The sequence below is a fragment of the Aliivibrio finisterrensis genome (assembly GCF_008933155.1).
GTDB lineage: Bacteria > Pseudomonadota > Gammaproteobacteria > Enterobacterales > Vibrionaceae > Aliivibrio > Aliivibrio finisterrensis.
This window is the reverse complement of sequence record NZ_WBVP01000004.1, coordinates 230,686-288,356: the sequence shown is the minus strand read 5'-3', so window position 1 is coordinate 288,356 and position 57,671 is coordinate 230,686. Positions and strand designations below refer to the sequence as shown.

49 protein-coding genes and 1 other RNA gene (2 of these 50 only partly in view) are annotated in these 57,671 nt (G+C 39.8%); 36 read left to right on the top strand and 14 right to left on the bottom strand.

Annotation, left to right across the window (positions count from 1 at the left end; all coding sequences use genetic code 11):
• On the bottom strand, positions 1-989 hold the 5' portion of the coding sequence (locus tag F8B77_RS05890) for a glutamate synthase subunit beta (protein ID WP_151654513.1). Its footprint begins 484 nt before the window's first position; only the first 989 of its 1,473 coding nucleotides appear in the window; the start codon lies at positions 987-989; its stop codon lies beyond the left edge, outside the window.
• Positions 989-5,536 (bottom strand): glutamate synthase large subunit, encoded by a 4,548-nt coding sequence (gltB, locus tag F8B77_RS05885; RefSeq protein ID WP_151654511.1) that lies wholly within the window; start codon positions 5,534-5,536, stop codon positions 989-991. Before gltB ends, F8B77_RS05890 begins: the two co-directional genes overlap by 1 nt.
• 570 nt (positions 5,537-6,106) lie before the next feature.
• Here gltB and mnmL point away from each other — a divergent pair.
• From mnmL to F8B77_RS05870, 3 genes are read left to right on the top strand one after another with little or no spacing between them, the layout of a single operon-like run.
• Positions 6,107-7,051 (top strand): tRNA modification radical SAM protein MnmL/YtqA, encoded by a 945-nt coding sequence (gene mnmL, locus F8B77_RS05880; RefSeq protein WP_151654509.1) that lies wholly within the window; start codon positions 6,107-6,109, stop codon positions 7,049-7,051.
• A gap of 54 nt (positions 7,052-7,105) precedes the next feature.
• The gene (arcB, locus tag F8B77_RS05875) at positions 7,106-9,469 is read left to right on the top strand and encodes an aerobic respiration two-component sensor histidine kinase ArcB (RefSeq protein ID WP_151654507.1); all 2,364 of its coding nucleotides are present in this window, start codon (positions 7,106-7,108) and stop codon (positions 9,467-9,469) included.
• A gap of 8 nt (positions 9,470-9,477) precedes the next feature.
• Positions 9,478-9,924 (top strand): membrane lipoprotein lipid attachment site-containing protein, encoded by a 447-nt coding sequence (locus F8B77_RS05870; RefSeq protein ID WP_151654505.1) that lies wholly within the window; start codon positions 9,478-9,480, stop codon positions 9,922-9,924.
• A gap of 72 nt (positions 9,925-9,996) precedes the next feature.
• Here F8B77_RS05870 and arcA read toward each other — a convergent pair whose 3' ends face one another.
• Entirely contained in the window at positions 9,997-10,716 is a 720-nt protein-coding gene (gene arcA / locus F8B77_RS05865) for a two-component system response regulator ArcA (RefSeq protein ID WP_130059996.1), read from the bottom strand.
• 446 nt (positions 10,717-11,162) lie between these two features.
• On the opposite strand from arcA, the gene F8B77_RS05860 reads away from it, so the two are divergent.
• The 4 genes from F8B77_RS05860 to thrC all read left to right on the top strand — a co-directional run bounded on the left by F8B77_RS05860 (position 11,163) and on the right by thrC (position 16,738).
• Positions 11,163-11,639: a putative 4-hydroxy-4-methyl-2-oxoglutarate aldolase gene (locus F8B77_RS05860; RefSeq protein WP_130047737.1), complete on the top strand. Its 477-nt coding sequence runs from the start codon at positions 11,163-11,165 to the stop codon at positions 11,637-11,639.
• Positions 11,640-12,040: 401 nt separating this feature from the next.
• Positions 12,041-14,500 carry a bifunctional aspartate kinase/homoserine dehydrogenase I gene (gene thrA, locus F8B77_RS05850; RefSeq protein WP_151654503.1) on the top strand — a complete coding sequence of 820 codons (2,460 nt, stop codon included), beginning with the start codon at positions 12,041-12,043 and terminating at the stop codon, positions 14,498-14,500.
• Position 14,501: 1 nt separating this feature from the next.
• Complete coding sequence (thrB, locus tag F8B77_RS05845; protein WP_151654501.1) at positions 14,502-15,458, top strand: homoserine kinase; 957 nt, start codon at positions 14,502-14,504, stop codon at positions 15,456-15,458.
• A complete protein-coding gene (gene thrC / locus F8B77_RS05840; RefSeq protein WP_130087844.1) occupies positions 15,455-16,738 on the top strand; it encodes a threonine synthase in 1,284 nt (427 codons plus the stop codon). Before thrB ends, thrC begins: the two co-directional genes overlap by 4 nt.
• Positions 16,739-16,862: 124 nt before the next feature.
• Here the strand turns inward: thrC and grcA are convergent, their stop codons facing one another.
• Complete coding sequence (grcA, locus tag F8B77_RS05835; protein WP_045102834.1) at positions 16,863-17,240, bottom strand: autonomous glycyl radical cofactor GrcA; 378 nt, start codon at positions 17,238-17,240, stop codon at positions 16,863-16,865.
• A 362-nt stretch (positions 17,241-17,602) separates the two neighbouring features.
• On the opposite strand from grcA, the gene nfo reads away from it, so the two are divergent.
• The 3 genes from nfo (at position 17,603) to F8B77_RS05820 (ending at position 19,908) form a co-directional block, all read left to right on the top strand.
• Entirely contained in the window at positions 17,603-18,451 is an 849-nt protein-coding gene (gene nfo, locus F8B77_RS05830; RefSeq protein ID WP_130087843.1) for a deoxyribonuclease IV, read from the top strand.
• Positions 18,451-19,119, top strand: a complete 669-nt coding sequence (ung, locus tag F8B77_RS05825) for a uracil-DNA glycosylase (protein WP_151654499.1) — start codon at positions 18,451-18,453, stop codon at positions 19,117-19,119. Before nfo ends, ung begins: the two co-directional genes overlap by 1 nt.
• A gap of 261 nt (positions 19,120-19,380) precedes the next feature.
• Positions 19,381-19,908 carry a hemerythrin domain-containing protein gene (locus tag F8B77_RS05820; protein WP_130044932.1) on the top strand — a complete coding sequence of 176 codons (528 nt, stop codon included), beginning with the start codon at positions 19,381-19,383 and terminating at the stop codon, positions 19,906-19,908.
• A gap of 66 nt (positions 19,909-19,974) precedes the next feature.
• Here the strand turns inward: F8B77_RS05820 and F8B77_RS05815 are convergent, their stop codons facing one another.
• A complete protein-coding gene (locus F8B77_RS05815; protein WP_165366873.1) occupies positions 19,975-20,154 on the bottom strand; it encodes a DUF3545 family protein in 180 nt (59 codons plus the stop codon).
• Between the two features lie 749 nt (positions 20,155-20,903).
• Here F8B77_RS05815 and F8B77_RS05810 point away from each other — a divergent pair.
• From F8B77_RS05810 to F8B77_RS05795, 4 genes are all read left to right on the top strand, one after another.
• Entirely contained in the window at positions 20,904-22,337 is a 1,434-nt protein-coding gene (locus F8B77_RS05810; RefSeq protein ID WP_151654497.1) for an alanine/glycine:cation symporter family protein, read from the top strand.
• 112 nt (positions 22,338-22,449) lie between these two features.
• Positions 22,450-23,229: a peroxide stress protein YaaA gene (gene yaaA / locus F8B77_RS05805; RefSeq protein ID WP_151654495.1), complete on the top strand. Its 780-nt coding sequence runs from the start codon at positions 22,450-22,452 to the stop codon at positions 23,227-23,229.
• 254 nt (positions 23,230-23,483) lie between these two features.
• Positions 23,484-24,344 carry a small-conductance mechanosensitive channel MscS gene (gene mscS, locus F8B77_RS05800; protein WP_151654493.1) on the top strand — a complete coding sequence of 287 codons (861 nt, stop codon included), beginning with the start codon at positions 23,484-23,486 and terminating at the stop codon, positions 24,342-24,344.
• A 132-nt stretch (positions 24,345-24,476) separates the two neighbouring features.
• Positions 24,477-25,172, top strand: coding sequence for an oxidative stress defense protein (locus F8B77_RS05795; RefSeq protein WP_151654491.1), 696 nt, complete (start codon positions 24,477-24,479; stop codon positions 25,170-25,172).
• Positions 25,173-25,231: 59 nt separating this feature from the next.
• Here F8B77_RS05795 and serA read toward each other — a convergent pair whose 3' ends face one another.
• From serA to zapA, 5 genes are all read right to left on the bottom strand, one after another.
• Complete coding sequence (serA, locus tag F8B77_RS05790; protein WP_151654489.1) at positions 25,232-26,461, bottom strand: phosphoglycerate dehydrogenase; 1,230 nt, start codon at positions 26,459-26,461, stop codon at positions 25,232-25,234.
• Positions 26,462-26,654: 193 nt separating this feature from the next.
• Positions 26,655-27,311, bottom strand: a complete 657-nt coding sequence (gene rpiA, locus F8B77_RS05785) for a ribose-5-phosphate isomerase RpiA (protein WP_130047746.1) — start codon at positions 27,309-27,311, stop codon at positions 26,655-26,657.
• Between the two features lie 142 nt (positions 27,312-27,453).
• Positions 27,454-28,035, bottom strand: coding sequence for a 5-formyltetrahydrofolate cyclo-ligase (locus tag F8B77_RS05780; protein WP_130044940.1), 582 nt, complete (start codon positions 28,033-28,035; stop codon positions 27,454-27,456).
• Position 28,036: 1 nt separating this feature from the next.
• Positions 28,037-28,217: non-coding RNA, 6S RNA (ssrS, locus tag F8B77_RS05775), on the bottom strand.
• A gap of 31 nt (positions 28,218-28,248) precedes the next feature.
• Positions 28,249-28,575: a cell division protein ZapA gene (gene zapA / locus F8B77_RS05770; RefSeq protein WP_151654531.1), complete on the bottom strand. Its 327-nt coding sequence runs from the start codon at positions 28,573-28,575 to the stop codon at positions 28,249-28,251.
• A 256-nt stretch (positions 28,576-28,831) separates the two neighbouring features.
• On the opposite strand from zapA, the gene F8B77_RS05765 reads away from it, so the two are divergent.
• Genes F8B77_RS05765 through F8B77_RS05755 form a run of 3 tightly spaced genes read left to right on the top strand, consistent with a single transcriptional unit; the run spans position 28,832 to position 31,817 of the window.
• Positions 28,832-29,401 (top strand): YecA/YgfB family protein, encoded by a 570-nt coding sequence (locus F8B77_RS05765; protein WP_130047747.1) that lies wholly within the window; start codon positions 28,832-28,834, stop codon positions 29,399-29,401.
• Positions 29,402-29,412: 11 nt separating this feature from the next.
• Positions 29,413-30,600: a 2-octaprenyl-6-methoxyphenyl hydroxylase gene (gene ubiH / locus F8B77_RS05760; protein WP_167512770.1), complete on the top strand. Its 1,188-nt coding sequence runs from the start codon at positions 29,413-29,415 to the stop codon at positions 30,598-30,600.
• 2 nt (positions 30,601-30,602) lie between these two features.
• Complete coding sequence (locus F8B77_RS05755; protein ID WP_151654485.1) at positions 30,603-31,817, top strand: FAD-dependent 2-octaprenylphenol hydroxylase; 1,215 nt, start codon at positions 30,603-30,605, stop codon at positions 31,815-31,817.
• Positions 31,818-31,904: 87 nt separating this feature from the next.
• Here the strand turns inward: F8B77_RS05755 and F8B77_RS05750 are convergent, their stop codons facing one another.
• On the bottom strand, positions 31,905-32,108 hold the full coding sequence (locus tag F8B77_RS05750) for a DUF1107 domain-containing protein (RefSeq protein WP_151654483.1): 204 nt from the start codon (positions 32,106-32,108) through the stop codon (positions 31,905-31,907).
• 543 nt (positions 32,109-32,651) lie between these two features.
• Positions 32,652-33,608, bottom strand: coding sequence for a tRNA-modifying protein YgfZ (gene ygfZ / locus F8B77_RS05745; RefSeq protein ID WP_151654481.1), 957 nt, complete (start codon positions 33,606-33,608; stop codon positions 32,652-32,654).
• Between the two features lie 181 nt (positions 33,609-33,789).
• Between ygfZ and F8B77_RS05740 the strand changes: the two genes are divergently transcribed.
• Positions 33,790-34,050, top strand: a complete 261-nt coding sequence (locus F8B77_RS05740; protein WP_130044947.1) for an FAD assembly factor SdhE — start codon at positions 33,790-33,792, stop codon at positions 34,048-34,050.
• Positions 34,022-34,411 (top strand): protein YgfX, encoded by a 390-nt coding sequence (locus F8B77_RS05735; RefSeq protein ID WP_341872502.1) that lies wholly within the window; start codon positions 34,022-34,024, stop codon positions 34,409-34,411. The genes F8B77_RS05740 and F8B77_RS05735 overlap by 29 nt, the downstream gene beginning before the upstream one ends.
• Before the next feature lie 52 nt (positions 34,412-34,463).
• Here F8B77_RS05735 and nadB read toward each other — a convergent pair whose 3' ends face one another.
• The gene (gene nadB / locus F8B77_RS05730; protein ID WP_167512769.1) at positions 34,464-36,083 is read right to left on the bottom strand and encodes an L-aspartate oxidase; all 1,620 of its coding nucleotides are present in this window, start codon (positions 36,081-36,083) and stop codon (positions 34,464-34,466) included.
• 317 nt (positions 36,084-36,400) lie between these two features.
• Here nadB and rpoE point away from each other — a divergent pair, with 317 nt between their 5' ends.
• The 11 genes from rpoE to acpS all read left to right on the top strand — a co-directional run bounded on the left by rpoE (position 36,401) and on the right by acpS (position 45,648).
• The gene (rpoE, locus tag F8B77_RS05725) at positions 36,401-36,979 is read left to right on the top strand and encodes an RNA polymerase sigma factor RpoE (protein ID WP_151654529.1); all 579 of its coding nucleotides are present in this window, start codon (positions 36,401-36,403) and stop codon (positions 36,977-36,979) included.
• A gap of 29 nt (positions 36,980-37,008) precedes the next feature.
• Entirely contained in the window at positions 37,009-37,626 is a 618-nt protein-coding gene (locus tag F8B77_RS05720) for an RseA family anti-sigma factor (protein WP_151654475.1), read from the top strand.
• Positions 37,626-38,603: a sigma-E factor regulatory protein RseB gene (gene rseB / locus F8B77_RS05715; protein ID WP_151654473.1), complete on the top strand. Its 978-nt coding sequence runs from the start codon at positions 37,626-37,628 to the stop codon at positions 38,601-38,603. The genes F8B77_RS05720 and rseB overlap by 1 nt, the downstream gene beginning before the upstream one ends.
• Positions 38,604-38,608: 5 nt before the next feature.
• Positions 38,609-39,094 (top strand): SoxR reducing system RseC family protein, encoded by a 486-nt coding sequence (locus F8B77_RS05710; RefSeq protein ID WP_151654471.1) that lies wholly within the window; start codon positions 38,609-38,611, stop codon positions 39,092-39,094.
• 89 nt (positions 39,095-39,183) lie between these two features.
• Positions 39,184-40,977: a translation elongation factor 4 gene (gene lepA / locus F8B77_RS05705; RefSeq protein WP_151654469.1), complete on the top strand. Its 1,794-nt coding sequence runs from the start codon at positions 39,184-39,186 to the stop codon at positions 40,975-40,977.
• A gap of 118 nt (positions 40,978-41,095) precedes the next feature.
• Positions 41,096-41,998, top strand: a complete 903-nt coding sequence (gene lepB, locus F8B77_RS05700; protein WP_130047756.1) for a signal peptidase I — start codon at positions 41,096-41,098, stop codon at positions 41,996-41,998.
• Positions 41,999-42,008: 10 nt separating this feature from the next.
• Entirely contained in the window at positions 42,009-42,680 is a 672-nt protein-coding gene (gene rnc / locus F8B77_RS05695; protein ID WP_151654467.1) for a ribonuclease III, read from the top strand.
• Positions 42,680-43,645, top strand: a complete 966-nt coding sequence (gene era / locus F8B77_RS05690; protein WP_130044956.1) for a GTPase Era — start codon at positions 42,680-42,682, stop codon at positions 43,643-43,645. The genes rnc and era overlap by 1 nt, the downstream gene beginning before the upstream one ends.
• A gap of 178 nt (positions 43,646-43,823) precedes the next feature.
• Positions 43,824-44,540, top strand: coding sequence for a DNA repair protein RecO (gene recO / locus F8B77_RS05685; RefSeq protein WP_130047757.1), 717 nt, complete (start codon positions 43,824-43,826; stop codon positions 44,538-44,540).
• The gene (gene pdxJ, locus F8B77_RS05680) at positions 44,537-45,268 is read left to right on the top strand and encodes a pyridoxine 5'-phosphate synthase (RefSeq protein WP_130044958.1); all 732 of its coding nucleotides are present in this window, start codon (positions 44,537-44,539) and stop codon (positions 45,266-45,268) included. Before recO ends, pdxJ begins: the two co-directional genes overlap by 4 nt.
• Positions 45,268-45,648: a holo-ACP synthase gene (acpS, locus tag F8B77_RS05675; protein ID WP_151654465.1), complete on the top strand. Its 381-nt coding sequence runs from the start codon at positions 45,268-45,270 to the stop codon at positions 45,646-45,648. Before pdxJ ends, acpS begins: the two co-directional genes overlap by 1 nt.
• A gap of 178 nt (positions 45,649-45,826) precedes the next feature.
• Here the strand turns inward: acpS and barA are convergent, their stop codons facing one another.
• Positions 45,827-48,616: a two-component sensor histidine kinase BarA gene (gene barA / locus F8B77_RS05670; RefSeq protein WP_151654463.1), complete on the bottom strand. Its 2,790-nt coding sequence runs from the start codon at positions 48,614-48,616 to the stop codon at positions 45,827-45,829.
• 174 nt (positions 48,617-48,790) lie between these two features.
• On the opposite strand from barA, the gene rlmD reads away from it, so the two are divergent.
• From rlmD to eno, 6 genes are all read left to right on the top strand, one after another.
• Positions 48,791-50,107, top strand: a complete 1,317-nt coding sequence (rlmD, locus tag F8B77_RS05665) for a 23S rRNA (uracil(1939)-C(5))-methyltransferase RlmD (protein WP_167512768.1) — start codon at positions 48,791-48,793, stop codon at positions 50,105-50,107.
• 71 nt (positions 50,108-50,178) lie between these two features.
• A complete protein-coding gene (gene relA, locus F8B77_RS05660; protein ID WP_151654459.1) occupies positions 50,179-52,416 on the top strand; it encodes a GTP diphosphokinase in 2,238 nt (745 codons plus the stop codon).
• A gap of 203 nt (positions 52,417-52,619) precedes the next feature.
• Complete coding sequence (locus tag F8B77_RS05655) at positions 52,620-53,753, top strand: flagellin (RefSeq protein WP_151654457.1); 1,134 nt, start codon at positions 52,620-52,622, stop codon at positions 53,751-53,753.
• A 101-nt stretch (positions 53,754-53,854) separates the two neighbouring features.
• Positions 53,855-54,676, top strand: coding sequence for a nucleoside triphosphate pyrophosphohydrolase (gene mazG / locus F8B77_RS05650; RefSeq protein WP_151654455.1), 822 nt, complete (start codon positions 53,855-53,857; stop codon positions 54,674-54,676).
• 131 nt (positions 54,677-54,807) lie between these two features.
• Positions 54,808-56,448, top strand: coding sequence for a CTP synthase (locus F8B77_RS05645; RefSeq protein WP_130047764.1), 1,641 nt, complete (start codon positions 54,808-54,810; stop codon positions 56,446-56,448).
• A gap of 79 nt (positions 56,449-56,527) precedes the next feature.
• Positions 56,528-57,671, top strand: partial view of a phosphopyruvate hydratase gene (gene eno, locus F8B77_RS05640; RefSeq protein WP_130047765.1) — the 5' portion only. It continues 155 nt past the right edge of the window; the window shows 1,144 of its 1,299 coding nt (coding positions 1-1,144); its start codon is at positions 56,528-56,530; its stop codon lies beyond the right edge, outside the window.

Genomic DNA, 57,671 nt, shown 5'->3' with positions numbered 1-57,671 from the left:
GGCCAAGGCATATTTGCAGGGCGTTTTTCTGGTGGGATCGGCATGATCTCAACCTGAGTAATACTTGCTGCGCCATGACGATTCGATGTACCTACACAGTCAGAACCTGTATCGCCACCACCAATAACAACAACATGCTTACCTTTAGCGTGGATCTCTTTAGTTTTAAGATCCATATTATTAGCACGGCGATTGTTTTGACCTAGGAACTCCATCGCAAAGTGAACGCCATTGAGTTCACGACCTGGAATTGGTAGATCTCGTGGAACAGTAGAACCACCAGTGAGTAGAACGACGTCGAAGTCTTGGCGTAATTGCAGGGCATTAATATCGACACCAATATGCGCATTTACTTCAAACTTGATACCGGCATCAGCCATTAAGTTGATTTTACGATCAATGATATCCATACCTAACTTGAAATCAGGGATACCAAAGCGCAGTAGACCACCAACTTTTTCATCGCGTTCATAGACAGTGACAGAGTGACCAGCACTGTTTAATTGTTCAGCCGCGGCTAAACCAGCAGGACCTGAACCGATAATAGCAACCGTTTTTCCTGTGCGAGAACGAGGTTTTTTAGGTTGCGCGTACCCTTCACGGTACGCGGTTTCTACAATCGTTTTTTCGATATTACAGATAGTGATTGGGTCTTGATTGATACCAAGAACACAAGCACTTTCACAAGGAGCAGGGCACACTCGACCGGTGAATTCAGGGAAGTTATTGGTTGAACTTAAGATCTTCCATGCTTCTTCCCAGCTATCACGGTATACCGCATCATTAAACTCAGGAATGATGTTACCGATAGGACAACCGTTGTGACAAAAGGGAACACCACAATCCATACAACGAGAGGCTTGTGTGCCAATCTTATCGCCAAATTCTTCGTTTAAAACAAATTCTTTATTGTCTTGAATTCGAACCGTTGGGTCGAGTTTCTTTGGTAGCTCACGACCATGTTCTAAAAATCCAGTAGGCTTACCCATTATACTGCCTCCACTTCTTCCGTTTGTGCCTGTTGTGCTTCAGCTTTACGCTTTTGAAGAACCGCTTTGTAGTCACGCGGCATCACTTTAGCCAGAGAGGCTAAGTTTGCTTCAAAGTTATCTAAGAAAGACTGAGCAACTTCACTTCCTGTGAATTCAACATGCTTAGTTAGCATTTCTAATAGAAGATCTTTATCTTCTTGTTCGATAGGGTCTAGGTCGACGAGTTCAGGGTTTAGTTTGCTTTCGAAATCACCAGACTTATCCCAAACATAGGCAACACCACCGCTCATACCTGCCGCAAAGTTACGACCCGTTGAGCCAAGGATAACGGCAACACCACCAGTCATGTATTCACAACCGTGATCACCAACCCCTTCTACAACGACTTTTGCACCTGAGTTACGTACACAGAAGCGCTCACCAGCCATACCACGAATATACGACTCACCAGAAGTTGCGCCGTAGAAACAGACATTACCGACAATAATGTTATCTTCAGCGACAATCGTTGATTTTGCGTTTGGATAAAGCACTAGCGTACCGCCAGATAAACCTTTACCCCAATAGTCATTCGCATCCCCTTCGACTTCAAATTTCACGCCTTTTGCAAGGAATGCACCTAAACTTTGCCCAGCAGAGCCATTGAACTTCACGTTCATTGGTTGTGGTAAGCCTTGGTCTTTATACACTTTTGATATCTCATTCGACAGCATAGTACCTACACTTCGGTCGGTATTTAGGATATCGAACTCAGTAGTAACTGTTTCACCTTTCTCTAGAGCAGGAATAGCAGCTTGGATAAGCTTGCGATCAAGAACATCTTCAAGATTATGCTGTTGTTGAATTTGGTTATAAATGCCATCTTCAGCACGAGGTTGTTCAACATGGAGTACTGGAGTTAAATCTAAGTTTTTGTATTTCCAATGGCCGATATCATCACGAACTTTTAGTTTATGAGATTGACCTACCATTTCATCAATAGAGCGGAAACCAAGTTCAGCCATCACTTCTCGTAGACCTTCAGCCATGTATTGGAAGAACGTAACTACGTCTTCTACGCGGCCGTCAAAGCGCTCACGCAATGTTTTATTTTGTGTTGCGATACCAACAGGGCAAGTATTCTTATGACACTTACGCATCATGATACAACCTTCAACAACCAGAGCTGCGGTTGCTACGCCCCATTCTTCAGCACCAAGAAGCGTTGCTACTGCAAGATCTCGAGGTGTTTTCATTTGGCCATCAGACTGAACAACGATACGGTTACGTAACCCATTTTTCAGTAGTGTTTGGTGTGTTTCTGCTAGACCAAGTTCCCACGGAAGGCCTGTATGACGGATAGATGACATTGGCGATGCACCCGTACCACCATCAAAACCAGCGATAAGAACGACGTCTGCTTTTGCTTTGGCTACACCAGAGGCGATAGTACCAACACCCGCCTCAGATACTAACTTAACGTTAACGCGACCTTTACGGTTGGCGTTTTTCAGATCGTAAATAAGTTGTGCTAAATCTTCGATTGAATAAATATCATGGTGTGGCGGTGGTGAAATCAGACCAACTCCAGGAGTTGAGTGACGTGTCGCACCGATCCAATCATCGACTTTATCACCAGGTAGTTGACCACCTTCGCCAGGTTTTGCACCTTGAGCCATCTTAATTTGTAGTTCATCAGCGTTAGTTAGGTAGTAAGACGTTACACCAAAACGGCCTGATGCGACTTGTTTAATAGCAGAACGTTCCCAGTCACCGTTGTCTTTTTTCTCAAAACGAATCGGGTCTTCACCACCTTCGCCTGAGTTAGATTTAGCGCCGATACGGTTCATTGCAACAGCAAGTGTTGAGTGAGCTTCGTGTGAGATAGAACCAAACGACATTGCACCAGTGGCAAAGCGTTTTAGAATATTCTCAATTGGCTCTACTTCTTCTAAAGGAATAGATCCTGCTGGATTTTTGATGAAATCTAATTGGCTACGTAATGTTGCTGCATCATCACCTTGATCATCAACCGCCTTCGCGTATTTCTTAAATTGCCCGTAATCTTTATTACGAGTTGACTCTTGAAGTAGTGAAATTGTCTCAGGGTTAAACAGGTGTTTTTCACCACGTTGTTTCCACTGATATACGCCACCCACATCAAGTACTTGAACAGGGATCTCACGAGTTGGGTAACCAACACGGTGACGGATTAACACTTCTTTTGCGATATCATCAATCGTTAGACCTTGGATACGAGAAACGGTCCCTGTGAAGTATTTATCAACCACTGATTTACTGATACCAAGCGCTTCAAAGATTTGGGCACCATGGTATGACTGCAGTGTTGAAATACCCATCTTAGAGAAGATCTTAAGCAGGCCGCCGTTAACCCCTTTACGGTAGTTATCAAACAATACTTTTGGATGTACTGTTGGGTCTAGCTTCTTAACTCGTTGAAGTTCAACAATGGTTTCAATAACAAGATATGGGTTAACTGCGTTTGCGCCGTAACCAACCAATGTTGCAAAGTGATGAGTTTCACGAGCATCACCCGTTTCAATTACGATGTCACATTTAGCACGTAACCCTTTACGAATTAGGTGGTGATGAACCGCACCAACTGCAAGCATTGCAGGAATAGCTGCGTGGTTTGAGTTTACTGCGCGGTCTGTTAGTAGAATGATAGAGTAGCCATCAACGACGGCATCTTCTGCATACTGACAGATACGTTTAAGTGCACGCTCAAGTTTGCCAGCATCTTCATTGGCTTGGAATACGATATCTAGCGTTTTAGCTTGTAGATGCTCGTTATCAATAGCACGCAGTTTTTCTAGCTCAGAGTTAGAAAGAACCGGTGATTCAAGTTCAACTTTCTGGCAGTGCTCAGGCGTTTCAGCAAGTAAGTTTTGGTCTTTACCTAAATAAGTGTTTAGCGACATAACCATACGCTCACGGATCGGGTCGATCGGTGGGTTAGTTACTTGAGCAAACAACTGCTTAAAGTAGTTAGATAAATGCTGTGATTGATGAGATAGAATCGCCAGTGGCCAATCGGCACCCATTGCAGTTAATGGCTCATAAGCCGTTTTTGCTAATGGTAGGATAATCTCATTCACTTCTTCAGAGGTAACACCAAACGCTTGTTGACGGTTCAGTAGGCGCTCAGGAGAAGGTTGGCTGTATTGGTTTGTTGCTTCAGGCAGTTTATTTAAGCTTAGAAGGTTCTCTTCAACCCATTTTTCATAAGGTTGTGATTTCGCAATGCCATCTTTTACTTCTTCATCAGAAATAATTCGGCCTTGCTCTAAGTCAGCAACAAAGATACGGCCCGGTTGTAAACGACCACGGAACTCAACATTTTCTGGGGCAATTTCAACAACACCAGATTCTGATGCCATAACAAGGAAATCATCTTTAGTTACGGTATAACGAGAAGGACGAAGACCGTTACGGTCAAGAGTAGCACCTACTTGGACACCATCGGTGAAACAAACAGACGCAGGGCCATCCCAAGGTTCCATTACGTTTGCGTGGTATTGATAGAACGCACGACGTGTAGGGTCCATGTTTTTATTTTCTTGCCACGCTTCAGGGATCATCATCATTAATGCGTGTGGCAAGCTACGGCCAGAAAGAACCAGCAGTTCTAGCGCCATATCAAAGTTCGATGAATCTGAGCTGCCTTCCTGACAAATCGGAAGTAGCATATCCATTTCTTGTTGGCTAAATAAATCAGACTCTATAATAGCTTCACGGGCTTTCATCCAGTTCAAGTTGCCACGAACTGTGTTGATCTCACCATTATGCGCGATGTAACGGAATGGTTGAGCTAAACGCCAGCGAGGGAAGGTATTTGTAGAGAAACGAGAGTGAACCAGCGCTAATGCCGTCACCATTGTTGGGTTTTGTAAATCAAGGAAGTACTGTGGAACTTGCTCAGTCGTTAATTGACCTTTATAAACAAGTGTTTTGTACGATAGAGAGTTGATGTAGAAATCATCACCAATATTAGAAATACTTTCCAAACAGACTCGAACGGTGTAGTTACGTAGAACATACAATTTACGTTCAAGCTCTTCTGGGGTCATTGATGGGCCACCAGAAATAAATACATGCTCAAATTGAGGCTCTGTACTTAGTGGATCGTCGCCTAGCATTGAATTATCGACAGGAAGAACGCGATAACCAATGATTTCTAAATCAAGACGTTGAGCATTACGCTCTAAAATATCTCTACATTGTTGACGTTTATGCTCATCTTTAGGGAATAAGACAACACCAACACCGTATTTCTCAAAAGATGGCAGTTTAATACCAAGTTTTACGGCTTCTTCTAATAAAAACTCATGAGGCTTTTGTAAAAGAATACCCGCGCCGTCACCACTGCATGGATCACAGCCTTGACCACCACGGTGTTCCATACGAGCAAGCATATCAAGTGCTTGAGTAACCACATCATGAGATTTACGGTTTTTGAGGTGAGCGACAAAACCGATACCACACGCATCATGCTCCAACTCGGGAGTATACATGCCTTGTGTATTCTGCTCTCTATCTACCATAGATACATCCTTCCAGTATTATGCAGACACAACTTCTCTACGTAAGTTTCTGTCTAGTCCTTTGCTAAATTTTAAATCGCACTTGCTGTGAGTTAGTCTCAAGAGGTAGCAAGTTTGAATCCATTCTGGTGTTTGCGGGCATCACTTCATATGACGTGCAAACAAACCCAATCCATTGTGGTATCTATCAAATACACCTTTATCCATTGTATTTGTTGTTTGAGAGTAGATACCACTATCGAAAAACCACAACATTCGTGTTGGTGGCAAATTAAACTATATAAACGATGTAACTATCCTACATTTTTGTCATATTAAATACCAACGAAAGTTGCACGTAATTTTCACTTTTTTTGCTCAAAATGAATAAGTATTTATAATAATTCGGCTTTTTTTGCGATAAATTGCCTCTTTATGCGCCTTTTCTTGATATAAATTACGATTAAGATGGGTGACTTTCGATATTATTTACGGTCTTTTTTTACAAACGAGTTAGCAACTTTCACAAATAGGAGTGAGACTTCTTTTTATTTGTGAACTAAGTGTTTGATTTATTAATTGGTTATCGCAATGCAACTTCATGAACTAGCAAATACCTTTGGGCAAGATCTACAACGCCGTTATGGCGAAAAAGTACATAAACTTACTCTTCATGGTGGTTTTAGTTGCCCAAATAGAGATGGAACGATTGGAAAGGGGGGGTGCACCTTTTGTAATGTCGCTTCATTTTCTGATGAACAAGAGCAGTTCAAATCGATTCATGATCAACTGACAGATAGAGCTGGAGAAGTGCAGAGAGCGAAAAAGTATCTTGCCTATTTTCAGGCGTATACGAATACCTTTGCTGAAGTGCAGGTATTAAAAAGTATGTATGAAGAAGCACTTAAGTCGGCCAATATTGTTGGATTATGCGTTGGGACACGCCCTGATTGTGTGCCAGATGCCGTATTGGATTTACTAAAAGGGTATGTTAACGATGATGGCTATGAAGTTTGGTTAGAGCTTGGATTACAAACGGCCAATGATAAAACATTAAAGCGTATTAATCGAGGTCATGACTTTGCCTGTTATGATGAGATTACTCGTAAGGCGAGATTGCTTGGAATTAAAGTATGTACTCATTTAATTATTGGTTTGCCAGGAGATACTCAAGATGACTACCGAGCAACATTAGCAAAGGTACTTGAAACGGGTACCGATGGATTAAAGCTGCATCCTTTGCATATCGTAGAGGGAAGTACCATGGCAAAAGCATGGCGAGCAGGAAAAATTGAAGCACCAGAAATGGATGATTATGTTGATATAGCTTGTGAGTTAATCCGATTAACGCCACCAGAGATTGTGTATCATCGAGTGTCAGCAACAGCAAGACGACCTACTTTACTTTCGCCATTATGGTGTGAGCCTCGCTGGTTAGGGTTAACTAACGTAGGTATGGCCCTTAATAAAAAAGGGGCGCAAGGTTCGCTGATAAACCAACCCTTCAAATATACAACGCCAATATTGAAAAAATAACTCAAATAGAACTAACCCTGATATTATTTAGTTGAATACTATCAGGGTGTGTTTATGAAGCAGTTAAAAATTCTCGCGCAATTTTATGTCGATCTCATGGTGAGACTTGGCATTGTTCGTTTTAGTCTCTTACTTGCCATTGCATTAGTCGCATTGGCCGTTATTGTCCAAGTTGGCGTTACACTTGTATTAAGTGGTGAAGTCAATGATTTGGATATTGTCCGTTCCGTTTTCTTTGGTTTGCTTATAACGCCTTGGGCTGTCTTTTTCTTATCTGTTGTCGTTGAACATTTAGAAGACTCACGTCAGAGACTTTCTAAATTAGTTAGTAAGATGGAAGAGATGCGTACTCGTGATTTAGAGTTAAATAAAAAATTACAGGGCAATGTTAAGAAACTTAACCAAGAAATTGAAGAGCGTGAAAAAGCAGAAGATGCTCGACAAGAAGCGATGGAAGATCTCGAAAATGAAGTTTTTCAGCGTGAAAAAGCACAATTAGAGTTAGCAGAACAAACGGCATTGCTTAGATCTTACCTAGATACTTCTCCTGATATTATTTATTACCGTAATGAACTAGGTTTATTTTCTGGCTGTAATAAAGCCATGGAAGAGCTGACGGGTAAAATAGAAAAAGAATTAATTGGTTTATCTCCTAAAGACGTTTATAACGCAGAGGTTGCGGCAAAAGTTATTGATACCGATAGACAGGTACTGCAAGATAATAAGCCATTAACTTATGAACAATGGCTAGATTACCCTGATGGGCGAAAAGCATGTTATGAGCTCAGTAAAATTCCTTTCTATAGTAAGTCGGGACGTCATCTTGGTTTGGTCGGCTTTGGGCGAGATATAACAGAGCGCAAAGAGTATGAAGAGGCACTACAAAAAGCCAGTCGAGATAAAACCACCTTTATTTCTACCATTAGCCACGAATTACGCACGCCACTAAATGGTATTGTTGGCTTAAGTCGTATGTTATTAGATACCCGTCTTGATGATGAACAGCATAACTATATGCGAACCATTAATGTCAGTGCGATCACGCTTGGTAATATCTTTAACGATATTATCGATATGGATAAGTTTGATCGTCGTAAATTAGAATTACTTCCAAAACCTCTTGATTTTATAAGCTTTGTTACTGAGATGGAAAACATTTCAGGTTTGATGGCTGAGCAAAAAGGTCTTCGTTTCGATCTTGAGCGATTAACAGACTTACCAGCAAATATTAGTGTTGATAGTACACGCCTCCGCCAGGTACTTTGGAATCTAGTTGGTAATGCGACTAAATTCACTAAAGAAGGCAGTGTCGTAATGTCTGTGGGCGCAGAGATATATTCTGACAGTGCAGAAATAACCTTTGAGATTGAAGATACTGGCATTGGGATCCCTGAATCAGAGTTAGACAATGTATTTGCAATGTACTATCAAGTAAAACAAGGCAAAGATAATCTGCATGCCGTCGGAACAGGCATTGGCTTAGCGGTATCTAAAGAGCTTATTAATCTGATGGATGGAGACATTACCGTCAGTAGTGAAATAGGGTTTGGTAGTACATTTACCGTAACGATCAATGTGCCATTAGTCGATTCTGTAGAAGAAGAAGAGGCGATGCCTGAGGTAAAAAGCGCGAAGTCACTACGTATCTTTATGCTGGAAGATATTGAATTAAATATCACGGTTGCTCGCTCGTTGCTTGAAAGTCTCGGGCATACTGTTGATGTTGCCATGTGCGGTGAAGATGCTCTTAATCAATTTGATCCAACCCAATACGATTTAGCGTTACTTGATATTCAGTTACCAGATATGACTGGGTTTGATGTTGCTCAGGCATTAAGAGAAAGGTTTGATGAATTACCGCCACTTGTTGCTTTAACCGCTAATTTATTGAAAGAGAAAGATGAATATTTTGAAAAAGGCATGGATGAAGCAATAAGCAAACCTCTTAGCGTGAAAGCACTAACAGAGGTGCTTGAGTTATTTTCGATGTCGGATAAGAAAATAATTCAAAAGCAATTACAGCAACCGATTAAAACGGCCGAGCAATTGGAAAATGAGCAATTGATTGAGCGTTTATTGGATATAGAGATGTTAGAGTCATATATTGACATTGTTGGTACTAAACCTGTTTATGCCAGTATAGAAATGTTTGAAAAAAGCATGAAGGAATACATTCAAATCTTAGATACTAATATGACAGCAAGAGATCAAGACGGTATTGTATTTGAAACACATAAGATGAAAGGTGCTGCAGGCTCTATTGGGTTAAAGCATATTCAACAAGTCGCTCAAAAGGCTCAATCGCCAGAATTACCAGCATGGTGGGAAAACATTGATGACTGGGTTGAAGAGATAAAAAATGAATATGAAAATGATATTCAAATATTAAAAAGCTGGTTAGAGCAGCAAAATAAATAAGGAATAGCATGAAAAAGGTACTATTAGCTTCAGTAATGGTGGTTGCGTTATCAGGGTGTCAAATGACAACAGAGCAACAAGCAGATTGGAAGCAAGATAATAAAATTGAAATGATGAATGCTCAAATTCAACTTGATTCAGCTGTATGGATTGATCAAATGCCAACCATAGGCGAAAAAACAGATGAAAGTAAGGTTAATTTTGCACTGACATTAACATCAGAACAAGTAATTGCGCCTGAGTTAATGATTGATAAAGTTATTCTTCGTCAAGGTGATAATTCGTGGTCATTATCATATGATGAGTTCGAAGTGAGAGTTCATGATAACCATACATGGGAAGTTACAGGTCAATCTTTCTATGATATAGATGCGACACAAGTTATTGATATTGCGATTGAAGCAAATAATGAGTGGATTGTTGAAACTGATATTCAGGTTGATACGGTTTATTAGTTGTTTTGTATAAACTAAAAATGCCCAGCTATCACTAGCTGGGCATTTTTTATTGGATAAAATAAAAGAGGTTTATAGCTCTTCTAAATCACCACAAAAACGGTAACCTTCACCGTGAATCGTAGCAATGATTTCTGGAGTATCAGTTACTGATTCAAAGTGCTTACGGATACGACGAATTGTCACATCAACCGTACGATCGTGCGGCTTAAGCTCACGACCTGTCATTTTTTTCAGAAGATCAGCACGAGTCTGGATCTTACCTGGGTTTTCACAGAAGTGAAGAAGAGCACGGAACTCTGAGCGAGGAAGCTTGTAGCTTTCGCCGCTTGGACTAACAAGAGAACGGCTATTAATTTCAACTGTCCAGCCATTGAACGCATAACGCTCAACTGTTTTCTTATCTTCAACAGTTGTGCTTTGGTTCATTGAACGAGTTAATAGGTTACGAGCACGAATAGTAAGTTCGCGAGGGTTAAATGGCTTAGTGATGTAATCATCAGCGCCAATTTCTAAACCTAAAATCTTATCAACTTCGTTATCACGGCCTGTTAGGAACATAAGAGCCATATCACCACGCTCGCGAAGTTCACGAGCAAGAAGAAGGCCATTTTTGCCTGGAAGGTTGATATCCATAATCACAAGATTAAGTTGTTGCTCAGAAAGCACAGTGTGCATCTCTTCGCCATCGCTCGCTTCAAAAACATTGTAGCCTTCAGCTTCAAAAATGCTTTTAAGTGTATTACGAGTTACGTGTTCATCTTCAACGATTAGGATCTGAGGGGTTTGCATGGGCGGTACCTAACTAACTGGTTAAAGTCAAAAGTAGAATTAATAGTACTAATTCTATAATAAAAAATTTACAAATAGGAAATATATTCTTCAATAGTAAACTAAAATGTTAATTGAAGAATAGAAACCTAAACGGTACGCCATCCTTGGTGGTTGTTATTGAATATATAATCAATAACATGATAAAGCTCTAAATTCGTGAGCTACTCGCTGAAACTCCAATAGAAGGGAGATTTTAATCCCTTAACACCACTCTAACAATAAGCGATTTTTATTTCCATACATTTTATTGATTTAAGTCAATATCAACTAAGGTCAATACAGTGTAGTAATGAATATAGACACATATCTATATTAAAACTGTAAATATCTATGCGATTTATCGCTAAATATTTTAACAAATGTTGTTATTGTAGAGTCAACTTTACAAACAAGGAGAAAATAAAATGGATTTATTACCTGATATTTGTGATCAATTTGAAGAGAAAGTACAGCTGATTGATGTCGAGTTTAAAAACTATGGTGGAAAAGCATGCTTTTATGGTGAAATTGTAACAGTTCGTTGCTATCAAGATAACTCTTTAGTAAGAGAGGTTTTGCAAACTAGCGGAAAAGGCAAGGTGTTAGTGATTGATGGTAATGGCTCTTGCCAAAAAGCGTTATTGGGTGATCAGGTCGCTACACTTGCTGTAGAAAATCAATGGGAAGGCGTTATCGTTTATGGTGCAGTACGTGATGTCGGTGCGATACAGAATATGCCATTAGGTTTGAAAGCGCTAAATGCCTCCCCATTTAAGACAGAAAAAAGAGGAGCAGGAGAAAAACAAGTGTCCGTTACTATTAATACTCAGATCATTTCTCCTGGTGATTATATTTATGCTGATCTTAATGGGGTTTTGATGAGTAAAGAGTTGTTAATTTAATTGCAGAAGTTAAATCTATAAAATTTTATTTTATATTTAATACTCAATAACTTGAGGCGATATATTCTTCTTTTGTTAAATGAATGAGTAAACTTTTGGTTGACTTGTAAGCAGAAAGTAAGGTAGTTATGGTATATCGCAATCATTTATTTCAGAGTTTTTATAATATGTTTACTATCAGCTCAATGATTATTACCACAACAATTACCGGCACCATGGTTGCTGGGGTGGGTTGATACGCGTAAGTATTTTAAAAAGCCCGCCCTGATTTTCAGAGCGGGTTTTTTTTTGCAATTTCGTTACTAATTCTTAACTGTATTCTTTCATTATTGACCGAAAAGGTTATTATGCTAAGAGCAGTAAGGATACTGCAGTAACACTCGTTTTTAGGGAGGATAGAAATGCGAGTATTAAAGTTTGGTGGTTCGTCATTAGCCGATGCAGATCGTTTTTTACGTGCCGCAGATATTATTGCCAATAATGCACAACAGCAAGACGTTTCAGTTGTGTTATCAGCTCCAGGAAAAGTGACTAATAAATTAGTTTCTGTAGTAGATAATGTTCTTAGCAATGGAGAAGCAGAATTACAGATTACAGAGCTAGAATCTACGTTTATTCAGTTATTTGATGGTATTTCTAACGCTCTTCCGCAAGTTGATCTTAAAACGCTTGAAAACAAGCTAAAAGACTCTCTTTCTCAACTTCGTCAATACGTCCATGGGATCACCTTATTAGGTATGTGTCCAGATAACGTATACGCAAAAATTATCAGTAAAGGCGAGCGCATTTCTATTGTAACAATGAAAGCGGTGCTTGAGGCCAAAGGCCAACCTGCAAGTCTGATTGACCCTGTTAAATATCTATATGCTCGCGGTGATTTTCTTGAAGGTGCTGTTGATGTTGATATCTCAACGCTCAACTTTAAAAATGAACCTTTGCCTTCTGGGCATGTAAACATTATGCCGGGTTTTACTGCGGGTAATGCAAAAGGGGAATTAGTTACTCTGGGTCGTAATGGTTCAGATTATTCTGCAGCTGTACTTGCAGCCTGTCTTCGTGCTGAATGTTGTGAGATCTGGACCGATGTTGACGGTGTCTATAATTGTGACCCTCGATTAGTTGATGATGCACGTTTATTAAAATCATTAAGCTATCAAGAAGCAATGGAACTCTCTTATTTTGGAGCCTCTGTTCTGCATCCAAAAACAATCGCGCCTATCGCGCAATTCCATATTCCTTGTTTGATTAAAAATAGTTTTAACCCTCAAGGCCCTGGTACTTTAATTGGACAGGATACTGGCGAAGATAATCTTGCGATTAAAGGAATTACAACACTAAACAACTTAACAATGGTTAATGTTAGCGGTCCGGGAATGAAGGGCATGGTTGGCATGGCAAGTCGTGTATTTGGTGCGATGTCTACTTCTGGTATCTCCATTGTTCTTATTACACAATCCTCTTCAGAGTACAGCATCAGTTTCTGTATTGAAGCTGAAGACAAATGTAAGGCTGAGCAAGTATTAAGAGAAGCGTTTGAACTTGAATTAAAAGATGGCTTACTAGAGCCGGTAGAATTCACTGATAACGTAGCAATTGTTACCTTAGTTGGTGATGGTATGCGTACATCTAAAGGTGTCGCATCTCAATTTTTTACTTCTTTAACTGAAGTAAACGTTAATATTATTGCCATTGCACAAGGTTCTTCAGAGCGAGCTATTTCAGCTGTTATTCCAGAAGATAAAATATCTGAATCAATTAAAGCCTGCCATGAGAACTTATTTAACAGTAAGCATTTTTTAGATGTGTTTGTTGTTGGTGTTGGTGGTGTTGGTGGCGAACTTGTCGATCAAATTAAGCGTCAGCAGCCAAAACTTGCAGAGAAAGGCATTGAAATCCGTGTTTGCGGTTTAGCAAATAGCCGTGGTTTATTGCTTGATAGTAAAGGTATTCCGCTAGATACTTGGCGTGATCGTATGAGTAATACGTCAGAAGAATTTAGTTTAGCTCGATTGATTGCTTTGGTGCAACGTAACCATATTATTAACCCTGTGATTGTCGATTGTACTTCTGACCATGGAATTGCAGCTCAGTATGTTGATTTCTTATCCGCTGGTTTCCATGTTATTACGCCAAATAAAAAAGCCAATACCGACTCAATGGCGTATTACCATCAATTACGTAATGCAGCGCGCGGTACTCGTCGTAAATTTATGTATGAAACAACAGTAGGTGCTGGTCTACCTGTTATTGAGAACTTGCAAAATCTCATTGCAGCAGGTGATGAGCTTGAAAAGTTCAATGGTATTTTATCCGGCTCTTTATCTTATATCTTCGGTAAGCTAGATGAAGGAATGTCGTTAAGCGAAGCAACAAATGTTGCAAAACAAAACGGCTTTACTGAACCTGACCCTCGTGATGATCTTTCAGGTATGGATGTCGCTCGTAAGTTGCTTATTCTTGCTCGTGAATCCGGCCTTGAAATAGAGCTAGATGATGTAGAAGTTGAGCAAGCTCTGCCACCAGGTTTTGATGATTCTGGCACAGTTGATGAGTTTATGGCTCGCCTTCCTGAAGCGGATGCTTATTTTGCTCAAGAGTCAGCAAAAGCGGCAGCAGAAGGTAAAGTATTGCGCTATGTTGGTGAAATTCTAGAAGGTAAATGTAAGGTACGTATTGCTGCTGTTGATGGTGATGATCCTATGTTTAAAATCAAGGATGGTGAGAATGCGTTGGCTTTTTATAGCCGCTATTACCAACCAATTCCATTAGTATTACGTGGTTATGGCGCAGGAACCGAAGTAACCGCTGCTGGCGTGTTCTCTGATTTAATGCGTACGCTTGGTTGGAAATTAGGAGTATAAAATGAGTGTTGTTGTTTATGCTCCAGCATCAATTGGTAATGTAAGTGTAGGCTTTGATGTATTAGGTGCCGCCGTTTCTCCTATTGATGGCACATTACTGGGTGATCGTGTTTTAGTTGAATTAGGAACCGAAGCTTTCACTTTAGCAACCGCAGGTAGCTTTGTAGATAAGTTACCGGAGAACCCAAAAGAAAATATTGTTTATGATTGCTGGCGTGTATTTGCAAGAGAGCTTGTAAAAAAAGGCACTGAACTTAAACCGATTCATATGGTACTTGAGAAGAACATGCCAATTGGCTCTGGGCTTGGTTCTAGCGCCTGTTCGATTGTAGCCGCATTAGATGCGTTGAATTTATTTCATGATAAGCCATTAACAGACATGGAAGTGTTGGCATTAATGGGGGAGATGGAAGGGCAGATATCAGGTGGTATTCATTATGATAATGTTGCTCCTTGTTATCTTGGTGGCCTGCAATTAATGGTTGAAGAGTTAGGTATTATTAGCCAAGAAGTTCCGTGTTTTGATGAATGGTATTGGGTGATGGCATACCCAGGAATTAAAGTATCAACAGCAGAAGCGCGTGAGATTTTACCTTCTCAATACCGCCGTCAAGATGTGATAGCACATGGTCGTAATTTAGCCGGTTTTATTCATGCATGTTATTCAAAGCAGCCTGAATTAGCTGCGAAAATGATTAAAGATGTGGTGGCTGAACCCTATCGTGAACGCTTATTACCTAACTTTGCGAAAGCGCGTGAATATGCAGCCTCAGCAGGAGCGCTGACAACTGGGATCTCAGGTTCTGGTCCAACGCTGTTTAGCATCTGTAAAGATAAAGACGTCGCTGAGCGAGTATCTCGTTGGCTACAAGAAAACTACGTACAAAATGATGAAGGATTTGTCCATGTTTGTCGTTTGGATAAGCAAGGCTCACAAGTAACAGGAAGTAAACTATGAAGCTGTATAACATAAAAGAAAATGATGAACAGGTCTCTTTTGGTCAAGCTGTTCGTCAAGGTTTAGGTCGTAATCAAGGACTATTTTTTCCATCAGAATTGCCTAAGTTTGATGATGTTGATGCGCTTCTAGCTGAAGATTTTATTCCTCGTAGCACTAAGATTTTATCTGCGTTTATTGGTGAGGAATTATCACAAGATACAGTGAAAAGTATGGTCGAAAATGCGTTTCAATTCCCAGCGCCAATCCATGCTGTAAAAGAGGGCGTTTATGCGCTTGAATTATTTCATGGCCCGACATTAGCGTTTAAAGATTTTGGTGGTCGTTTTATGGCGCAATCTTTAGCTGCGGTGACCGAAGGCAATGAACAAATTACGATTCTAACGGCGACATCAGGTGATACTGGTGCAGCCGTTGCTCATGCATTCTATGGTATGGATAACATTAAAGTCGTTATCCTTTATCCAAAAGGAAAGATCAGCCCGCTGCAAGAAAAGTTATTTTGTACACTAGGCAAGAATATTCATACCGTTGCCGTTGATGGTGACTTTGATGACTGTCAGGCATTAGTTAAACAATCGTTTGATGACGCTGAGCTACGTAAAGAAGTTGGACTGAATTCAGCAAACTCAATTAATATCAGCCGACTAATGGCGCAAATTTGTTACTACTTTGAAGCGGTATCTCAACTGCCAAAAGAAAAACGTAGTGATGTCGTTATCTCAGTACCAAGCGGTAATTTTGGTAATTTAACCGCAGGCCTGTTAGCTAAATCATTAGGCTTACCAGTTAAGCGCTTTATTGCTGCAACTAATGTTAATGACACCGTACCGCGCTACCTTGAAACTGGTAAGTGGGAGCCAAAAACGACGATCCCAACGATTTCCAATGCAATGGATGTGAGCCAACCAAACAACTGGCCTCGAATTGAAGAGCTATGTCAGCGTTTAGGTTGGGGCTTAGAAACGCTTGGTAAAGGTGCAGTGACGGATGAGCAAAGTGCTGAAACGCTAAAAGCAATGAATGCTGAAGGGTATTTATGTGAGCCACATGGTGCCATTGCTTATCGCATTCTTGAAGAGCAACTTAATGACGGTGAAACCGGGCTTTTCTTATGTACAGCACATCCTGCGAAATTTAAAGAAGTCGTCGATGATATCTTAGGTGGTGATCTTGAACTGCCTGCACCATTAGCTAAACATAATGCAATGGAGCTGTTATCTGAAGATCTTGCTAACGATTTTGATGCATTAAAAGCAGTACTTCGTAAAGTACAGTAACCAAAAGTATTAATAATAAAACTCAAATAGCACATCATAATTAATTGATGTGCTTTTTACGCATAAAAAAACGGCACTCATGAGCAATGAGTGCCGTTTTTATTGAATTCAATTCACTCTAAAATTATAGAGTTTCAGTGAATGTACGTGCGATAACGTCTTTTTGTTGTTCAGTAGTTAGAGAGTTAAAACGCACAGCATAACCAGAAACACGGATAGTCAGTTGTGGGTAGTTCTCTGGGTGTTTAACAGCATCTTCTAATGTATCACGTTGTAGAACGTTCACATTTAGGTGCTGACCACCTTCGATTTTTGGTGCTTTTTCAATTGCAACGTCACGGCTTTCGTATTCGCCTAGCTCGTTTGCTGCAATTACTTGATCTGCTTCAAAACCTGCTGTTGCAACAACACAACGTGCTTCGTTTTTCTCGCTATCTAGTAGCCAGATAGAGTTAAGAAGATCGTCATTTGCAGCTTTAGTAATTTGGATACCTGTGATCATTTTACTTTCTCCTAGTCCACTTTGTGGTTATTTTGTAAATATCTTATGGGTCACATTATATACATGATACCCTTACTTTGTATATTGATATAGGTCAAAAAACTACAAAAAGTGATAATTAATTCATCTTATAAACCTTGCTCTAAATCAATAAAGCACCATATAGCTAGTCTGTAGCACGAAAAATGCAGCCTACCACTTTATTGTTATACCTTTGTTTTGTTGTAATATTACTACAAAATGGTTTTTTATGTTGGTGCCAAAATAAAGGTTCAATTTTAGTAAGATGATAGAAATACTGACAAATAAAGTGTTTACCGTAATAATAGTGACGACGTTAATTTTGAAAGGAAAGTACAGAGATGAAATATATTGGAGCTCACGTATCTGCGGCCGGCGGGGTTGATCAAGCACCGAAGAGAGCCTATCAAATAGGAGCAAATGCATTCGCACTATTCACTAAGAATCAACGTCAATGGGCAGCCAAGCCACTAACAAGAAAAGTTATCTCTGATTTTAAAGCAAACTGTAAGCGCTTTGGTTTTTCAAGTGATCAAATTTTACCACATGACTCTTATCTTATTAATTTAGGTGCTCCAGAAGAAGATAAGTTAGAAAAATCTCGAGCGGCATTTATTGATGAGATGGAGCGCTGTAATCAGCTTGGTTTAACGTTATTAAATTTCCACCCAGGAAGCCATTTAAAGAAAATTTCAGAAGATGAGTGTTTAGCTTTGATTTCTGAGTCAATTAATTTAGCTCATCAAGCGGTTCCTGATGTGATTGCTGTTATTGAAAATACGGCAGGTCAAGGTACAAACCTAGGATGGAAATTTGAACATTTAGCTCAAATAATCGATCTGGTTGAAGATAAAACACGAGTAGGGATTTGTCTTGATACTTGTCACACCTTTGCGGCAGGTTATGACTTAGGATCGAAAGAAGCTTGCGATCATACCTTTGCTGAATTTGAGCGAATTGTTGGTTTTCAATATTTACGTGGTATGCATATTAACGATGCAAAAATTGAGTTAGGCAGCCGTGTAGATCGTCACCATTCTTTAGGGCAAGGAACTATCGGGTGGGATTGTTTTGAATACATCATGCAAGATGAACGATTCAATAATATCCCCCTTATATTAGAAACAATTGATCCTGAAATTTGGAAAGATGAAATATCTCAATTAAGAAAACTGAGCGAGAAGGCATAATGACAGTGACCTGGAATTCGGTTTTATCGGCTGAAAAAGAAAAAACCTACTACCAATCTATGATGGCAAAGATTGATAGAGAGCGAGCGCTTGGCAAAAATGTTTTCCCACAAGAAAAAGATATTTTTACTGCCTTTGACTTAACTGCTTTTAATGAGGTTAAAGTCGTGATTCTGGGCCAAGATCCATATCATGGTAAAGGGCAAGCACATGGTCTTTCTTTCTCTGTATTGCCTGGGATAAAAACGCCGCCTTCATTGCGTAATATGTATAAAGAATTAGCCGAAGATATTAGTGATTTTACTATTCCTGAACATGGCTACTTGGAGAGTTGGGCTAAGCAAGGCGTATTATTGTTAAATACAGTATTAACCGTTGAAGAAAGCAAGGCGCACTCTCACGCTAAGTTTGGCTGGGAAACATTCACAGATAGCATCATAGAGCAGCTGAACTTACATAGAGAAGGTGTAATCTTCTTATTATGGGGAGCTCATGCTCAAAAGAAAGGTGGGAATATAGATAAGGAACGCCACTCTATTTTAAAAGCACCTCATCCCTCTCCGTTGTCAGCTCATCGTGGTTTTTTTGGTTGTAAACATTTCTCAAAAGTGAATGAATTACTTAAATCGAAAAAGTTAGCAGAGATCAATTGGCATTCAGTTTCATAAGTTTGCTGTATAAATTTTGAACTAAATCCTGTGCTCTTATCTCAGTGATATACACTTAAGTTATCTTATACCAATCTACATAAGTATTTGATCATTCTTGCTTGTTAAAATCGATTATATCTGTGTTATAAATTTTGTAATTAGATCCACTAGTTACTGTAATTTATGCCTTGATCTAATCGATTTTTCCTACGCAATTATCTGAACAACTACTTATCCAGAATGGTATTAAATAAATTAAGAGACTGTAGGGAGGAAAGGATGCTGATAGAAAGCATATATAAAGAGCATGGGTATATTAATCGTATCATTCAGTTATTAGAGAGTAAGCTGTCTCGGCTAGAAGATGAAAAGAGCGTTAATTATAATGTGATCCGAGAAAGTGTTAGTTATCTGTCGTCTGTCGCAGAGAAGATGCATCACCCTAAGGAGGACATGATATATCAATATTATATTGATCATTATGGTGAGCATGAAGGGTTAGATAACTTACTGCAAGAGCATCACACATTATCAGACAGCACTGAAGCCTTCTCGATAACGATTGAGATGATTTTAAATGATGCGATTGTTCCCAAGGATATTTTTAAAGAGCACTTAAAAGCATTTACCTCTCGAGTACGACAACACCTTGAACTCGAAGAAAAAGAGATCTTACCTTTTCTTAAAGCACACCTGACCACCAACGATTGGGAGGAATTAGAAAGGAGTTGGATTGAAGAAGAAGATCCCGTATTTGGTAACATAATTGATAAACGTTATTTAGTGCTTGCTGAAAAGGTAAGATAGGTTTGTTGTCAATTAAAAAGGAGAGTTCCGTACTCTCCTTTTTGTTTAGTGATTTAATGTGATGTCTTATTTGAAGAAAGCCTCATCAATGCTTCCTTTGAATGAAGGATCGAGTTCTCTTAATTCATGTAATAGCTGACGACGATCTTGAAATGCTTCAATTTCTCGCCATAAACGCTTTTTTGGCTTCTTTTTAGTTGTTGATGTTTTTGTAGCTAATAAATCATTTAATGTGTACCCATCCATAAGCACCTCGTTTTATAAAATAATGAATCATTACAAAGAGTAAGTTATCTACCATCGTGTGTTATTAAATATCACAGAGTGTCGATTATGACCTTGAACTGTTTCTCATTTGTTTCTTTTTAATGAAATTTTTGTGAGATAACGGTCACTAAAATGACTTTAATTTTAATTAATAACGCCTAACAACCTTTTATTAATCTATTCCATACGGAATAAAAGTATATTTTTTTGTTTAACTTTTGTTAATGTAGATTCTTTTTTTTATTGGTTTTTTAGTCTATTACCTTGCTAAGGGTTGAGGTGCTTATTATTTTCTTAAGTAAAAATAGAGAGGATGAGCAACGTTGATATCTTACTGTTTTCTATGGCTGTGGAAGCGTATTTTCATAACGAAAACAACGTGAATTATTATTTGTTGATGTTTTTGCATTGATTTAAATGTCAATAGGATGATTTTTTATGTTGTGAAAATGAACGGCAAGTCCAAGGTTGTAGAAAAAGTGTCATAACTACAACATTTGTTTTTTATTGATTTTTTAGTAAATACTGAGCATCATTCAGCCCGCTAATCTTATTGGATGAGTAAATATTTAGATTTACTGCTAATAACTGAATAGAGTTGCACTGTGCAGAGTTAACTCTTCATCATAACCAAATAAATAATCGACAATAACAAGGAAGATTAGTAGGGGCACTTATAGTGATAAGTGTGTGCAATCATAAATTATTGACGTAATTGAGAGGGAAGTGTGACAAGTCTTATTAACTTACTGAATGACCTATTATGGGGTTCAGTACTGGTCTATTTATTAGTCGCTATTGGTATTTATTTTACTGTTCGTTTAGGGTTTATTCAATTCCGCCATTTTGGTCATATGTTTTCGGTTTTGAAAAACAGTAGAAAATCAGATCCATCTGGGATTTCATCATTTCAAGCCTTGTGTACTAGTCTAGCCGCCCGTGTCGGTACTGGTAATATGGCAGGTGTCGCTGTGGCGTTAACTGCTGGTGGCCCTGGTGCCATTTTCTGGATGTGGTTAATTGCCATGTTAGGTATGGCAACCTCCTTTGCAGAAAGTACATTAGCTCAATTATATAAAACTAAAGATGACGATGGTAACTACCGTGGTGGTCCTGCTTATTATATGGAGAAGGGATTGGGAATGCGCTGGATGGGCGTTTTATTCTCTATCTTTTTAATTATTGCGTTTGGTTTAGTTTTTAATGCGGTACAAGCCAACTCCATTGTAGGTGCAATGCAAACGGCGTTTGGTTGGGAACCTCTCTATGTTGGTATTGCGATTGTTATTATCTCTGCGGTTGTTATTTTTGGTGGCTTTAGAACGATAGCAAGAACCGCTGAAATTGTTGTTCCAGTTATGGCTTTGGCGTATTTGGCAATAGCATTGTTTATTATGCTAACCAATATCGAAAAATTACCAGGCGTTATTGCTTTAATTTTCAAAAGTGCGTTTGGTCTTCAAGAGGCCGCTGCCGGTGGTTTAGGCTACGCGATTGCCCAAGCAATGATTAATGGCATTAAACGTGGTTTGTTCTCGAATGAGGCGGGTATGGGTTCGGCACCTAATGCTGCAGCTTCAGCGACACCATATCCTCCGCACCCAGCATCTCAAGGTTATGTTCAAATGCTTGGCGTATTTATGGATACGATTGTTATTTGCTCTGCAACCGTCGCAATAATCTTAATGTCTGGCGAATATGTGCCACATGGTGAAGTGACAGGGATAGAGCTCACTCAATTGGCTCTAACGAGTCAAGTGGGTGACTGGGGCGGAATTTTTGTTGCTATTGCGATTTTCTTCTTTGCATTTACGTCAATTATCGCAAACTATTCGTATGCGGAAACAAACTTGATTTTTCTAGAACATAATCACAAAGCAGGTATTGGTATATTCCGTGTCATTGTATTGGGAATGGTTATGTTTGGTGCTTTATCTTCACTGCCAACGGTATGGGCACTTGCTGATGTTTCAATGGGACTAATGGCTATTGTTAACTTAATCGCTATTTCATTACTATCTGGCACGGTAATAAAGCTAGCTAAAGATTATAATAAGCAGTTGGCAGCGGGTAAAGTACCTACCTTTGATAGTAAAGATTATCCAGAGCTACACTCGCAGCTAGAAGAAGGTATTTGGGATAGTACAAAAGAACAAAAATAATCATTTGTTTTATCCATCAAAGAAATAGACAAAGCCACGCAAGCTAGCGTGGCTTTTTTATATCTGAATAGTTACTATCATAGTATATAAAAATACATAGGATATCTTGCTCATGCTTATTGTTGTTTCACCTGCGAAAACACTGGATTACGAAACGCCATTACCCGTTAAAACCTTTACTCAACCTGACTTTATTGCTGATTCAGCTGAGCTTGTAGAGGTATGTAAACAATTAACGCCATTAGATATCTCCGCCTTAATGAAGGTGAGTGACAAAATTGCAAGTTTAAATGCGGTGCGTTTTGAAGAGTGGTCAACGACGTTTACTCAAGATAATGCTCGTCAGGCCCTATTTGCATTTAAAGGTGATGTTTATACTGGGTTAGATGCAAACAGCCTAACGGAGAGTGATATCGAGTTTGCTCAAGCGCATTTACGTATGTTGTCTGGGTTGTATGGGCTATTGAAACCATTGGATCTTATGCAACCTTATCGCTTGGAGATGGGAACAAAGCTAGCGAATGGTCGTGGTAGTAATTTGTATCAGTTTTGGGGGAGTAAAATTACAGAGCAATTAAACCAAGTGTTGAAAGCACAAGGTGATGATGTTTTAGTGAACTTAGCCTCAAATGAATATTTTAAAGCGGTAAAACCAAAAGCATTAGCTGCAAAGGTGATAACCCCGGTCTTTAAAGATTGCAAAAATGGACAATATAAAATTATCAGCTTTTATGCCAAAAAAGCGCGAGGCTTAATGGCTCGTTTTATTATTGAAAACAGGGTGAAAAACAAAGAAGAGCTCAAAGAGTTTAGTGTTGCGGGTTATTACTTTGTAGACGCAGAATCAACAGAAAGTGAATTTGTTTTCAAAAGAGAAGAGCAACAAAAATAATTACGTCACGACAGCTGAATGTATTATTTTTGTAAGTAAAATGTAGTTAGAATAATTTAATCCGCTAGTGTTGGGTAGGTTATTGTAATTCAGGTTGTTTTTCTTTCTTATTGAAGAGAATAGAAAGAGAAAAGTGTATTTTAGAAAGAGATTTTACATCAAGCTGACGCTGATAGTGTTAGAATTGGTATAAATCGTCAATATATGGCAATCATCTCAATTTATACTGAGAATAACTATAAAGGACAAATTACATGGCAAATCAAGGTGCTGTGACTGATTTAGCTACTACAAGTGTGGCTAATTTAGAACATTGGCTAACAGATAATTCAGAGCTATTTATCACGTATGGAGTAAATATTATCTCGGCATTGGTGATCCTTTTTATCGGTAATATTATCGTTAAGAAAATCGCCGGTGGTGTAAGCAAGGCTCTTCAGAAAAAGAAAGTTGATAAGGCCGTTGTCGACTTTGTTCATACGCTGGTTCGTTACCTTTTGTTCATTATCGTTTTAATTGCAGCTTTAGGTAAAGTAGGCGTTCAAACCGCTTCTGTTGTTGCTGTTATTGGTGCGGCCGGCTTAGCGGTAGGCCTTGCGCTTCAAGGTTCATTATCAAACTTTGCAGCAGGTGTATTAATCGTAGCATTCCGTCCATTTAAGTCTGGCGATTATGTTGAGATTGGTGGGGTTGCAGGTTCTGTTGATTCAATTCAAATTTTCCAAACAATTCTAACTACACCAGATAATAAAATGGTTGTAGTGCCAAATGGTGGCGTTATCGGCAGTCCAATCACTAACTATTCACGTCATGCTACTCGTCGTGTAGACCATGTGATTGGTGTGTCTTACAGTGCTGACCTGAAGAAAACAAAAGAAGTGATTACGAAAGTTCTTGAATCTGATGAGCGTGTACTTAAAACACCGGCACCAACCGTGGGTGTTATTGCTCTTGCTGATTCATCAGTAAACTTTGTTGTTCGTCCTTGGTGTAAAACAGAACAATATTGGGATGTTTACTTTGATACGCTTCAAGCGATTAAAGAGGGTCTTGATAATGAAGGTATTGAGATCCCATTCCCACAAATGGATGTGCATTTAAATAAAGTAGACTAAGGTTTACTTAAATCAATACATTAAATGCTGCCTTCGGGTAGCATTTTTTTTGAATGGAACTTTGGTTGGCTAAGGGAATTATTTATTACTCTTATAGTCATAACCCTATGATGTTACTTTGAGATATTAACCATGAAAAAAATAATCAGTGCTTTATGTTTATCGGCTTGTTTAACGCCAATGGCTTTTGCTTCATCACCCGATTTTCCTCATCTTGAAGTATTAGGTACAGGAGAGGTACTTGTTGTGCCAGATATGGCGCAGTTTTCAGTTGATGTGGTAGAAAGTAAAGCAACCGCAGAAAAAGCAAAGCAAGCAGCAGATAAAGCAGTGACGAGTTTTCTTGCTCGTTTAGAAGTACAAGGTGTGAAACGTGAAAATATTAACAGTGGGAATATTCACTTAACACCAGAGTATCGTTATCCAAAAGGGAAAAAACCAGAGCTTGTTGGGTACAAAGCTATTCGTAATATTACGGTTACGGTAATGGATTTAAATAAATTAAATGGATACCTTGATAAAGCGCTAGGTGATGGCATCAATCGTATTAATCATATTGAATTAAAGACAAGTAAAGAGAAAGAATACATTGAAGCTGCACGTTTAGAGGCAATTAAAGATGCCAATGAAAAAGCAACATCATTAGCAAAAGGTTTTGGCAGTGAAGTTAAAGGGGTATGGAAGGTTTCTTATCGCAACAACTACAGCCAACCAGTCTTAATGAAAAGCATGAGAATGGATGCGGCTTCTAATGTTGCAGAAAGCTACCAAGATAACCAAATGGTGATTTCAGATTCAGTGTCTGTTGTTTATCGACTAAAGGAATAGTTGCTGAAGAGTAAAAAATAAAAAGGGGTTACCGCGTGGTAACCCCTTTTTTAGTGATGTTAGTGTAGAATTCGAGCGCGGATTGTGCCTTCAATAGCTTTTAGCTTAACTAATGCTTCTTCAGAACGAGGGGTTTCAACATCAATTACGACATAGCCCATATCCGCAGATGTTTGTAGGTATTGAGCGGCAATGTTAATCCCTTCATCAGCAAAAATGCTGTTTATCTGAGTTAGAATACCTGGACGGTTCTCATGGATATGAAGCAAACGAGACGTATCAGTATGTTCAGGAAGAGAGACTTCAGGGAAGTTTACTGATGACAATGTTGAACCATTATCAGAGTATTTAGTGAGTTTCCCTGCGACTTCAACGCCGATGTTTTCTTGAGCTTCTTGAGTCGAGCCTCCGACATGCGGAGTAAGAATAACATTATCAAACTTCTGTAATGGCGATTCGAATGGGTCTGCGTTTGTTTTAGGTTCCACAGGGAATACATCGATAGCTGCACCACCTAAATGACCAGACTCTAATGCATCGCATAAGTCAGGGATCTTAACGACAGTGCCACGAGCGGCATTGATAAAGATAGCACCTGGCTTCATACGGGCAAACTCTTCAGCTCCCATCATGTCTTTTGTTCCTAGTGTTTCTGGAACATGAAGAGAGATAACGTCACATTTATTTAATAGCTCACTCATGGTTTGGATCTGAGTTGCATTACCTAGCGATAGCTTGTTTTCTATATCGTAGTAATAGACTCGCATACCTAAGTTTTCAGCTAAAATACCTAATTGTGTACCGATATGTCCATAACCTATGATACCCAAACGTTTGCCTCTTGCTTCAAAAGAAGCATCGGCACTTTTTTTCCAGATACCACGATGAGCTAACGCATTTTTCTCAGGAATACCACGCAGGAGTAATAGGATTTGCCCTAAAACAAGCTCAGCAACACTTCGAGTGTTAGAGAAAGGGGCATTAAATACTGGAATACCGCGTTTTGCAGCGGCCGTTAAGTTCACTTGGTTCGTTCCGATACAGAAACAACCGACGGCAACTAACTTGTTTGCGGCATCAAACACTTCTTGAGTTAATTGAGTGCGTGAGCGAAGACCAATAAAGTGAACATCTTTTACTGCCTCAAGAAGATCCTCTTCTGACAACGATCCCTTATGATATTCGATGTTTGTATAGCCATCAGCCTGAAAAACTTCAACACAAGATGGGTGCAACCCTTCTAAAAGAAGAATTTTTATTTTTTCTTTTTCCAGAGATACTTTTGCCATGGTCGTTCTTATCCTTAAAAACAAATTTATGATGGGAAGTTTATGTTCAATGATTATAAAGTATCAAAAAATAATCAGTTTGGGTAAGAAAATTACGGAATAGTTAATAAAAAACGGTGCTAATGAGCACCGTTTGTAATCAAATGACATTTTTAACGCCCGATTGGTGGGAGCATTAAGACAAAAAAGAAACTTAATCGAACTTTTTAACGCCTTCAGGAGCGCCTACTAATAGGACATCTGCACCGCGATGAGCGAATAGACCAACCGTTACCACACCTGGTAATGCATTGATTTTATCTTCTAACTCTTTCGCATCAGTAATTTTCATACCATGAACATCTAAGATCACGTTACCGTTATCAGTGGTTACACCATGACGGTATGCAGGGTCTCCGCCTAGTTTTACTAATTCACGAGCAACGTAAGAGCGAGCCATTGGAATAACTTCAACAGGAAGCGGGAAGGCACCTAATACATCAACTTGTTTTGTGTCGTCGACAATACAAATAAACTTATCAGAGATAGCAGCAACGATTTTTTCACGAGTAAGAGCAGCACCGCCACCTTTAATCATCTCGTTTTTACCATTAATTTCATCAGCGCCATCAACATAAACGTCAAGACCTGCAACATCATTACAGTCAAAAACCTCAATGCCCAGCTCTTTAAGTTTTTCTGTTGAAGCAACAGAGCTTGATACTGCCCCTTTGATTTTGCCTTTCATTGTCGCAAGCGCGTCGATGAAGTGATTTACTGTTGATCCTGTACCTACACCAACAATGCTGCCAGCTTCTACGTATTCTAACGCTGCCCAACCAGCTGCTTTTTTCATCTCGTCTTGAGTCATGACATTCTCCTAATGAAATAATAGTCTTCAAATGAAAGCGGCGTGATTATAACGCACTGTTTTTTCTTCGTCAGAAAAAATAAGTCAGAAAAGAGCAAAAATTGAAGGAAATACAGTCAAAGCAAACGATTTCGGTTGGGGTTTACCAGAACCATGTTTTTTTAGGGGTGATGATTTGAGGTAGTGGTACATCCCAAGATTCGATCGGCAATAGTGGTACTTGCTGGCAGGAATGAGATAAACCTATTGGCATTGGCCCTTGCTGGTCAGTGTGCCAACGTGAGAGGGTTCGATCATAATATCCTCCCCCCATGCCTAGACGGTTACCGGTATGATCAAAAGCCACCAATGGGGTCAAAATAAGATCCAGCTCTGAGGTCGGTACGATTTTTGTTTTATCTAATTTTGGTTCAAGTATTTGGTATTTATTATGAATGAGTGGGGTTGTTTTTGTGTACTCAAGAAACAATAAATGACCCTTTGCAAAAGGGTGTATAACAGGCAAAGAAACTTGCTTACCTTGTTGCCATAACCATTGAATGAGTGGGTCAGTATCAACTTCACCATCAGATGATAAATATACGGCTATCGTATTTGCTTTTTGAATTATAGGGTTGGTAGCACATTGAAGGACAAGCGCGTCAGCAGCTTGTGATTGTTCTGTAGGAGATAAGGTGTTGCGAAGTTGACGTATCGATTGTCGAATGCGTCGACGAGATGTCATGGAATACCCCAAAGTGCCGTAGTGGTCGTAGCCCTTGAACCCTAGGTTCAAGGCGGATCAGCAAGGTTCACCGTAGGCTTCTCAGTACGAGCCGAGCATGCTCAGTAGTAAACAAATACTAACCCTAATTTGTGCTTATCGGCTCAGGGACATAGATCCGCCTACAAACACTCCAGGGTAAATTTTATTCTTTTGCTATCCTTAGCGATATTTCTATTCTGCCGTACTTTCTTCTGTTTGGCTAGGCTTAACTGTAGAAATCGCTGTTTCTAATGCATTAGCAAGTAATCCCATACGCTCATAAACATCAGAAGAGTGTTTACTTGCCTCTTTTTTCGCCATATGTAATTCATAGCATATATTTAATGATGTAATAGTTAATAGCTGTTCTGTATTGGTTACTTTAGTTCGTTCAGATAGCTCATTTACTCGGTTATCCAAATCTTTCGCTGCTTCTTTCAATGCAGCTTCTTGACCAGCAGGGCAGTTAACCTTGATGGCTCGTCCTAATATTTGGACTTGCACGGCTTGGCTTGTCATCAATACATTACTCATCGTTAAACAATAGAATTACACCATTCAGAAAAGGGAATAGTGATAAGTGAATGAAACTATAAGAAATGCCGTAATAAGATTCAAGTATTTCCCCTCTCTTTGTTGATGAGGGTTAACTATATTCTTAATAAAACAACAATCTGATGAAAAGATACTCAATTGCGAGAGATCGTGAGTTTTCTGAAAATGCGCAAAGTGGTAGCATTGTGTTATTGATTATAAATTCAGAGATCGTTTTACTATGAGTGAAATAAAAATGCCAACATTCCTAGCTGTAGAGTCAGCGCTAAAGGACAGCGGATTAGCGGTTACCCCATCAGAGTTGCATGGCCTACTTGTCGGAATGGTAAGTGGTGGTTTGCCACTAGACGATCAAACATGGAAGCCGTTAATTTATGATTACACAAATGAAGGCATGGGCTGGCCTGATAGTGCAATTAAAATGGGTGAGCAGGTATTTCAATCAACGGTTTCTGAATTAACGTCTGACGTAATTGTGTTAGAAATGTTGATCCCAGATGACACTGAAACATTAATGAATCGAGCTGATGGACTAAGTGAGTGGGTAAATCATTTTATCTCAGGGTTAGGCTTAGTTGAGCTTAAAATGGACAAAGCATCAGAATCATTAAAAGAAGCCTTGTTAGATTTAGAAGAAATTGCTCGCCTAGGCATTGATGAAGATGATGATCTGGAAGAACAAGAAGCCCTATTTGAGCAAGTTTTAGAACATGTTCGTATTTGTGTACTAACGATTCATGCGGAACTCGGGCAACGAGTACATAAAGACAGCTCTAAAACCGTACACTAATGGATAATGCTATGACACATTATGATGTAGTGATCGTGGGCGGAGCGATGGCTGGAGCAACACTCGCTTTGGCCCTAGAGAAAATGAACCAAGAGACATTGTCAATCGCCGTCATTGAAGCGGTTGAGCCAAAGTTAGATCAACATCCAGGTTATGATTCGAGAAGTATTGCTCTTTCAAGTGGTACGACTCAGCTACTGCAAGATATTGGTCTTTGGTCAGGTATCGCATCATTTTCAACGCCAATTGATCATATTCATGTGTCAGATCGACATCATATGGGGTTGACTGAATTAACCGCTAAAGAGCTTAATGTTGATGCATTAGGTTATGTGGTTGAGTTAGCCGATGTCGGTCGTTTTTATCATCAAAAACTTGAAATTTCACCTCATATTGAGCTTATTTGTCCTGCCTCGGTCTTAGGTATTGATAGGGAACAATCATTATCTAAAATCACTTTATCGACAGGTGAACAGATTTCAACATCCTTAGTTATTGCCGCTGATGGCGCGGAATCAAAAACGTGCAAAAGCATGAATATAGAGAGTCTGAATGATGACTTTGAACAAGTAGCCATTATTGCAAATATCACGACGGCTATTCATCCGCAAGGTAAGGCATTTGAACGCTTTACTGAGCATGGACCATTAGCCTTACTTCCAATGTCTCAAGGGCGCAGTTCTTTAGTGTGGTGTGTGAGCCCTGAAGAGTCGCAACAAATACTTGGATATGATGACGATACGTTTCTAGCGCATTTACAACAGGCTTTTGGCTGGCGTTTAGGTCAGTTGACTAAAACGGGGCAACGAGCGCATTACCCATTGTGGTTACGTCGTCAAAAACAACATATATCACACCGTTTTGCTGCTATTGGTAATGCTGCTCAAACATTGCATCCAATTGCTGGCCAAGGTTTTAATTTAGGAATAAGAGACGTATTCTCATTGGCAGATTGTATTACCCTAGCAAATCAAGCAGGTAATGATATTGGCGAATATTCAGTGTTGTCTGCGTATCAAAAACGCCGTCAGCCAGATCAACAACAAACAATAACCATGACTGCAGGATTGGTGTCTATTTTTGCAAATAATGCATTTCCTATGGTGATAGGAAGAAATGTCAGTTTGTGTGCAGTTGATACTTTTCGTGCTTTTTTAAAGCCCTTAACGTTACGAGCTATGGGCAGAGTGAATAGATAATTATGATGCAAAGTGTAGATGTTGCGATTATTGGTGGTGGCATGGTTGGTTTGACCGTTGCTGCTGCATTAGAGAGCAGTGGATTAAGAATCGCGGTCATTGAAAGTCAATTACCAGACACTGATCTAACTGATTTACCAGATGTTCGTGTATCAGCAATCAGTCGAGCAAGTGAATATATTTTAGATAATGTTGGTGCATGGCAGGGGATCTCCTCTCGTAGAGCCGCTCCTTACCGTTCAATGACAGTATGGGAGCAAGACAGCTTTGCTCGTATTGATTTTGAAGCAGAACAAATTGCACAACGAAACCTAGGGCATATTGTTGAAAACCGAGTGATTCAACTTTCTTTGTTAGATATGGTTTCTAAACAAGAAAATGTAACGTTATTAGCTCCAGAACGTTGTAGTAGTATTATGTTTGGCGAGAGTGAAGCGTGGTTAAATTTAGAATCAGGCAAAGCAATTACGGCTAAATTAGTGGTCGGTGCTGATGGCGCAAACTCTTGGTTACGTAATCAAGTTAATATCCCACTCACTCATTGGGATTATGGACACAGTGCTTTAGTTGCCAATATACGAACCGTAGAAAATCACACAGAAACGGCTCGTCAAATTTTTAGACCAGAAGGTCCATTAGCTTTTCTTCCATTGAGTGAAAGTAATTTGAGTTCAATTGTTTGGTCACTCGATCCTCTTAATGCAGAAAACTTAGTTTCAATGCCAGAAGACGAATTTAATAAGCAATTGACTGCAGCGTTTGATAACCAACTAGGCCTATGCCGTGTCGAAGGAGAGAGACAAGTCTTCCCTTTAAAAATGCGTTATGCCAAAGATTTTGTAAAAGATCGCGTTGTATTAGTCGGTGATGCGGCTCATACAATTCATCCATTAGCAGGGCAAGGAGTAAACCTTGGTTTAGCTGACGCCGCAGCATTAGCTGAAACGATTATAGAGCTACATCAAGAGGGTAAAGATATTGGGTTAAAAACCAATTTACGCCCATTTGAGCGCTGGAGAAAAGCGGAAGCGGCGCAAATGATAGCGTCGATGCAAAGCTTTAAGGCTCTTTTTTCTGGTTCTAATCCAATTAAGAAATTAGTGAGGGGGATAGGAATGTCTCTAACTAATGAGGTTACGCCAGTTAAAGATGAATGTCTTAAACGCGCCTTAGGCTTATCAGGGCGACAACCAAAAATGGCTCAACATAAAGTATAAATAAGAGTGTTAAAATAAGCATTAAAAAAGGTAGCCACAGCTACCTTTTTTTATTCGTATCGATTTTACATAGTCAGTTTGAGGCTATTAATAAGAAAGTCGTAATCGAGCAACTTCCAAGTTAATCTCTTTTATCATTCGATATTGCGCTCTTTCTGCTTGAGAGGGAACGAGCAACTTTCCTTCTTCAAATCGAAACTCACCAATACCATGAATATGAATTTTCCCATTAAACAGTCGACTAATATGTTTAGCAATCATGCTTGGTGCATAGTGCTTAAAAAATCGCATCACCTTGTCCTTTTGTGATTAATACAACAAAGCTCGTAATGTGCTTTGGTTGTATTATAAAACAGAAAAGATGAAGGTAGCGTTACAAATATAGAATAGAGTGATGGTTGAATCAGTTTTTGTACTTTTATCGTTTTAAATTTGATCTTTATCTAATATTAAATACTGTTATTCAGTGGGCATGAATAAAAAAAAGCCCGAATAAATTCGGGCAAACAGTCACAGATGCATATTCAATATATATAGGTATATTGAATTAAATTGTTTGGAGTTAAACAATTTATGCGCTCTTTTTTAAGAAAAGAACACTGTAAAGATAGCTAAATAATAAATGACTTGCTACTTATTCACTTAAAATAAATAAAAATTCAAAGTTTGTTATTGATATCTGCGTTTGAGGTCAAGGTTGGAAATGTAACAATGAAACTTAATCTTACCTTCGACACAGAATTGTTGTGCCTAATTGGATTATTAATTTAAGAAAGGGAATTTAGGAAGTGGGTCTGCAATTTTTTGCAGACCCTTTTTGTTTATGGTGTTGAGTTACTCATCGTCAAGAGAGTAAGGAAGTGGCATTTTTTCCCAAATCGCATTTTGAAGTTTAAATTGAGTGTCACTATCAAGATCATTAGGGAGAATAGCCAAAGCTAAAGTATGTCCATCTTGATATCGGAAAGAAGAAACAATGGTTCCGCCTTTACGCCAGTTCTCACCAACACTGCGCTCAATCGCATCGCCAGCAACGGGGGCTTGTTCTGATTGCCCTGCAACTAAATACATAGCCCGTTTATTCATACCGCGGTATTTTGCTCTTGCTACGGTTTCTTGACCTGTATAGCAGCCTTTTTTGAAACTGATCCCGTCAATGGCTTGTAGGTTTAATGCTTGAGGAATATGCTCATTACTTAGTGCTGCATCAATTTGAGGGTGAGCTTGTTGAATGGTATAAAGCTCCCATAATGACTCATCACATAATGTCGCTTGAGTTAACGATGACATTAAGGTGTCTTTATGTTCACTTGTCGTTACCAATAACCACTGTCGCTTTCCAATTTTAGCGAAAGTACCAAAGTTACAAGTGCGGACACTTTCTTGTGAGTCAGTTTGCTCGTTAATCCACTCTTCAGCCGCAGCGCCAGTTAAGCCAAGTAATACTTCGTTGCTGATTTCAATATCAACTTTAGAAAATACGGCGTATTTTTTGATTTCTGTTAATTCAGTTTCAATAGCACTTTTGCGTTGAAATAAGGCATAACCGTCATTGTGGTGAAACAGTTGAAATATACTCCATAACTTTCCCTTTGCATCACAGTGACCGCCAAAGGTAATCTCGCCTTGTGTTAAAGCAACAACATCACAGGTTACTTGCCCGTGTAAGTAGGATTTTTTATCGTTACCTACCATAGTTATTAATGCCCAATCAGTTAATTCTGAAATAGCAAAGCTTGGTAAGGGATCGTTTAGGTTTAGCGATAACGTAGAGAAAACAGTACTCATCATGAAATTCTTATCCAGTTAGGTTATCCCTTTATAGTAAATGCCTAGATTTTAAATGTCAGTAAAAAGAAACAAGTAGTTTTATGTCTCATCTTCTTCATCTTGTGACTTTAGATCATGGTTGTCACAGAAATAGACTGATAAACTCCGTTCAGTTATTTCTATTTTTAAGCTAGAGGACCGTATGTACAGTGTCGAAGAAAAAGCACGAGTAAAGTGGGCTTGCCGTCGTGGGATGCTAGAATTAGATGTGGTAATTATGCCATTTTTTGACGAATGTTTTGAAGAACTAACAGAAGCTGAGCAACAGAATTTTGTTTCATTGTTAGAAAGTGATGATCCAGACCTGTTTACATGGATCATGGGGCACGGACGCAGTGACAACCTTGGTCATGCATCTATGGTAGATAAGATCGTTGAGCACAACCTCAGCAAACTCCGCTAAAATTAAGATCCACTTTTCCTATATCGCCTATCTAACATTGTATGGTAGTTATTTCTACTTGGGGTGGGCGGTAATGTTAATGGATATAATTCCATTTCCTCTATTGCCTACCCTCTTTTATTTTATTCATCAGCATATTATATCTATTTATCATCAATTATTAGAGTTGCAAGGAGATTATACTTTTGTAATCAAAGCGTCTGATGATCATAGGGATTGGATTATTAAACGAGTATTTTGGATAAGTCGAAGTATGAGTGTTTTTTATGCGGAAAATGAATATACAAAGCAGTATTTTTATTTATTTAGGGATGCAATGAATGAGGATGAGCAGCATCAATTAGCGGTTTTATTAAGATGATCTCTATTCTATTTATAGATTTAGAATAGAGACCAACAAACGAAAGGGAAAATTAGTTGAAATTCTTAGGCACTAAAATTGTAGGGCCTGACTCTTCAAGTGCTTCTGGGTAATCTAGTGTGTAATGTAAACCACAGCTTTCTTTGCGATCCATTGCACAACGAACCATTAATTCAGACACATCAAGCAGGTTTCGCAGTTCGATCAGGTTATTAGACACGCGGAAATTACTATAGTAATCATGGGTTTCTTGTTTTAATAACTGAATACGACGAAGTGCTCGCTCTAGACGTTTATCTGTGCGGACAATCCCCATGTAATCCCACATAAATAGGCGTAGTTCATGCCAGTTATGTTGGATTACTACTTCTTCATCTGAGCATTCAACCTGACTCTCATCCCAAGCGGGTAATGACGGAGGAAGATCTCGGTTGTTCATGTCTTTAATAATATTTTCTGCAGCAGACCACGCATAAACAACGCACTCTAGCAAGGAGTTCGAGGCTAAACGGTTTGCGCCATGAAGACCTGTATAACTCACCTCACCAATTGCAAATAAACCATCAATATCTGTTTGGCCTTGCTTATCAACCATAACACCGCCACAAGTGTAGTGAGCCGCAGGTACGATTGGGATAGGTTCTTTTGTCATATCAATACCGAATGAAAGCAGTTTTTCATTAATGGTAGGGAAATGGTGATGAATGAAGTCTTCAGGTTTATGGCTGATGTCTAAATACATACAGTCTGCACCTAGACGTTTCATTTCAAAGTCGATAGCACGAGCTACGACATCACGAGGTGCTAATTCACCACGCTCATCGAAATCAGGCATAAAACGTGTGCCGTCTGGGCGACGTAAATAAGCGCCTTCACCGCGAAGTGCTTCTGTCATTAGGAAATTGCGAGCGTCAGGGTGGAATAGGCACGTAGGATGAAATTGGTTGAACTCTAAGTTCGCAACTCGACAACCAGCACGCCAAGCCATTGCGATACCATCTCCTGAAGATACGTCAGGGTTTGAAGTATATTGGTAAACTTTAGAAGCGCCGCCTGTTGCTAATACAACAAATTTAGCGCGAACGGTTTCAACATGCTCGGCATCACGGTTCCAAATATAGGCACCAACAACTTTATCGGCTTCTCCGCCAACTTTATCTTCAGTGATTAAGTCGAGCGCATTGTGACGTTCAAAAATAGTGATGTTGGGGTGATTTAGAACATTGTCTTGCAGTGAGTTTTGCATTGCTTTGCCGGTAGCATCTGCAGCGTGCAAAATACGGCGATGGCTATGGCCACCCTCACGAGTTAAATGAAACTTTGGAGCGGTAATATCGGTTTCTTTTTCATCATCGTGATCAAAAGGAACACCGCCATCAATTAACCATTGAACGCAATGTTTCGCATTTTCAGCAATAAAAGTAACAACATCTTTGTCACAAATATGTGCGCCAGCAACTAAGGTATCATCGACATGAGACTCTACCGTATCACTTTCATCAAATACGGCTGCAATACCGCCTTGAGCGTAGTAGGTTGAGCCTTCATTACGAGGACCTTTACTTAAAACGATCACCTTTCCATGTGGTGCGACTCTAAGTGCAAGAGAAAGACCAGCAGCACCACTGCCTATGACTAAAACGTCGCAACTGTGTTCATTGGTTATGTTCATATATTCATCATTTTCCTGTGATAATCCGATCATTTTACCAGAATCTAGGTGGTTGCGTTATATTTTGAAGTGGAATCTTAAATATCAAGAATAAAAAAGTGAAAGTGAGAGATAAAAACAAGCTAAAAAAAGCCTTAAATTACTCATTGAACTATTAAATTGATAAAAAAATGTAATAATGAATGAACTTTCTAAAGAGTAGAAACTCATACATAGTGCTCAAGTTAATCGTGGTATAGCTGAATTTATTATCAGCTGTTTGCGTAATCTAAACTTTATGCGCATCTAAGAAGAATAACATGGGAGTACCCGCTCCAATGAGTGAGCAGTTAACAGATCAAGTTTTAATTGAGCGTGTTCAACGTGGTGACAAGCAAGCCTTTAACCATTTGGTAGTTAAATACCAAAACAAAGTATGTGGTCTTGTTGCTCGTTATGTAAAAAATAGTGGAGATGTACCTGATGTTGCGCAAGAAGCGTTTATTAAAGCGTATCGTGCGTTACCAACCTTTCGTGGGGACAGTGCATTTTACACTTGGTTGTATCGAATAGCAGTGAATACAGCGAAGAACTACCTTGTCGCTCAAGGACGCAGACCGCCAGCATCTGATGTTGATGCGGAAGAAGCAGAATATTATGAAGGGGCAAGTGCCTTAAAAGAGATCACTAACCCTGAGAATTTATCATTAACCGAGGAATTACGACAAATCGTATTTTCGACAATTGATGGTTTACCTGAAGATTTAAAAACAGCAATAACATTACGAGAGTTAGAAGGCTTAAGTTATGAAGATATTGCTGCTGTAATGGAGTGTCCGGTAGGTACGGTTCGTTCGCGTATCTTCCGAGCTCGTGAAGTAGTTGAGAAAAAAATCCAACCGCTGATGCAGCGTTAATTATTTCCAACGGTCAAACGGTGAAGACAATGACTGATAAAGAACAAATTTCAGCGTTTATGGATAATGAGGAAATGGACAATGCGTTCATAGAATCCTTATCGCAAACAGAAAGCGCAGAAACCTGGAAAAATTACCATTTAATTGGTGATGTAATGAGAGGCGAGACGCCTGGAAAACAAGAGTGGGATATTGCCGCCAATGTGGCTCTTGCTCTTGAGGATGAACCTGCTCACCAGTTGAATGATACTGTGACGGAATTCATGCCTTCTCAGCCTACGCCAAGTGAAGCAAAGAAGACAATGCCAAGTTGGTTGACTCAGTTTAGCCAAGTTGCGATGGCTGCGTGTTTCTCTCTTGTTGTTATTGTTGGTGTTCAGCAATATAACGGTTCAGAAAACAATGTTATCCCTGCGAGTGGTGACATTCAGGTACTCGATACTATTCCATTTAGTGGGACGGCAGAGCCTGTGAGTTTAACCCGTGACTCACTAGCAAATAAAACCTCGAAAGAAGCAGATATCATGGAGCAGCGTAAGCGTATAAATGCAATGCTGCAAGATTATGAATTACAGCTACGATTGAACGCACATGATGGTTCGATTGACCGTGATTTACTCGAGCAAAATACAACATTGGCAGAATAATGAAACGTATCCTGATCGGCTTTATCGCTTTGATCAGCTTCTTTCCAATAACAGCCTCAGCAGAAGAAACGCTTTCTGCTGAGGCTTTGTTGCATCAAATGGGAGAGGCGAGTCATAAGCTAAATTATGAACTTTCTTATATTTTGGTTAAGAAAAACAGTATTGAACCTTTTATGTATCGCCATTCCCACCTAGAGAATATGACGTTATCTCATCTTGTTTATTTGAGTGGTTCAATGCGCGAAGTGATTCGTAGAAATGAAGAAATCACTTATTTAGAGCAAGGCAGTAAACCTTTTTCTATTCAAGCAGAATCGATTGTTGCTCCTATTATCCCACTTTTACATAAAGAGTTGCCTCTTTTAAAAGAATATTATGATTTTGTATCAATGGGGAGAGCAAGAGAAGCAGGGTCTCCTTCGCAAGTGGTTCGCATCGTTTCAAAGGATGGAAACCGTTATTCTTATATTGTGTGGATTGATGAGCGAAGCAAGCTGCCATTACGTACTGATTTAGTCAGTAGAGATGGCGATATTATCGAACAATATAGAGTGGTTTCTTACACCGTGAATGATCAAATCGCAGATTTTATGAATAAGCGCTTAGGTGAAGCAGAATTACCAAAAGTATTACCTTCGTCCTCTACTACACAAGAGGAAGCTGCCTGGTCGATAAAGTGGCTGCCTAGTGGCTTTAAAGCAATTCATTTCAATCGTTATCGTCTTGCTATGAATCAACGAGCAGTTGAAAGCCAAATGTATACCGATGGGTTATTTAATTTCTCCGTGTATATTTCAGAAGCGGATGAATTAAGTCAAAAAGAACAATCAGTACACCAAGGGCGACGTTCATTGTATAGCTATATACAAGGAGATTATGAAATTAGTGTTATTGGCGATATTCCTGTTGTTACAGCGAAACGTATCGCTGATTCCATTGTTTTTCGTCCCTCTGTATTAAAAAATGAGGATAAATAACGCCTATGATGACAGCGTTAGCGACAGTACTTGATATTCAAGATGACATAGTTGTTGTTGGTTGCCAGCAGAAAAGCAGTTGTAACCATTGTTCATCGAAAAATTCTTGTGGCACAGGTATTGTATCAAAGGTACTTCCAGGAAAGGTGCACCACTGGGCTTTTCATACCGATAAAAAATTAACCATTGGTCAAATGGTAGAAATTGGTTTACCTGAAAAGAACCTACTTCAATCCGCTGCGATTGTATATTTAGTGCCGTTATTCTTTTTGCTTATTGGCGCGTTTATTTCGGATGCGCTTATTACTCCACTTGTGGGCGTTGGTGAGCTAACAACCATCGTGGTTGCTGCGCTTTCATCATGGGGCGGGTATGTGCTTGCGAAAGCACTTTCTCACCGAATTGAGCAGAATACAGAACAACAAGTTAGCTTGATCCGTGTTCTCGGTGAGCCAGTTTCTGACACTATCTCAGTAAATGCTGCACGATAAGATAGCGACTTGCGACGAAATTGGGTAGAATCCCACAACTTGATCTCACGATCCAATCCCATTAACTAATTGAGTTTGTCACATCATTTATGAAGCACATTCGTAATTTTTCTATTATTGCCCATATCGATCACGGTAAATCGACACTATCTGACCGCCTAATCCAAGTTTGTGGTGGCCTGTCAGACCGTGAAATGGCTGCACAAGTTCTTGATTCAATGGATCTAGAACGTGAACGTGGTATCACTATCAAAGCCCAGAGTGTGACGCTCGACTATACGGCTAAGGATGGTGAGACTTATCAACTAAACTTTATCGACACACCTGGACACGTTGACTTCTCTTATGAAGTATCGCGTTCACTTGCTGCCTGTGAAGGTGCGCTATTGGTGGTCGATGCGGGTCAAGGTGTAGAAGCACAGACTCTAGCAAACTGTTATACCGCTATTGAAATGGATTTAGAAGTTGTGCCAATCTTAAATAAGATTGACTTACCAGCGGCAGATCCAGATCGTGTAGCTGAAGAAATTGAAGAAATCGTTGGTATTGATGCAACGGATGCAACGCGTTGTTCTGCTAAGACAGGCTTAGGTGTTGATGAAGTTCTTGAAACTATCGTGAAATCGATTCCAGCACCAGAAGGTGATCCAGACGGCCCAACGCAAGCGCTGATCATTGACTCATGGTTTGATAACTACTTAGGTGTTGTTTCTCTTGTTCGAATCAAAAATGGTTCACTAAAGAAAAATGACAAGATAAAAGTAATGAGCACAGGCCAAGTTTGGGGTATCGACCGTATTGGTATCTTCACTCCAAAACAAATTGACACCGATGGATTAAACAGCGGTGAAGTTGGCTGGGTAGTTTGTGGTATCAAAGATATCCTAGGTGCACCAGTGGGTGATACCTTGACTCATGCAAAGGGTGGCTGTGAAGAGCGTCTACCTGGTTTCCAAAAAGTGAAACCACAAGTGTATGCAGGTCTGTTCCCAGTCTCTTCTGATGATTATGAAAACTTCCGTGATGCATTAGGCAAATTAAGTCTGAATGATGCATCTCTGTTTTATGAACCAGAAAGTTCGGCTGCACTTGGCTTTGGTTTCCGTTGTGGCTTCCTTGGTATGCTTCACATGGAAATCATCCAAGAGCGTCTAGAGCGTGAATACGATCTTGACCTGATCACGACAGCACCAACGGTAGTTTACGAAGTGGTATTAAATAACGGTGATTTACTGTACGTAGATAGCCCATCAAAATTACCAGCAGTAAATGATTTAGATGAAATTCGTGAACCAATTGCTCGTTGTAATATCTTAGTACCAGCAGATTACTTAGGTAATGTGATCAGTCTATGTATTGAAAAACGTGGTGTTCAAGTTGATATGGTTTATCACGGTAACCAAGTAGCGTTGACTTATGATATTCCAATGTCAGAGGTAGTTTTAGACTTCTTTGACCGATTGAAATCAACGTCTCGTGGTTATGCATCACTAGATTACAACTTCCAACGTTATGAACAGTCAAACATGGTTCGTGTTGATGTATTAATCAATGGTGACAGAGTTGATGCACTTGCTATCATTACTCACCACGATAATGCACAAAGCCGCGGTCGTTTACTTGTTGAGAAAATGAAAGAATTCATTCCTCGCCAAATGTTTGATATTGCTATTCAGGCAGCGATTGGTGCCCACATTATTGCGCGTTCAACGGTTAAGCAGTTACGTAAAAACGTAATCGCAAAATGTTACGGTGGCGATATTAGCCGTAAGAAAAAACTGTTGAAGAAGCAGAAAGAAGGCAAGAAACGTATGAAGCAGATTGGTAATGTTGAATTACCTCAAGAAGCTTTCCTTGCGATTCTTCATGTAGGTAAAGATTAATAGGTCATCACTGATTATTCAGAGTGACGTAAATTAAGCTTTATTACAGCTCAAAGAAAGCGATGATCAATGGTCTTCGCTTTCTTTGTTATTGCAACACTTAACTTAAGGGAATGAAATGGCGAACACTTTTTCACTAATTTTAGTTCTGGTAACCCTATTTACAGGTGTTATTTGGGCTATTGATAAATTCGTTTGGGCTCCAAAGCGTAAGCAAAAAATTGCGGCAGCGAGAGAGCAAGCGGGTGGACAAGTTGATGAAGCAACACTAGCAAAAGTCGCACCTCAACCGGGGTGGGTAGAGCAGTCTGTTTCAATTTTTCCAGTGATTGGCCTTGTTTTAGTGTTGCGCTCATTTATTTATGAGCCGTTCCAGATCCCATCCGGTTCGATGATGCCGACGCTTTTAGTCGGTGATTTTATCTTGGTTGAAAAATTCTCATATGGAATTAAAGACCCTGTTTGGCGTTCACAACTTGTAGAAACGGGTAAGCCTGAGCGTGGTGATATTGTTGTATTCAAATACCCACCTCAACCAAATATCGACTATATTAAACGTGTAGTAGGTGAACCAGGCGATACCGTAATTTACAGCTCTTCAAAGCAGTTGTGTGTAAAACCAAAAGGCGAGAGCAAGTGTAATATCATCCCGTTAACGAACATGAAAGACAGTGAATTCATGCAAGATCGTACTAACCTAGTTCAATATACTGAGCAGTTAGCAAAAGAGACGACGCATGATATCTTGGTTAATCCTATGAGAGCTGATCGTGTATCAATGTACCAACCACGACCAGGTTACAATGAATGGGTTGTACCAGAAGGAAACTATTTTGTGATGGGCGATAATCGTGACAACAGTGCTGACAGTCGTTACTGGGGTTTTGTCCCTGAAGCGAATCTGGTTGGTAAAGCGGTCGGGATCTGGATCAGCTTTGAATTTGAACGTGGTAGCGATAGTGTGCTGCCTTCCTTTATTCCTACTGGTGTGCGTTTTAACCGCATCGGTGGCATAGACTGATTGAACGATTATGAATGCTTCATTACACCGCCTAGAGAAAAAAATAGGCTATCAATTTAAAGATGAAAATTATTTTAAATTAGCACTGACTCACCGTAGTGCTAATGGTACTCACAATGAACGCCTAGAATTTCTTGGCGATTCAATTTTGAGTTTTGTTATTGCTGATGAGTTGTATCACCGTTTTCCTAAAGTGGATGAAGGTGACATGAGTCGTATGCGTGCAACCTTAGTTCGTGGTCATACACTGGCTGAGCTTGGTCGTGAGTTTCAGTTAGGTGATTACCTATACTTAGGCCCTGGTGAGCTTAAAAGTGGTGGCTTCCGTCGTGATTCCATTTTAGCGGATGCGGTTGAAGCGATTATTGGTGCTATTTATTTAGACAGCGACACAGAAACCATTCGTGGCATCATTCTGTCTTGGTATCAAACACGTCTTGATTCGATTGAACCAGGTGTTTCTCAAAAAGATCCAAAAACACGTCTTCAAGAATACCTACAAGGTCGTCGTAAGCCATTACCAACGTACACAGTAACAAAGATTAAAGGTGAAGCTCATAACCAAGAGTTCACTATTGAATGTATCGTGGCTGGCTTGGATACGCCGGTTATCGGAAAAGGAAGTAGCCGCCGCAAGGCAGAACAGTCGGCTGCTGACATAGCATTAGGACAGTTAAACTAATGTCAGATGAAAAAGAATTCGATCTAGATGCATACTTTGCATCTTCAGAAAAAACAGAAACAAGTGACAATCAACACTGTGGTTTTATTGCGATTGTTGGCCGTCCAAACGTAGGTAAATCAACCCTTCTTAACCAAATTTTAGGTCAGAAGATTTCGATTACATCACGTAAACCTCAGACGACTCGTCACCGTATTATGGGTGTTGATACGGAAGGGGATTACCAAGCCATTTACGTTGATACTCCAGGTCTTCATATTGAAGAGAAGCGTGCGATTAACCGATTAATGAACCGAGCAGCAAATTCATCGTTAAGTGATGTGAATTTAGTTCTATTTTTGGTGGATGGCACACACTGGACACCAGATGATGAAATGGTATTGAATAAGCTGAAAAAAGCAGAGTTCCCTACGGTTTTATTAGTAAACAAAGTAGATAACGTTAAAGATAAAAATGATGTGATGCAGCATCTGCAAACCATGACAGAAAAAATGGACTTTGTGGATGTTGTGCCAATTTCAGCAAAATCAGGCTCTAATGTTGATGTTGTGCAAAAATTGGTTCGTCAACATTTACCAAAAGCGGTACATCACTTCCCTGAAGAGTATGTTACTGACCGTTCTCAACGTTTTATGGCATCTGAAATTATCCGTGAAAAGCTAATGCGTTTTACGGGTGAAGAGCTACCATATTCAGTTACGGTTGAGATCGAACGTTTTGATTACAACCCTAAAATGGATGGTTTCCATATTAACGGTTTGATTCTTGTTGAACGCCATGGCCAGAAAAAAATGGTTATCGGTAAGAACGGTGAGAAAATTAAAACGATCGGTCGTGAAGCTCGTATTGATATGGAAGAACTGTTTGACCGTAAAGTGTATTTAGAGCTTTGGGTTAAAGTGAAATCTGGATGGGCTGATGATGAGCGAGCACTTCGTTCTCTAGGCTACATCGACGATTTATAATTTCTAGAAACTAGAAACTAGAAACTATAAGAGCTAGAGTGAGATCCTGAATAACTTAAGTGAATTAATTTAAGTTGTTTGGGATTTTTTTTGTTATAACGAAAGAGATCTTTTATAGTCTCTAGAAGCGAAGCTTTATCGTTAGCGAAGCGTATAGCTAATTAAATGGGTAAGAAACGTGGAAGAAGGCCTACAGCGCTGTTTTGTCCTGCACCGAAGACCATATAGTGAAAGCAGTCTAATTTTAGATGTGTTTAGCGAAGAGTATGGCCGTTTATCTATTATCTCCAAAGGGGCGCGAAGCAAGCGTTCTAATCTAAAAGGCGTATTACAAGCGTTTACCCCATTATTAATGAAATGGTCAGGCAAAGGCTCTATGCGTACACTGCGACAAGCTGAAACCATTAGCTTGGGCATTCCACTCTCTGGTATTAATCTTTACTCAGCCATGTACATCAATGAATTAGTCGTTCGAGTAATAGAGCAAGAAACGCCGTATCCAGCCCTTTTTTTAGATTACCTTACCGCTCTTACTGAGCTTGCTCAAAGTTCAAACCCTGAACCCGCATTAAGACGTTTTGAGCTAGCGCTTTTATCTTCATTAGGTTATGGCGTTGATTTTTTACATTGTGCAGGCAGTGGTGAAATGGTTTCTCCAGAGATGACGTATCGTTATCGTGAGCAGCAAGGCTTTATGGCATCCATCCGTCACGACCCTTTAATGAGCTTTAAAGGTAATGAGTTGATTGCGATTAGCGAGCGTCGATTTACCACCCCTGAGCAATTAAAAGCAGCAAAACGCTTTACACGCATAGCATTAAAGCCGTATCTTGGCGGCAAGCCCCTAAAAAGTAGGGAACTGTTTCTTCCAAGAACAAGGAGTATTCTAAAATGAGTTCAATTTTACTTGGCGTTAATATCGATCACGTAGCCACCCTTCGTAATGCACGAGGTACAAAATACCCTGATCCTGTTCATGCGGCAGAAATCGCAGAGCGAGCTGGCGCGGCGGGTATTACGATCCATCTACGTGAAGATCGTCGTCATATTAACGATCGTGATGTGCGTATCTTACGTGAAACGTTGCAAACACGAATGAACTTAGAGATGGCAGTAACGGATGAAATGGTAGGCATTGCGCTTAAAACACAGCCAGAGTTTGTTTGTTTAGTGCCTGAAAAACGTGAAGAGCTAACCACTGAAGGTGGCTTGAATGTATTAGGTCAACTTGAAAAAGTAAAAGCAGCAACGAAAACATTGTCTGACGCAGGAATTAAAGTTTCTCTATTTATCGATGCAGATAAAGAACAAATTGATGCAGCGGTTGAGTGTGGCGCCCCTTTCATTGAACTTCATACTGGTGCTTATGCGGATGCAGAAACAGAAGAAGCACAACAAGATGAGTTGAAAAAAATCGCTGCAGGTGCAAGCTATGCTGCAGCTAAAGGCTTGATTGTTAATGCAGGCCATGGTTTAACGTATCACAATGTTGAAGCGATTGCGGCACTGCCAGAAATCTATGAATTAAACATCGGCCACTCTATTATGGGACGTGCAGTGTTTGATGGTTTAGAAAAAGCGGTCGCGGATATGCACCGTATTATGCTAGGTGCTCGTAAGTAATGGCGATTGTTGGTCTAGGGACTGATATTGCTGAAATAGAAAGGGTTGAAAAAGCCCTTTCTCGTTCAGGAGATGCGTTTGCAGAGCGCATCTTAAGCCAATCTGAATTTGAACAGTATCAAAGCCTAAAACAAAAAGGGCGTTTTTTAGCGAAGCGTTTCGCAGCAAAAGAAGCCGCCTCAAAAGCATTAGGAACCGGCATTGCTCATGGTGTTACTTTTCATGATTTTAGTGTCTCTAATGATGAGAACGGTAAACCCATCTTAGAACTCATGGGTAAAGCTCTTGAGTTATCTCAAAAAATGGATGTTTCCCATATTCACCTTACAATATCCGACGAGCGCCATTACGCGGTTGCAACGGTAATTTTTGAATCCTAACTAATACCAACTAATACCAATCTACATAAGCATTTGATCATTCTTGCTTGTTAAAATCGATTATATCTGCGTTATAAATTTTGTAATTAGATCGACTAGTTACTGTAATTTATATCTTGCTCTAATCGATTTTTCCTACGCAATTATCTGAACAACTACTTATCCAGAATGATATAAGTTACTTTAACCATTGAGTGGCATCTTTTGTCACTTTATACATTTCATCTTGCAGCTCAAATAATTCAGGTTCAATTTCTTCAATCGATTGCTCCTGTCTCAGCGCGGTTTCAATTAAATTACATAACTGCTTTAGCCTAGGCACGCCACAATATGAGCTACTTCCATGAAGTTTATGTATGTAATGACACAGTTCTTCAGTTGATAAGTTCCCCTCTAGGGCTTTTTCTATCCAGCTATCAACTTCCGGAATAAACTCTATCAGCATTTCAAGCATCTCTTTTGCGAGATCATCTTTTCCTGCTGATTGTTTTAATGCTGCTTCCCAATCAATACTGCTACTCTTATCACAACTTGCTTCTTCCACATGAAGTTTAGGGATCGCGTTGGCTAAAATTTCAATTTTTTCCACATCAGATTTATCCGTTAAGGGACTCCAGTGAATGATAACTTGTTGAAGGACGTGTTCTTCAATTGGTTTGGTTAAGTAATCATCCATTCCTTCACTGATTAATCGTTCTCGTTCACCAGTCATGGCATGAGCTGTTACCGCAACAACAGGGGTTTGAGCGTTTAATACTGTTTTTCGGATTTCTTTACATGCCATAACGCCATCCATTTTAGGCATTTGAATATCCATTAAAATAATATCGAACTTTTGTTCTGTGGCTTGCTGCACTGCGTCAATGCCATTTTTACAGGTCACGACGGTTTCAACTTGTTCATGTAATAAGGCGGAAATAAGCTTAAGGTTAGCTGGATTATCATCGACAGCCATCACTTTAATCGGTAAGCGTTGGGGCTTATCGTCATGCGTCATTAAGTTCGGCAATGCGAGTTCTTGCATTGGTTGATTATGGTGTAATAAGGCATCAAGTAATTTTTTCTTAGCAAATGGCTTTGATAAACAAGTAATATGAGAGCGTTGATTTAACGCTTCAGTGAGTGCGAGCTCGGTACTTGGTAAACCAATCACAATTGTTGGGCAATAAGGTGCCAGTTTTTTAGATATTAGCTCTAATGATTGTGCTGTAGGTTTAGAACTGGAGTTTAAGCTAATCAAAGCAAAATCATGAGGTTCAATAATATCAGGCAAGGTTGAGCGATAGGTAACAAATACCCCGTGATGGATAAACTGTTGTTGTAAAATTGAGGCGGATTGCATATTCGGTTCAATCAACAGCAGTTTTTTATTTTCTAATTGAGATACATCGCGTTCATCAATCATTGGTAGCTCTGTTGAGCTCATTTTAATCGTAAACCAGAATGTAGAACCTTGATGTAACCGGCTGCTTAGGCCTATTTCGCCGCCCATTTGAGCAACCAGTTTTTGGGTAATAACTAAGCCCAGACCTGTACCGCCATAACGACGAGAAATACTGGCATCAGCTTGACTAAAGGCTTGGAACAGTTGAGCTTGTTGGCGTTCAGAAATACCAATCCCTGTATCTCTAATCACAAACTGAAGATCGATGCTGTCGTCATGCATGTGTTTTAACTCAACAGAAATATCGATATTGCCTTTTTCGGTAAATTTAATCGAGTTACCAACTAGGTTGTTCAGTACTTGCTGAATACGAAGTGGGTCGCCAATTAACCCTGATGGAACGCGTTGATCTATCTTAAGAGTGATTTCTACCCCTTTTTCATGTGCGCTTGGGGCAAGTAAACTCACCACTTCATCAAGAGTATCTTGGAAATTAAACGGCAAGTTTTCTAGTAGCAACTTCCCCGCTTCAAGTTTCGAGAAATCAAGAATGTCATTGATGATCGTTAATAGGTTATTCGCAGAACGCTCTATGGTTTGTAAGTAATCTTGTTGGTTATTTGATAGAGAGGTTTTTAGCATTTGGCGAGTAAAACCGATAACGCCATTAAGTGGAGTTCGCAACTCGTGCGACATATTGGCTAAGAATTCAGACTTAACACGAGCCGCTTCTTGAGCTCGTTTTTTCGCAATGTCTAATTCTACGTTTTGAATTTCTAGTTGCTCTAAAGTCTCACGCAAGTCAGACGTCGCTTGGTCGATGCTTTGCTGCATCTCAACATGATATTCAGATAAAGAAATCGCCATGGCATTGATACCATTTTTAAGCGTATCTAGTTCACCATGCAATTTGTTTTCAATACGAACATTTAAATGACCCCGGCGAATACGATCAACCACGCTGACCATGTTTGAAATAGGTTGAGTGACATCTTGCATTAAGCGATAAGCAAAGACGCCAGACAAACTAAGTCCAAGCATTAAAACAATCAAGGCTGAGAATATTTCTTGGTATTGCTGAAGTCGCAAACTCGATAAGTCCAGTTCAATCGCAATATAGCCCAACGGTTCATTGATATGAGAAGAATCAAAGTTGCTAGAGAATTGACCTTCGGGAAGAACCGGCGTTCTTAATATGATCGATTCTTCTTGAAAAGTAATATTCAACAATAAAGGGATCGGTTGGTTTTTTGGAAATGTTAAACTTTCAAAGTTGGGGTGGAAGTTGGACGTTACAAACAATTCATTATGTTCATCAAATACGGCAATACTACGAACAATTTTAGAGTGTTTTCGATGAGCATAGCTGATTAAACGACGAACGGCTTCCCGGTTTTTTTCCGTCATTCCATACTCACTCGATATTGCCAATGGTTCAATAATGCTTGTACCGCTAGAAATGAGTTGCGTTTCCAAATCATTATATCGGTTCATGGTAAAGAAACTACTCAGCAATAAACCGATAATTAATGTTGGTGCTAATGTTAGCGTGATGACTCGTGCTCGCAAGCCGTATTTTTTCATATAGATTCGTTCTGATTAACTTCCTTGACCGCTTAGCTTAATCAAGTTGAAGAGGAAGCTCAATTATTCTCTGTGGAAATCGGAAGATGAAACGTAAATGAATGGCTAATCAAGACTGCATATTAGTGTTCTTTCGGTATAATGGCCCAAATTTTAGTAAATCAGGCAATAATCATGGCGCAGTTCTTCAAAGCGAAAAAGAAAGCTTCAGTAAATACAAAGCATCAGTCGGTTGATGTGGTTCGATTAGATCATAATGGCGCAGGCATCGCCTTTGTGGATAAGAAGCCTGTATTTATTGATGGTGCTCTACCTGAAGAAAAGGCGATTATTCAATTTACAGAGCAGAAAAAACAATATGCTCGCGCTAAGCTGATTAAGTTAATTCAAAAAAGTACGAAACGCCAAGCGCCAATTTGTCAGCATTATCATGAATGTGGTGGATGTAATTTACAGCATTTACAGCATCAAGAACAAATTGTAGCAAAAGATCAAAAGCTGCAAGAGTTAATGCAAAAACAAGGTGTTGATCATTGTGAAGTCGCCGCTCCAATTATTGATAATGAACAAGGTTACCGCCGACGAGCTCGTATCAGTTTAATAGTAAATAAGCAAACAAATCAGCTAGATTTTGGTTTCCGCAAAAAGCAAAGTAAAGCTATTGTTAATGTTCGTCATTGCCCCGTGCTTGTTCAGGAATTGGATCAACATTTAGAGTCTTTATTTGCGTTATTGAACCAACTAAAAGGTAAAAAGCATCTAGGGCATGTTGAACTTGTGCAAGCGGATAACAGCAGCGTTTTACTTATTCGCCATGTTGCTGAGTTTAATGAGAAGGATCGTCAAGCCTTAGTGAATTATTGTGAAGAACGCAATTTGATCTTATACCTAATGCCTGAGAGTGACGTATTAACCCACGTTTGTGGAGAAGAACCATATTATGTAATTAATGGTGCTAAAATTTATTTTACGCCAAAAGACTTCATTCAAGTAAATCGTCATGTTAATGGCAAAATGGTTGAACAAGCATTGTCTTGGCTCAACCTAAAAGAAACTGATAGTGTGTTGGATTTGTTTTGTGGTCTTGGCAATTTTAGTTTGCCTTTAGCTCAAAAAGTAAAAAACGTCGTTGGTATTGAAGGTGTGAATGAAATGGTTCAACGTGCTCAATCGAATGCAAAAAGAAATGGCCTAGATAATGTCACGTTTTATCAAGCAAATTTAGAAGAAGATATCACTGATCAAGTGTGGGCTAGCACAAAGTTTACAAAGATTTTACTCGATCCTGCCAGAGCAGGGGCTGCAGGAGTGATGGAGACTGTGGCAAAATTAGCGCCTCAAACTGTGGTTTATGTATCGTGCAACCCAGCAACACTTGCACGCGATAGTCAATTGCTTATTCAACACGGTTACAAGCTTACTAGGCTAGGTATGCTTGATATGTTCCCACATACAGGACATTTAGAATCTATGGCTTTGTTTGAGCGATAATTAGCGGTAACCCTAACTACGCTTAATCAGTCTAAAAGAATCATTATAAAATTGGATTATAGGAAACGGACATGGTCGCAGTTCGCGGAGCACATCTTAAGGAAAATGAAGAGTTCGAGTTAGGTGAATGGATCACCAGTCTTGGACAAGATAAAAACACCTCAAAAAAATTGACTGAGGTGTATAAGCAATGTGAAGAGTTAGTTGCTTCTCATGAAGAAGGACAGCTCTTGCTATGGCGTGGTCGTGAGATGATCGAAATATTGATCACCTTAAGCATGGATAAGCCAACACTTATTGCAGCTCAGTTATTCCCCGTAGTTTCCTCTGGTGTGTTAGATAGAGAAACGTTAACTGAGAACTACAATAAAGAAATTGAAAAATTGATTGATGGCGTTGAAGAGATGGACGCTATTGGTCAATTAAATGCGTCCGTAGATGCGGAGTCTGCCTCTTCTCAGGTGGATAATATTCGTCGAATGCTACTTGCAATGGTGGATGACTTTCGCTGTGTGATCATAAAATTAGCAGAGCGTATTTGTAATTTACGTGAAGTGAAAAATGAACCCGATGAAGTGCGACGTGCTGCAGCAAAAGAGTGTAATAACCTATATGCACCATTAGCAAATCGTTTAGGTATTGGTCAATTAAAGTGGGAAATTGAAGATTATTCTTTTCGTTATCAATACCCTGATACTTATAAGAAAATAGCTAAGCAGTTATCTGAGCGACGCATTGTTCGTGAGCAGTATATCGAGGATTTTGTCACAGGACTCAGTGATGAAATGCAAGAGTACAACATCAATGCAGAGGTGAGTGGACGTCCTAAACACATCTATAGTATTTGGCGCAAGATGCAGAAAAAGAGCTTAGCATTTGATGAGCTGTTTGATGTGCGTGCGGTTCGTATTATTGCTGACAAACTGCAAGATTGTTATGCGGCTCTTGGTGTTGTTCATACCAAATTTAAGCATTTGCCAAGCGAATTTGATGATTATGTAGCGAATCCTAAGCCTAATGGATATCAGTCTATCCACACCGTGGTATTGGGCCCTGAAGGGAAGACGATTGAAATCCAGATCCGTACCAAGGATATGCATGAAGATTCAGAGCTAGGCGTTGCCGCGCACTGGAAATACAAAGAAGGTTCATCAAACAGCAGTCGCAGTGGTTACGACGAAAAAATTACATGGTTACGTAAGCTGCTTGATTGGCAAGAAGAGATGTCTGATTCTGGCGAAATGCTGGATGAACTTCGCAGTCAAGTGTTTGATGATCGTGTTTATGCCTTTACGCCTCGTGGCGATGTCGTCGATTTACCAATGGGTGCAACACCGTTAGACTTTGCTTACCATATTCACTCAGAAGTCGGACATCGTTGTATCGGTGCAAAAGTAGGGGGACGAATCGTTCCATTTACGCATCAATTGAGTATGGGTGATCAAGTTGAAATTATCACACAAAAAGAGCCGAATCCATCACGAGATTGGTTAAACCCAACATTAGGTTTTGTTAACTCTGGCCGTGCTCGCGCTAAAATTAACGCATGGTTTAGAAAGCAGAGTCGAGAGAAGAATCTTGATGCAGGTAAAGAGATCTTAGAAACAGAGCTTGCTAAGATTGGCGGTACATTAAAAGACGCCGAGCGTTATGCACTTAAGCGTTTTAATGTGAACTCGACAGATGAGCTTTTTGCAGGTGTTGGCAGCGGTGACTTACGTATTAACCAAGTGATTAATCATATTAATGCGTTAGTGAATAAACCGACTGCTGAGCAAGAAGATCAAAAGGCACGCGAACAACTGCAAGAGTTAGAAGCCAAAGCACAGGCACAGGCTCAAGCGCAAAATAAAAAGCGTAATGATGCGGTTGTCGTTGAAGGGGTTGATAACCTAATGACTCACCTTGCTCGTTGTTGTCAGCCGATCCCTGGCGACCCAATTTCTGGCTACATTACACAAGGGCGTGGCATTTCGGTTCACCGTAGCGATTGTGATCAATTAAACGAACTGCGTCATCATGCCGCTGAACGTATTATTGACACGGTGTGGGGCACAGGTTTTGAAGGGTCTTACATACTGACGCTACGAGTGACTGCAATGGATCGTTCAGGTTTGCTAAAAGATCTCACCAGTTTGTTTGCCAATGAAAAAGTGAAGGTTTCTGGGATGAAGAGTCGAAATGATCATAAGAAACAACTGTTGATCATGGACTTTGATCTTGAGGTTTTTAATGCTGATATCTTGGTTCGATTGCTCACACGAGTAGAGCAAGTGAAGGATGTAATAGAAGCTACACGACTTTCATAATAAATTTATCACTTGAATAGTTATCGTTAAGCTATTGAAAAATAATATTTATATTTTAAAGCCGAATACATTCAATTGCATTCGGCTTTTTTATTGAAAAAAAATCTCAAGTTCTGAAATGGCAGGCCGTAAATATAAGTATCAACGATGAATTATAGGCTTCTATCCTATAACAATAAGTGAAGCCGACCGGAGCAAACATTATGTCAATTTCAGTAAATACAAACATCTCAGCAATGACAGCACAACGTTACATGAACAATGCAACTGCTGCACAAACTGACTCAATGGAGAAATTGTCTTCAGGTTCAAAAATCAACAGCGCTGCTGATGATGCTTCTGGTCTGCAGATCTCAAATCGTATGACGGCACAATCTCGTGGTTTAGATGTTGCGGTTCGTAACGCTAACGACGGTATGTCAATTGCACAAACAGCAGAAGGCGCAATGAAAGAAACAACAAATGTCCTTCAACGTTTACGTGATTTATCTCTTCAATCAGCGAATGGTTCAAATACAGACGCAGATCGTAAAGCAATGCAAGAAGAAGCCAGTTCACTGACTGATGAGCTGAATCGTATTGCAGAAACCACTTCTTTTGCTGGTACCCGTTTAATCAATGGTGAGTTTGGAACTAAGTCTTTCCAAATTGGTGCTGATTCAGGTGAAGCAGTAGCAATGACATTAAACAGTATGCGTGCTGACGAAGCGACAATGGGGGGGAAATCTTACTTCGCTGAAGAAGGCCGCGATATCAACTGGAAAGTAGGTGCAGAAAACACGCAGTTTAATGTGACATACAATGATAAAAACGGTAATTCTCAAGAAATCAACATCTCAGCAAAAGCGGGTGATGATATTGAAGAATTAGCCACTTACATTAACGGTCAAACGAACGAGCTAAGCGCATCGGTAACTGAAGATGGCGTATTACAAGTATTTATGTCAGGTGAAACTATCTCTTCACCATTAGAGTTCAATGGCTCTCTAGCGAATGAATTAAAAATGGGCGGCGAGTCAGACGATACTGTTGCATCTATGGACCTAACAACCGTTGGTGGCGCACAGCGTTCGATTGATGTGATTGATGCCGCTCTTGAATTCGTTGATGGTAATCGTGCTTCATTAGGTGCATTCCAAAACCGTTTTGAAAGTGCAGTTAAAAACTTAACTAACATTAACGAAAATATTACAGACTCAAATAGCCAAATTAAAGACACTGATTTTGCTAAAGAGACAACAAACTTAACGAAGACACAAATTTTAAGTCAATCAAGTTCGTCAATCCTAGCACAAGCAAAACAAGCGCCAAGCATGGCAATGAGCTTATTAGGTTAAGTTAACAAAAAGCCTTCTTAATTTAAGGCGAATGTATTTTTAAAAAAGCGGTGACTATAATGGTTACCGCTTTTTTTGTTTTTAAATTGTAGGGAATGGATATGACAACTTCAAATAACATTGGACACTTACTTTCTATTATGGCGCAATTGCGTGACAAAGAGTCCGGTTGTCCGTGGGATAGAAAGCAAACCTTTGATTCGATTATTCCTCACACCATTGAAGAAACTTACGAAGTGGTGGATGCGATACATAAAAAAGATTGGGATAACTTAAAAGAAGAGTTGGGGGATTTACTTTTTCAAGTGATCTTCTATTCTCAATTAGCACGAGAGAAGCAATTATTTGATTTTAATGATGTGGTTGATACATTAAATGAAAAATTAGTTCGTCGTCATCCTCATGTATTTAGTGATGAAGTGTTCTCATCAGAAGAGGAAATAACAGCGAATTGGGATAAAGTAAAGCAACAAGAGCGTTTAGAAAAAGAAGCGTTAAGCAGCATACCCCAAGAGCAAGGGAGCATATTAGACTCAGTGCCTACTGCTTTACCTGGGCTATTACGAGCAAATAAAATCCAAAAGCAATGTGCTAAAGTTGGTTTTGATTGGGATGAATTACAGCCAGTTGCAGATAAAGTAAATGAAGAAGTGGCAGAGGTGTTAGAAGAGGCACTGAAAAAGCCGAGAAATGAAGCCAAACTGGAAGAAGAATTGGGGGATTTACTTTTTGCTACAGTAAATTTTTCACGTCATTTAGGAAAAAATCCAGAGCAAGCTTTATGTAAAGCAAATGATAAATTCGAGCGTCGTTTTCGTCAAATTGAAGCGAACGTCGCCAAAAAGAATAAAAAAATAGAGCAATGTGATTTAAATGAACTAGACTCTGAATGGGAAAATGTGAAGCGAAGCGAGCGGAATTGATTTGGAGCAAAAAATAAATCAATTAACTGTGATACTTTTCACGTTGTGGCGATAAAGCGGTTCTGGTATATTCACTTCCCGTCCAGATGAAATCCATTTTTATTCCTCATTACACCAATTTCAGGTAACGTATGACGACGAATTACATTTTTGTAACTGGCGGGGTTGTATCCTCACTAGGTAAAGGTATTGCAGCAGCATCATTAGCAGCTATTCTTGAAGCTCGTGGCTTAAAAGTCACTATGATGAAGCTTGACCCATACATCAACGTTGATCCAGGCACAATGAGCCCAACTCAACACGGTGAAGTATTCGTCACGGAAGACGGCGCAGAAACAGATCTAGACTTAGGTCACTACGAGCGCTTCATCCGCACCAAAATGACTAAGCGTAACAACTTTACCGCTGGTCGTGTATACGCAGATGTCCTACGTAAAGAGCGTCGCGGTGACTACTTAGGTGCAACAATCCAAGTTATCCCTCATATTACTAATGCGATTAAAGAACGTGTTATTTCAGGCGCTGAAGGCCACGATATCGCAATCGTAGAAGTTGGTGGTACCGTTGGTGATATCGAATCTCTACCGTTCATGGAAGCGATTCGTCAGCTAGCAGTAGAGTTAGGCCGTGAGCGTGCTATGTTTATGCACTTAACACTGGTTCCTTACTTAGGCGCTGCAGGCGAGCTTAAAACTAAGCCAACTCAACACTCAGTAAAAGAACTACTATCTATCGGTATCCAACCAGATATCCTAGTTTGTCGTTCTGATCGTGTTATCCCAGCGAACGAACGTAAGAAAATTGCTCTTTTCTGTAATGTTCAAGAAAAAGCAGTTATCTCAATGAAAGACGTAGATTCAATCTACAAAATCCCACAACTTATCAAAGCACAAGGTACTGATGATCTAGTATGTCAACGCTTTGGTATTACAGCTCCTGAAGCTGATCTTTCTGAGTGGGAACAAGTAATTTATGAAGAAGCGAACCCAACTGGTGAAGTTACTATCGGTATGGTTGGCAAATACATTGAATTACCAGACGCTTACAAGTCAGTAAACGAAGCATTAAAACATGCGGGCTTGAAAAACCGTCTAAACGTCACTATTAAATATGTAGATTCACAAGATGTAGAATCTAAAGGTACTGAAATCCTAGAAGGTCTAGACGCAATTCTAGTTCCTGGTGGTTTCGGTGACCGCGGTGTTGAAGGCAAGATCCTTGCTGCTCAATACGCTCGTGAAAATGAAGTACCATATTTAGGAATCTGTCTGGGTATGCAAGTTGCGTTAATTGAATATGCGCGTAACGTTGCTAATATGGAAGGGGCTCACTCTTCTGAATTCTCTAAAGACACGAAGTTCCCTGTAGTTGGTTTAATCACTGAGTGGATTGATGGCGACGGCAACGTTGAAGAGCGTACTGAGAAATCAGATCTAGGCGGTACAATGCGTCTTGGTTCTCAACTATGTCACCTTGCTAAAGGTTCAAAAGCTCGTGAGCTTTACGGTAACGCAACTGTTGAAGAGCGTCACCGTCACCGTTATGAAGTAAATAATAATTTACTTCCTCAGCTTGAAAAAGCCGGTCTTAAGATTTCTGGCCTATCAGCTGATAAGAAGCTGGTGGAAATTATTGAAATCCCTAACCACCCATGGTTTGTGGCTGCTCAATTCCACCCAGAATTCACATCAACACCTCGTGATGGTCACCCATTATTTGAAGGTTTTGTTAAAGCTGCGGGCGTAAATGCACGCGGTGAATTCGAAAAGTAATAGGATATTACGGATAGCTGCTCAATGTTGTAGCAGCTATTTTTAGCTTTTAAATTAAAGATAAAGTAGAGGAAACACAATGTCTAAGATCGTTAAAGTTCTAGGTCGTGAAATCATCGATTCTCGTGGTAACCCAACAGTTGAAGCTGAAGTTCACCTAGAAAGTGGTTTTGTAGGTATGGCTGCTGCTCCATCTGGCGCATCTACAGGTTCTCGTGAAGCTCTTGAGCTACGTGATGGCGACAAATCTCGTTTCCTAGGTAAAGGTGTTCTTAAAGCTATCGCAGCTGTAAATGGTCCAATCGCAGAAGCTCTAATCGGCAAAGACGCGAAAAACCAAGCTGAAATCGACCAAATCATGATCGATTTAGATGGTACAGACAACAAAGCAAACTTCGGTGCTAACGCAATCCTTGCTGTTTCTCTAGCGAATGCTAAAGCAGCTGCAGCAGCTAAGTCTATGCCTCTTTACGCTCACATTGCTGACCTAAACGGCACTCCAGGCGTGTTCTCTATGCCTCTACCAATGATGAACATCATCAACGGTGGTGAGCACGCTGATAACAACGTTGACATCCAAGAGTTCATGATCCAACCAGTTGGCGCTAAAACTCTTAAAGAAGCTCTACGTATCGGTGCTGAAGTATTCCACAACCTAGCTAAAGTTCTTAAGTCTAAAGGCTACAGCACTGCAGTTGGTGATGAAGGTGGTTTCGCTCCTAACCTTAAATCTAACGCTGAAGCGCTAGAAGTTATCGCAGAAGCTGTTGCAGCTGCTGGTTACGAGCTAGGTAAAGACGTTACTCTTGCTATGGACTGTGCTGCTTCTGAGTTCTTCAACAAAGAAGACGGTATCTACGATCTTAAAGGCGAAGGTAAGAAATTTACTGCTGAAGAGTTCAACCACTACCTAGCTGGTCTTGTTGAGCAATTCCCAATCGTATCTATCGAAGATGGCCTTGACGAGTCTGATTGGACTGGTTTCAAACACCAAACTGAACTTCTAGGCGACAAAATCCAACTAGTTGGTGACGATCTATTCGTTACAAACACTAAGATTCTTGCTCGTGGTATCGAAGAAGGCATCACTAACTCAATCCTTATCAAGTTCAACCAAATCGGTTCACTTACAGAGACTCTAGCTGCAATCAAGATGGCTAAAGATGCTGGTTTCACAGCAGTTATCTCTCACCGTTCTGGCGAAACTGAAGATGCAACAATTG

Coding starts and splice junctions, on each gene's coding strand:
- gltB (WP_151654511.1), bottom strand. CDS start 5,536: ATGGTAGATAGAGAGCAGAATACACAAGGCATGTATACTCCCGAGTTG.
- mnmL (WP_151654509.1), top strand. CDS start 6,107: ATGCAACTTCATGAACTAGCAAATACCTTTGGGCAAGATCTACAACGC.
- arcB (WP_151654507.1), top strand. CDS start 7,106: ATGAAGCAGTTAAAAATTCTCGCGCAATTTTATGTCGATCTCATGGTG.
- F8B77_RS05870 (WP_151654505.1), top strand. CDS start 9,478: ATGAAAAAGGTACTATTAGCTTCAGTAATGGTGGTTGCGTTATCAGGG.
- arcA (WP_130059996.1), bottom strand. CDS start 10,716: ATGCAAACCCCTCAGATCCTAATCGTTGAAGATGAACACGTAACTCGT.
- F8B77_RS05860 (WP_130047737.1), top strand. CDS start 11,163: ATGGATTTATTACCTGATATTTGTGATCAATTTGAAGAGAAAGTACAG.
- thrA (WP_151654503.1), top strand. CDS start 12,041: ATGCGAGTATTAAAGTTTGGTGGTTCGTCATTAGCCGATGCAGATCGT.
- thrB (WP_151654501.1), top strand. CDS start 14,502: ATGAGTGTTGTTGTTTATGCTCCAGCATCAATTGGTAATGTAAGTGTA.
- thrC (WP_130087844.1), top strand. CDS start 15,455: ATGAAGCTGTATAACATAAAAGAAAATGATGAACAGGTCTCTTTTGGT.
- grcA (WP_045102834.1), bottom strand. CDS start 17,240: ATGATCACAGGTATCCAAATTACTAAAGCTGCAAATGACGATCTTCTT.
- nfo (WP_130087843.1), top strand. CDS start 17,603: ATGAAATATATTGGAGCTCACGTATCTGCGGCCGGCGGGGTTGATCAA.
- ung (WP_151654499.1), top strand. CDS start 18,451: ATGACAGTGACCTGGAATTCGGTTTTATCGGCTGAAAAAGAAAAAACC.
- F8B77_RS05820 (WP_130044932.1), top strand. CDS start 19,381: ATGCTGATAGAAAGCATATATAAAGAGCATGGGTATATTAATCGTATC.
- F8B77_RS05815 (WP_165366873.1), bottom strand. CDS start 20,154: ATGGATGGGTACACATTAAATGATTTATTAGCTACAAAAACATCAACA.
- yaaA (WP_151654495.1), top strand. CDS start 22,450: ATGCTTATTGTTGTTTCACCTGCGAAAACACTGGATTACGAAACGCCA.
- mscS (WP_151654493.1), top strand. CDS start 23,484: ATGGCAAATCAAGGTGCTGTGACTGATTTAGCTACTACAAGTGTGGCT.
- F8B77_RS05795 (WP_151654491.1), top strand. CDS start 24,477: ATGAAAAAAATAATCAGTGCTTTATGTTTATCGGCTTGTTTAACGCCA.
- serA (WP_151654489.1), bottom strand. CDS start 26,461: ATGGCAAAAGTATCTCTGGAAAAAGAAAAAATAAAAATTCTTCTTTTA.
- rpiA (WP_130047746.1), bottom strand. CDS start 27,311: ATGACTCAAGACGAGATGAAAAAAGCAGCTGGTTGGGCAGCGTTAGAA.
- F8B77_RS05780 (WP_130044940.1), bottom strand. CDS start 28,035: ATGACATCTCGTCGACGCATTCGACAATCGATACGTCAACTTCGCAAC.
- zapA (WP_151654531.1), bottom strand. CDS start 28,575: ATGACAAGCCAAGCCGTGCAAGTCCAAATATTAGGACGAGCCATCAAG.
- F8B77_RS05765 (WP_130047747.1), top strand. CDS start 28,832: ATGAGTGAAATAAAAATGCCAACATTCCTAGCTGTAGAGTCAGCGCTA.
- ubiH (WP_167512770.1), top strand. CDS start 29,413: ATGACACATTATGATGTAGTGATCGTGGGCGGAGCGATGGCTGGAGCA.
- F8B77_RS05755 (WP_151654485.1), top strand. CDS start 30,603: ATGATGCAAAGTGTAGATGTTGCGATTATTGGTGGTGGCATGGTTGGT.
- F8B77_RS05750 (WP_151654483.1), bottom strand. CDS start 32,108: ATGCGATTTTTTAAGCACTATGCACCAAGCATGATTGCTAAACATATT.
- ygfZ (WP_151654481.1), bottom strand. CDS start 33,608: ATGATGAGTACTGTTTTCTCTACGTTATCGCTAAACCTAAACGATCCC.
- F8B77_RS05740 (WP_130044947.1), top strand. CDS start 33,790: ATGTACAGTGTCGAAGAAAAAGCACGAGTAAAGTGGGCTTGCCGTCGT.
- nadB (WP_167512769.1), bottom strand. CDS start 36,083: ATGAACATAACCAATGAACACAGTTGCGACGTTTTAGTCATAGGCAGT.
- rpoE (WP_151654529.1), top strand. CDS start 36,401: ATGAGTGAGCAGTTAACAGATCAAGTTTTAATTGAGCGTGTTCAACGT.
- F8B77_RS05720 (WP_151654475.1), top strand. CDS start 37,009: ATGACTGATAAAGAACAAATTTCAGCGTTTATGGATAATGAGGAAATG.
- rseB (WP_151654473.1), top strand. CDS start 37,626: ATGAAACGTATCCTGATCGGCTTTATCGCTTTGATCAGCTTCTTTCCA.
- F8B77_RS05710 (WP_151654471.1), top strand. CDS start 38,609: ATGATGACAGCGTTAGCGACAGTACTTGATATTCAAGATGACATAGTT.
- lepA (WP_151654469.1), top strand. CDS start 39,184: ATGAAGCACATTCGTAATTTTTCTATTATTGCCCATATCGATCACGGT.
- lepB (WP_130047756.1), top strand. CDS start 41,096: ATGGCGAACACTTTTTCACTAATTTTAGTTCTGGTAACCCTATTTACA.
- rnc (WP_151654467.1), top strand. CDS start 42,009: ATGAATGCTTCATTACACCGCCTAGAGAAAAAAATAGGCTATCAATTT.
- era (WP_130044956.1), top strand. CDS start 42,680: ATGTCAGATGAAAAAGAATTCGATCTAGATGCATACTTTGCATCTTCA.
- pdxJ (WP_130044958.1), top strand. CDS start 44,537: ATGAGTTCAATTTTACTTGGCGTTAATATCGATCACGTAGCCACCCTT.
- acpS (WP_151654465.1), top strand. CDS start 45,268: ATGGCGATTGTTGGTCTAGGGACTGATATTGCTGAAATAGAAAGGGTT.
- barA (WP_151654463.1), bottom strand. CDS start 48,616: ATGAAAAAATACGGCTTGCGAGCACGAGTCATCACGCTAACATTAGCA.
- rlmD (WP_167512768.1), top strand. CDS start 48,791: ATGGCGCAGTTCTTCAAAGCGAAAAAGAAAGCTTCAGTAAATACAAAG.
- relA (WP_151654459.1), top strand. CDS start 50,179: ATGGTCGCAGTTCGCGGAGCACATCTTAAGGAAAATGAAGAGTTCGAG.
- F8B77_RS05655 (WP_151654457.1), top strand. CDS start 52,620: ATGTCAATTTCAGTAAATACAAACATCTCAGCAATGACAGCACAACGT.
- mazG (WP_151654455.1), top strand. CDS start 53,855: ATGACAACTTCAAATAACATTGGACACTTACTTTCTATTATGGCGCAA.
- F8B77_RS05645 (WP_130047764.1), top strand. CDS start 54,808: ATGACGACGAATTACATTTTTGTAACTGGCGGGGTTGTATCCTCACTA.